This is a genomic window from Pseudomonas sp. PA1(2017) (assembly GCF_001945375.1).
GTDB lineage: Bacteria > Pseudomonadota > Gammaproteobacteria > Pseudomonadales > Pseudomonadaceae > Aquipseudomonas.
Window position 1 is genome coordinate 1,592,110 of the sequence record NZ_MSXU01000009.1, and the last position, 56,666, is coordinate 1,648,775.

Sequence of the window (56,666 nt, forward strand, 5' to 3'; positions counted from 1 at the left end):
CGCGGCCCAGCCCGGCAGTGGCATCCAGCACCCGCGGGCGAATGCCCTGGGCGATGCCGACGGCCTTGGCGATCATCTGCCCGGCGCCGCCGCCGAACTGGCGACGGTGCGCTACCGCGCCCTCGACGAAATCCACCCGCACCGGCCCCGGCGCCTGCGGGCCCAGCTCGACCAGCTGCAAGCCAGCCTCGCCCAGTTGCAACGCATAACCGGCCTCGCCTTCCAGCGGCAAGCCCAGGTGCTGCGCCCATTGCTGCGCGCCGGTTTGCAGATGGGGCGCAAGGGCCTCCATGCGAATGCGCACGTCGGGCTGTAGTTCACTCATTGCGGATCGTCCATCGATTCAGAAACGGCAGTTTTCAAGCAACCGCGGGGCTCAACTCGGGCCGACAGCAGCCGATACCCTGGAAAGCGCTAGTTTGCCAGAGCCCGCCGTTCGATGTTCGAAGTCATCTCCCGTATTCCCGGTGACACCCGGGTAGCCGCCCAGAAATCCGGTACGCCATCGAGCGCCAGCGCGGCGCTGTACGACCAGATTCTGCGCAGCGTACTGCGCGATATGGAAAGCACCATGGGCCAGCCCGCGGCGCCGGTCTCGGTCACGGCGATAGCGGTCGACGAAGCCCCCGTGCACGGCGTACGAACCCTGGAAGACGTGATGATGCAGCGTCAGTTCATCTGCTCGCTGAACGAGGTGGGCGCCGCGCTTCCCCTCGAAGAATTGGCATTGCAGCAACAACCGCTGACGCTGACCGGCGCTGCCGAGAATGCCGCCAGCAACCCGCTGCTGGAAGACTCCCTGGCGCCCTGGGAGTTGTTGATGGGCCACCTGACCTTGCAACGACGCCTGGCTCGATAAGCCGCGGGCACCCGTCAGCGGCACATGCGAAAGCCGCCCATATCCAGATGAAAGTGATCACGGTGCGCCGCGTTGTAGTCCGGCCCCAGCGTGGTGTTGAAACTGGAGCAGGCCGCCTGCTGCACCTGGCGCAGGAACAGCGACTTATCATCCTCCCCCGGCCAGTCGCGCAGCACGCTGATACGCCGGCCATCGGCCAGGCGGAAGCCGACGATATCCAGGGCATTGGCCGAGGCGTGCTGGCTGCGCCGCTGACTACCAGCGATGGTGCGGCAGGCGAAGCTGCCAACGTGGTCGACCTGCACCACGCGCTGGCCGAAGCGCTGCTCGGCTGCCGGTTGCAGGCCGTGGCGCTCGAACAGCGCAAAGGCCGCGGCCACCGGACAGGTGGCGATGAAACTGCTGCTCAGGCGCACGTCGCTGCCCTGCACGCGTACCGTGTTGGTCAGCGGGCAGTCGGCGGCTGGCGTGCTGTCGGGCAGCGCGACGTAACGCAGCGCGGACGTATCCAGTACCGTGCGGCATAGCTCGGCGTCGCCTTGCAGACGACGCAGCTTGTAGGCGGTCAGCCAGTTGGGCGTGTCGCGCAGGTCCAGGGGTGCCCAGGGACTCCAGCGTGGCGGCACGTCGATCCATTGGCGGTACAGCGCCAACGGGCCGCCGACCACCACGAAGATCAGCAGCGCGATCAGGAACTGCCGCACGCTAGCCCTTGAACAGATCGTTGATGGCGTCGAACGGCAGGGCCTGTTGGGCGCCGCTCAAGTCGCCGCGCTCGGCAAGCCCCGTGGCTGCCTGCAGAAAGGCGCCATAGGCAGCGCGCGCCAGATTGGAGCCCAGGCTCACGCGCCTGACGCCCAGTTGCGTCAGCTCGTCCAGCGACAGCATCAGGCTCGGCGAGCCGACCAGCACGTTGACCGGTTTGGGCGCCACCGCCTCGACCACTGCCTTGATCTGTTCTCGACTGGTCAGCCCTGGCGCGTAGAGCACGTCCGCGCCAGCCTCGGCGTAAGCCACCAGGCGGCGGATGGTGTCGTCCAGGTCGGCACGGCCGTGCAGGAAGTTTTCCGCCCGCGCCGTCAGAGTGAAGGGAATGTCCAGCTCGCGAGCCGCCACCACGCAAGCGCGAATGCGCTGCACCGACAGCTCGAAGGGGTAGATGGGTTGCTCGGGCCGGCCGGTGGCATCCTCGATGGAACCGCCGACCAGGCCGACCTGCGCCGCCAGCCGAACGGTCGCGGCGCAGTCCTCTGGTGAGTCGCCGTAGCCATTTTCCAGATCGGCAACCACCGGCAGCGGGGTCGCCTCGACGATCGCCCTGGCATTGGCCAGCGCCTCATCGCGGCTCACCGCACCTTCGGCATCGCGTCGGCCCAGTGAAAAGGCCAGCCCGGCGCTGGTGGTAGCCAGAGCGTGAAAACCGAGCGCGGCGAGCATCTTCGCCGACCCGGCATCCCAGGGGTTGGGCAGGATCAGCAGCTCAGGCTGCTGGTGCAATGACTGAAGGCGCTCGCCGCGCTCACGGTAAATCGACATCTGCTGCTCTCCTTGCCTCGAGTGAACACTCAGGGTATCGGAGTTCGCGGCAGTGGGAGAAATTCACTGTTCCGCCACTCAGGCAGAGGGCGCTACGGCAGATGATCAGCGACGCGCCTGGGACAGGCCCATCACCAGTATCAAGAGGTTCTGGCTGGCTTCGGGGGATGCCTGGACAACCCGCTTGTTAGCAGGGCTCAGGCAATTGCTGCGGTTGGTACTGTTGACCACGCCGGGGCCGGGCTCATACCAGGAGGCCGCCGCGACCGCCGAGACGCTCAATGCGGCAACGAAAAATAAACCTCTGGCGACACCTAAGCTCATGATCGCAACCTCTTGATAGTGCGGCCAACGCGTTCGCTAACACTAGATCAGGATAAGTCGCCAAAGGTTACAACAAGACGAACGGTCAAAACCCTTCGCGCCAACCGATGTCACGCGGACAACATGAGAGGCTCGAGCGCGCCAGCTAGACGCCTGGAGCCAACATCCAGCCGAGGCTGACACACAGGCAATAAAAAACCCCGCGCCAGGGGCGCGGGGTTCTCGGTACAGCTCAGGGTGCCGATCGGCTTACATCATGCCGCCCATGCCACCCATGCCGCCCATGTCCGGCATGGCCGGAGCAGGCTTGTCTTCCGGCAGCTCTGCAACGATCGCCTCGGTGGTGATCAGCAGACCAGCGATGGAAGCAGCGGCTTGCAGCGCGCTACGGGTAACCTTGGCCGGATCGATGATGCCGAACTCGATCAGGTCGCCGTACTCGCCGTTGGCAGCGTTGTAACCGTAGTTGCCAGTGCCCTGCTTGACCTTGTCCAGCACCACGGACGCTTCGTCGCCAGCGTTGGAAACGATCTGACGCAGCGGCGCTTCGATGGCACGGCGCAGGATGTTGATACCCGCGTCCTGCTCCAGGTTGATACCTTTCAGGCCGTCCAGAGCGGACTGAGCGCGTACCAGGGCAACACCGCCGCCAGGTACCACGCCTTCTTCGACGGCTGCGCGGGTAGCGTGCAGGGCGTCTTCAACGCGGGCTTTCTTCTCTTTCATCTCGACTTCGGTGGCAGCGCCGACCTTGATCACGGCAACACCGCCAGCCAGCTTGGCCAGACGCTCTTGCAGCTTCTCTTTGTCGTAGTCCGAAGTGGTGTCTTCCACCTGCTTGCGGATCTGCGCAACGCGCGACTCGATGTCCACCTGCTGGCCAGCGCCGTCGATGATGGTGGTGTTTTCCTTGTTCAGGACGACACGCTTGGCTTGACCCAGGTGCTCCAGAGTGGTGCTTTCCAGGCTCAGGCCGATCTCTTCGGAGATGACGGTACCGCCAGTCAGAACGGCGATGTCCTGCAGCATGGCCTTGCGACGATCACCGAAGCCCGGCGCCTTGACGGCAGCGACCTTGACGATACCGCGCATGTTGTTGACCACCAGAGTAGCCAGGGCTTCGCCCTCGACGTCTTCGGCAACGATCAGCAGCGGACGGCCAGCCTTGGCAACGGCTTCCAGAACCGGCAGCAGTTCGCGGATGTTGGAGATCTTCTTGTCGACCAGCAGCAGCAGCGGGCCGTCGAGCTCGGCAACCATGGTGTCCGGCTTGTTGATGAAGTACGGCGACAGGTAGCCGCGGTCGAACTGCATGCCTTCTACGACGGACAGTTCGTTTTCCAGGCCCGAGCCTTCTTCAACGGTGATCACGCCTTCTTTACCGACTTTTTCCATGGCTTCGGCAATGATGTTGCCGATGGAGTCGTCGGAGTTGGCGGAGATGGTGCCAACCTGGGCAATGGCTTTGCTGTCGGTGCAAGGCTTGGATAGGTTCTTCAGCTCGGCGACGATGGCCGCGGTGGCCTTGTCGATGCCGCGCTTCAGATCCATCGGGTTCAGGCCGGCTGCAACCGACTTCAGGCCTTCGGTAACGATGGCTTGAGCCAGAACGGTAGCGGTGGTGGTGCCGTCACCGGCAGCGTCGTTGGCCTTGGAAGCAACGTCTTTCACCAGCTGGGCGCCGATGTTTTCGATCTTGTCCTTGAGCTCGATTTCCTTGGCGACGGAAACGCCGTCCTTGGTGATCAGCGGCGCGCCGAAGCTGCGCTCCAGGACTACGTTACGGCCTTTCGGGCCGAGGGTGGCTTTGACCGCGTCGGCCAGAACGTTGACACCAGTCAGCAGTTTCTTGCGAGCGGCGTCGCCGAATTTTACGTCTTTAGCTGCCATGTTATTTGATCCTCAATTCTTGACGATTAAACGGAATTCGCGGGCGATCAGGCTTCGACGACAGCGAGGATTTCGTTCTCGCTCATCACCAGCAGGTCTTCGCCGCCGACTTTGACGGTGTTGCTGCCGGAGTAAGGGCCGAATACCACCTTGTCGCCGACCTTGACGGCCAGGGCACGGACTTCACCGCTGTCCAGAACACGGCCAGTACCAACGGCAACGATTTCGCCCTGATTCGGCTTCTCGGCAGCCGAGCCCGGCAGCACGATACCGCCAGCGGTTTTGGTTTCTTCTTCGCTGCGACGGATCACGACGCGGTCATGCAAAGGACGAAGCTTCATTGTCGATCTCTCCCAATAGTTGTTGACATCAACCGGTGCTCTCACCGGCAGGATCGTGGCGCTGCGCAATGCGCGTAACGCCGAAATATGTTTCGGCGCATCGAACGCCGAAAAACCTTGCGGTGACCGCTACATAAGGTCGACCAGCAGCAATTCAAGGGCAGGCCGATAAATTTTTTACGTCGGCTACGCGCAGATTTGTCAGCCCCAAAATACAAAGCCCCGGCCAGAAGGCTCTGACCGGGGCCTGTGCGCTATGTGCGGGAATCAGTCGCGGCGCTCGTATTCACCTTCGAGCACGTTCGGCTTGGGCGCGCCGGGCTGGCCATTGCGGGCGGCCAAGTCATCGGCGAAGGCCCGCTGCCGCGCGGCCTGCTCGGCAGCGCGCTGGCGCACGCGCTCGACCAGCCAGCGGCGGGTGAATGGCATGAGGCAGAGCACGCCGATGACGTCGCTGATGAAACCCGGCAACAGCAGCAGGCCACCGCCGACCGCCATCATCAGGCCCTGCAGCACTTCCTGATCCGGCATTTCGCCGCGCGCCAGGCGCTCGCGGGCACGCCAGGCCGTGGTGATGCCAGCGATACGCAGAATCAGGCCACCACAGATCGAGGTGAGGATCACCAGGGCAATGGTCGGCAGCACGCCAATGGCGCTGCCCACCGAAATGAGCACGGCCAGCTCGAGGATCGGGAACAGCAGGAACAACAACATGAAAATGCGCATCGCGGTTTCCTTGACGGAAGAACACCTTCCAGTAGGAGAGAAATATGGGGTGTTGCGCTTAATTCAAGCTGAAGTTTCGACTTCGCCCACCCACGCTGCGTTCAACGCCAGGCGACGCGAGGCTTCGCGCATACCGACCACGCTGTTACAGGATGTTGAGGCCTGGGGTAGTGCTGGTGCCCTGCCCATCTCGCGCTCTATGCTGCTGCCGGTACGTCATGGCAATCGACCGGCCTGAACGCGTGGCAGCGAGTGCCGCCTGGGCAAGACGCCGGTTGACCCGTTCAGCTCTCACTCTAGGGAATTGGCATGCAACTCGAAGATAAAGTCATCATCATCACCGGCGGCGGCCAGGGCCTCGGCCGCGCCATGGCCGAGTACCTCGCCGAGCGCCGCGTGCGCCTGGCGCTGGTCGACCTTAACCAGGAAAAACTCGACGAAACCGCAGCGGCCTGCAGGGCGCTGGGCGTGCAGGCGCGTACCTACCTGTGCAACGTGGCCAACGAAGAGCAGGTCACCCAGACCATCACTCAGATCGCCGAGGACTTCGGCTCGATCAACGGGCTGATCAACAACGCCGGCATTCTGCGCGACGGCCTGACCATCAAGGTCAAGGACGGGGAGATGAGCAAGATGAGCCTGGCCCAATGGCAATCGGTGATCGACGTCAACCTGACCGGCGTGTTCCTGTGCACCCGTGAGGTGGCGGCGAAGATGATCGAGCTGCAGAACGAGGGGGCGATCATCAATATCTCCTCGGTGTCGCGCGCCGGCAACATCGGCCAGGCCAACTACTCGGCGGCCAAGGCCGCAGTGGCCGCCGACACCGTGGTATGGGCCCGCGAACTGGCGCGCTACGGCATTCGTGTGGCCGGCGTGGCACCCGGCTTCATCGAGACCGACATGGTCGCCAGCATGAAACCCGAAGCGCTACAGCGCATGACCGACGTGATTCCGCTCAAGCGCCTCGGCAAACCGAAGGAAATCGCCCACGCCATCGCCTTCCTGCTGGAAAACGAGTACTTCACGGGGCGCATTCTCGAGCTCGACGGCGGCGTGCGCCTGTAGCACGCTGACGGTGAGTGGCTGCACGTAAAAGTGCTTGCGCATAAAAAAGCCCCGCACGCTGGCGGGGCTTGCTTTCGATACGTCAGCTCGCGTTACCAGCCCACACCGAAACCGATGGTGTAGCGGGTTTCGTCCTTGTCGCCATCCGAGCCACTGACCTGATCTTTCGAGGCCTTCATGTTCAGCGAGGCCCAGTCGGTGACCTTGTAGCGCAGGCCCACTTCGGCATCCAGTGCGTAATCGGCGGCACTGGCAAGCGGCTTGCCCACTTCGCCGGTGCTGAACAGTTCGAAGGTCTTGCCGATCAGGTAGCGGTTGTAGTCCCAACGCATACTGATGGCGTAGAAGTTGTCCTGCTCGCCATTGGCATACTCGTAGTCGGAGCGGTTGAGCAGACCGGCAACGGAGAATGCGCCCAGCTCGTTATCCCAGAACTGGTAACCCGGACCGGTACCGATGGTGCGCTGACGCTCCAGGTCTTCGACCTTGTCGCGCTTGTATTCCAGGCGCCCTTGCCAGAACCACTGTTCGTCGAGGAAGCGGTCGAGGGCGTATTCGGTGCCCCAGTTGTCGGTGCTGACCACGTCATTGCGCAATTCACGGTTGTAATCGACCGTCGCGTTGTGGCGCCATTTGCCGTGACGGGCCTGGGTCTTGAGGTCGACGTCGTAGTCGTCGGTGTCGCTCTCGGCCCGTTTGTAATCCATGGCCACATCGACGTTACCCTTCCACATGAAGTCTTCGACGAAGGGCTTGGGCTTCATGATCTGCTTGATACTGGCCAGCTCTACGGTCTTCGGCGCGTCGCCATTGGCGAGAATAACCTTGCCCGAATCGGCGGCCTGCAGCGACTTGGCCCGCTCGCCGGTGACGTCGTTTTCCTTGACCAGCAGCTCGCGATCACTTTCCAGGGTGGCGACCTGTTTCCAGTCCAGCGGGATGGAACCACCGTAGGCGGTTTCCAGCATCAGTTTGCCGCCGTCGAAAACCTTGATGGTTCCGGTCAGGCGGTCGCCGTTCTTCATCCATACGGTATCGGCCAGCAGCGGAGTGGCGGCTACGCTGAGGCCCAGGCACAACAAGGTACGAGTAAACATAAGCGGATGCTGTTGCTCCGGTTCGCGGTAAATCGGGCATTATCCGCATACCCGACATTTGAGCAAGAAATGACCGACGGAAATGCCTCAAGTTCATCGACGGCCGACAGCCAAACGGAACCAGGAGCCTGCCATGCCGACACGACAGCCCGATTACAGCGCGCCTCTGGCCGACGGTGACCAGCAGGCCCGCCGTGATGCGCTGTACCTGGCGCTGGCCCAGGTGCCGGCCGGCAAGGTGGTCACCTATGGCGAGCTGGCCGCGCTGGCAGGCCTGGGGCGCGCCGCACGCTGGGTCGGCCGGACCCTCGGTCAACTGCCCGATGGCACCGCCCTGCCCTGGCATCGCGTGGTCGCTGCCGGGGGCCGCCTGAGCCTGACGGCGGACTCGCCAAGCGGGGTTGAACAACGTGCCCGATTGCGCGTCGAAGGGGTGCTATCCCACAATGGTCGGGTGGATATCCGACGTCACGGCTGGCGGCCCCTGGAGCACGAGGCATGAGACTCGGCGCACCACACGCAACCGGCTTGCACTGACCCGACCCTAGCCCCTAGAGTGCGCCACTTGTTCATGCTTTCTCCCCCCAGGCCGACCCCTTTCAATGCATCGTAAAAGCTGGCGCGACGCGATCGCCGCCTACTCCAGCCCCTCGACACTGGTTCTTCTGGTGCTTGGGTTCGCCGCCGGCCTGCCTTACATGTTGGTGTTCTCGACCCTGTCGGTGTGGCTGCGCGAAGCCGGCGTGGCGCGCGAAACCATCGGCTTCGCCAGCCTGATCGGCCTGGCCTACGCCTTCAAATGGGTGTGGTCGCCACTGCTCGACCAATGGCGCCTGCCGCTGCTCGGCAAGCTCGGCAGGCGGCGCTCCTGGCTGGTGCTGTCACAGATACTGATCGCCATCGGCCTGGCCGGCATGGCACTGTGCGATCCGCACACCCACCTGACCTGGCTGATCGCCCTCGCCGTGCTGGTGGCCTTCGCCTCGGCGACCCAGGACATCGCCGTCGATGCCTACCGCCTGGAGATCGTCGACGACACCCGCCAGGCCGCCCTGGCCGCCAGCTACATGGCCGGCTACCGGGTTGCCGCGCTGCTCGCCACCGCCGGCGCGCTGTACGTCGCCGAGGGCCTTGGCTCGACCACCCTGCTCTACCAGCACGCCGCCTGGGCCGGCACCTACCTGCTGTTCGCCCTGCTGATGCTGCCGGGCCTGCTGACCAGCCTGTGGATGAAAGAACCGGCGGTGTCGATGAAGACCCAGCTGGCCGCCGCCAAGTATGGGTTCAGCCATCAGATCGCCTCGGTGCTGGTGCTGATCGTGCTGTTGGTGTCGGTACCGGCGATGTTCACCCAGCTCTACAACACCGACTTCCCCAGCCTGGTGACCGGCGAAGCCACGTTGCTGGACCTGCTGCTCGAGGATCGCGCCTTCCTGCGCGCCATCCTCTATACGATCCTGACCGCCCTGTGCCTGTCGTCGATGGGCCGCCGCGGCCTGGCACCGGTGCTCACGCCGGTCAACGACTTCATCCTGCGTTACCGCTGGCAGGCCTTCCTGCTACTGGGGCTGATCGCCACCTATCGCATGTCCGACACGGTCATGGGCGTAATGGCCAACGTCTTCTACATCGACCAGGGCTTCACCAAGGATCAGATCGCCAGCGTCAGCAAACTGTTCGGGTTGATCATGACCCTGGTCGGCGCCGGTGCCGGCGGGTTGCTGATCGTGCGCTTCGGCATCATGCCGATCCTGTTCATCGGCGGCGCGGCGTCGGCAGCCACCAACCTGCTGTTCATGGCCCTGGCCGGCATGGGCGCCAACCTGCAGATGCTGATCTTCACCATCTCGGCGGACAACTTCAGTTCCGGCCTGGCGACAGCGGCGTTCGTCGCCTACCTGTCGAGCCTGACCAACCTGAAGTTCTCCGCCACCCAGTACGCGCTGCTGAGCTCCATCATGCTGCTGCTACCACGGCTGATCGGCGGCTATTCCGGCGTGCTGGTGGAGAAGTTCGGCTACGCGGATTTCTTCCTGATCACCGCGCTGATGGGTGTGCCGACCCTGCTGCTGATCCTGCTGCAGTGGCATCGCCAGGGCAACCGGGCCAGTGCGATACCGGCCGACGAGCCGCCTAAACAGCAATGACAACGCCCATGAAAAAGCCGACTCTCGTCGGCTTTTTCGTTTCAGCGGGCCGCGTTTCAGCCGGCCTTGCCCTGCTGCACCATCTGCACCAGGCGCGGCGGCTGCGCCAGCTCGACACCCTCGGCGCGCAGACGATCACGCACGCTCTCGTTGAGCATGAAGATCACCGGCCAGTAGTCGCCGGCTGCCGTCCACATGCGCAGCGACAGGTTGATCGAGGTTTCGCCCAGGTTGGATACCACCACCACCGGCGCCGGTTCCTGATGCACGCGCGCATCCTTGGAGAGCTCCAGCAGTACTTCGCGAGCCTTGGCCAGGTCGGCGTCGTAGTCGAGCTTCACGTCGTACAGCACCTGGCGGGTGTTCTGCCGCGAGTGGTTGGTGATGATACCGTTGGACAAGGTACCGTTGGGCACGATCACCACCTTGTTGTCGCCAGTGCGCAGCACGGTGTGGAAGATCTGGATGTAGTCCACCGAACCGGAAACACCCTGAGCCTCGATGAAGTCGCCGGCCTTGAACGGGCGGAACAGCATGATCAGCACGCCGCCGGCGAAGTTAGCCAGGCTGCCCTGCAGCGCCAGGCCGATGGCCAGGCCGGCTGCACCGATCACCGCGATGAACGAAGTGGTCTCCACGCCGATCATCGACGCCACGCTGATGATCAGCAGCACCTTGAGCACGATGCTCGCCAGGCTGCCGATGAAGCTGCTCAGCGCGCGATCGACCTTGCGGCCGTCCATCAGGGCGCTGACCTTGCCTGTCAGCTTGCTGATCAGCCACCAGCCGATCAGCAGGGTAACGATGGCCAGGGCCAGCTTGCCGCTGTACTGCAGCAATACCGGAATCCAGGCCTGCGACATCACGACCAGCTGGTCGATGCTCATATCCATCGGGTATTCCTTCTAGCAATTCAAACGATAACGCCATGGCAAGCCATGGCGTTTGCACGGGCGTTCACGAAATTGCGACGCCCGCCGTTCGCCGGGGTTCAATAAACCCCGCCGTATCAGTCGCGGAAATTGTTGTACTGCAGGGGCATGCCGAAGTCCTTGCCACGCAGCGAAGCGATGCATTCCTGCAGGTCGTCGCGCTTCTTGCCGGTGACGCGCACCTGCTCGCCCTGGATGGCGGCCTGCACCTTGAGCTTGGCTTCCTTGATGTGGGCGACGATCTTCTTGGCCAGCTCCTTGTCGATGCCTTCACGGAATTCGACTTCCTGCTTGACCACCTTGCCGGACGCGTAGGGGTCCTTGGTTTCCATGCACTGGCTGTCGATCTTGCGCTTGATCAGGCAGCCACGAATGATGTCGAGCATCTGCTCGAGCATGAAATCGGCTTCGGCGGTCAGCGTGACGGCCTTGTCCTTGACCTCGAAGCTGCACTTGCCGCGCAGGTCGAAGCGCCGCTCCAGCTCTTTGGTGGCATTGTCCAGGGCGTTGGTGAGTTCGTGTTTGTCCAGTTCCGAGACCACGTCGAACGAGGGCATGGAATTCCTCCAGATATAAAGCGCGACCGGGCAGCGCTGCTTCCGATTCGCCTTCCGGCTGCCACCTGTGCAGCGACGCGAGCTGCATCGTGCTGGGCGCCAGTTCGCGAGATCGAGAATAAGTTCTGCGCAAATCGCGCGGATGGCTTGACGATAAAATTGGCGCGATCATTATATCCGCTCTGATACAGACCGCTCGGCGTTGTATTGGTTACTCCCCTTCCCTCGACCCGTTTTCCTGCCAGCGAGTGCCATAAAAAACATGCCCAACCCCCATCTCAGTATTCTGGTGGTGGACGATGCCAAGTTCTCGAGCGCCATGATCGGGCGCGCATTGAGCCAGGCTGGATATCAGGATATTCGCTTCGCCAGCAGCGCTGCCGAAGCCATCAGCAACCTCGAACAACGCCCCGCCAGCGTGCTGCTGGCCGACTGGCTGATGCCCGAAATGGACGGCCTGGAGCTGACCGGACGGGTGCGCCAACTCGACGAGGCGGCCGAGCATTACACCTACATCATCCTGCTGACCGGCAAGGAAGGTGAGAACGTGCTCAACGAAGCCTTCGACCGCGGCGTCGATGATTTCATCAGCAAGTCGGCCATGAACGAACAGTTGCTGCCGCGGGTATTCGCCGCCGAACGCCTGTGCAGTACCCTGCAGCGCCTGCTCCAGGAAAACGCCCTGCTGGTGCAGAACATCGCCAGCCTGGAAGAGCGCAACCTGGTCGACCCGTTGACCGGCCTGGGCAACACCCGCTACCTGAAGCAGAAGATGGCGGACAGCCTTCGCCAGGTGGAATCGCGCGGCGGCGCGCTGTGCTACCTGCTGATCGGCTTGCAGGGCGCCGATGAGCTGGGCGCACGCCACGGCAAGGCCTTCTACAACGAATTGCTGCGCAGCGTGGCCCGTCGCCTGCAACAGCTGGTGCGCCCGCTGGACGTGCTGGTGAGCCTGGACGACCGCCATTTCGCGCTGATCACCCTGCTCGAAGACCTGCAGGAATGCTCGCCGAGCAGCTTCAAGCGCCTGCACGAAGGGCTCAACCTCAAGGCCTTCAAGACCAGCGAAGGCTTCATCAGCCTCAAGGCCGGCATTGCCGTGGTCGGGCTGGACAGCAAGGCCATGCCGATGGAGCAGCAGCAACTGCTCGACCTGGCCACACGACTGTTACCCGAAGCCCATGCCAGCGGCCGCGTGACCGCCGTACGCCTGCCGCGCACATGAGCTGGCACGTACTCGGCGCCGGCAGCCTGGGCAGCCTGTGGGCCACCCGCCTGTTTCGCGCCGGCGTACCGGTGCAGCTGATTCTCCGTGACCCGCAGCGCCTGGCCGCCTACCGCCAGGCGGGCGGGCTGACGCTCGTCGAACAGGGCCAGGCCAGCCTGTACGCCATATCCGCCAGTGACTTGAACGAGCAGGCGCCCATCGACCGTCTTCTGCTGGCCTGCAAGGCCTACGACGCCGTCGAAGCCATCGCCGCAGTCGCCCACCGGCTGACGCCGGAGGCCGAGGTGATCCTGTTGCAGAACGGCCTGGGCAGCCAGGACGAAGTGGCCGTGCAGCTACCCGGCCGCCGTTGCCTGCCCGCCTCCAGCACCGAGGGTGCCTTTCGCGATGGTGACTGGCGGGCGGTGTTCGCCGGCCAGGGCCACACCTGGATCGGCGATCCGCTCGATGCAACAGCGCCAGGCTGGTTGAACGATCTGCAGCGCAGCCAGATTCCGCATACTTGGAGCCTGGACATTCTGGCGCGGCTATGGCGCAAGCTGGCGCTCAACTGCGCCATCAACCCGCTGACCGTGCTGCACGGCTGTCGCAATGGCGAGTTGGCCCGCCACCGCGATCAGGTCGATGCTCTGTGCGCCGAACTCGACGGACTGTTGCGCGGCTGTGGCCGGGCTGACGCCGCCCAGGATCTGCAACGGGACGTATGGCGGGTGATCGAGGCCACGGCTGCCAACTACTCCTCCATGTACCAGGACGTGGCCGCCGGTCGCCGCACCGAAATCAGCTACCTGCTCGGCTACGCCTGCGCCGCCGCCGAGCGCGCAGCGCTGCAGGTGCCACACCTGAACGCCGTGTACCGGCAACTGCTCGAGCATCTGGACCGCCACGGATTGCCGCGCTATTGAGTCACGCGCTAACCTGCGCCCTCACCTGCCACCACGAAACACGCCCATGCGCCTGCGCCACCGCCTGAAGAACCTTCCCGTTGGCCGAAAACTGCTCGCGGCGCTGCTGGTCCTGCTGGCCGCCGTGCTGGTGGTCGCCAACATGACCTTCATCAGCGCGGCCTACTGGATCTCCCAGGAAAGCGTCGCTCCCCAGGCACTGCAGACCCTCGGCCGGCTGTTCGCCACCCCGGCCCTGAGCCGTGAGGCCCTGAGTTCGCGCGAGGCGGCCCATGAGCTGCTCAAACGCCTGGATGGCTATGGCCCGCTGCGCGCAGCGGTGATCTACGACGCCGCCGGCAACAGCATGGCGCAACTGCAGCGTGGCGAAAAACTCGATTTGCCCACCCAGGTCGATGCCCTGGACAACTGGCGCATTGGCGAATTTCGCGCCAACCAGCTGATCGAACTGCCCCAGGCCGATGCGCCGCCCGGGCACCTGCTGCTGGTCGCCTCCAGCGAGCTGCCGGGCGCTTTCTACACCGGCACCGTGACCGCCAGCCTGGTGATCCTCGGCTTCAGCCTGGTGCTCTGGCTGCTGGTGGCGCGGCAGATCCGCCGCCTGGTCACCAGCCCGATCAAGCGCCTCGAAGAGCTGACCCGCCAAGTCACCCGTGAAGAGAACTACTCGTTACGCGCGCGACGCGGCAACCGCGACGAAATCGGCAGCCTGGCCGAGGCCTTCAACACCATGCTCGAACGTATCGAGGCGCGCGAGCAACAACTCAAGCGCGCCCGCGACGACTCCGAGGAGGCCTACAACCAGGCCCGCGGCCTGGCCGAGGAGACGCGCCTGTCCAACCGCAAGCTGGAACTCGAAGTGCAGGTGCGCAGCAAGATCGAGAAGAAGCTCACCGGTTTCCAGAACTACCTCAACAGCATCATCGACTCCATGCCCTCGGCGCTGATCGCCCTGGACGAACAGCTCTACGTGGCGCAGTGGAATCAGGAGGCCAGCGCGCTGTCCGGTACCTCCATCGACGAGGCGGTCAACCAGCCAGTGTTCCTCGCCTTCCCACTGCTCAAGCCGTACCTGTCCAAACTCAAGCGCACCGCCGAGCAGCACCGGGTAGAGAAGATCGAACGCGTCACCTGGATTCGCGATGACGAGCCCCACCACTACGCCCTGACCTTCTACCCGCTGATCGGCAGCATCGGCCGTGGCGTGGTGATCCGAATCGACGACATCACCCAGCGCCTGAATCTCGAAGAGGTCATGGTGCAGTCCGAGAAAATGCTTTCCGTTGGCGGCCTGGCGGCCGGCATGGCGCACGAGATCAACAACCCGCTGGGCGCCATCCTGCACAACGTGCAGAACATCCGCCGGCGCCTGTCGCCGGAACTGCCGCGCAACCAGGAGCAGGCCGAACTGGCCGGCGTCAGCCTGCCGGCCATCGACCGCTACCTGAGTGCCCGGGAAATTCCCATGCTGCTCGACGGCATCCAGCAGGCCGGCGCGCGGGCCTCGAAGATCGTCACCCACATGCTCAGTTTCAGCCGCCTGAGCAACCGGCAGCTGGCGCCCTGCCAGTTGCCGGCGCTGATCGACCAGGCCGTGGAGATCGCCAGCAACGACTTCGACCTGACCGAAAGCTTCGACTTCAAGAGCCTGCTGATTCAGCGCGAATTCGACCCACAGTTGGGGCCGATCCCCGGCATCGCCAACGAACTGGAACAGGTGCTGCTCAACCTGCTGAAGAACGCCGCCCAGGCCATCCACCTGCGCGACGACGACAGCGTCCCCGGCAAGCTGATCCTGCGTACGCGCCTGGCGCCGCCGTGGGCCGAAGTGCAGGTCGAGGACAACGGTGTGGGCATCCCCGAAGCCGTGCGCAAGCGTATCTTCGAACCGTTCTTCACCACCAAGGAAGTCGGCCAGGGCACCGGCCTGGGGCTCTCGGTCTCGTACTTCATCGTCACCAACAACCACAAGGGCCAGATGGAGGTGCACTCGCGCACCGGCCAGGGCACCTGCTTCACCCTGCGCCTGCCATTGGGCGTAGGCAACTGATCATCGCCACGGAGGCTCCATGGGTTATCGACTCTCGAAAATCTACACGCGCACCGGCGATGCCGGGCAGACCGGCCTGGCCGATGGCCGTCGCGTCGCCAAGGATCATCCGCGCATCGAAGCCATCGGCGAAGTGGACACCCTCAACAGCCAGCTCGGCCTGCTCCTCGCTGACCTGCTCGAGCAGCAGGCGAACCACCCGGGGCTCGGCGAACTGGTCGAGGTGCTCGCGCCCTGCCAGCATCGCCTGTTCGACCTCGGTGGCGAGCTGGCGATGCCCGAGTACCACGCGCTGCAGGGCGCCGAGATCGAGCGCCTGGAAGCGGCCGTCGACCGCTGGAACGAGGAAGTCGGGCCGCTCACCAACTTCATCCTGCCCGGCGGCTCACGGCTGATCGCCCAGGCCCACCTGTGCCGCAGCAGCGCCCGCACCGCCGAGCGACGCTGCGGCCAGCTGCATGCCGTAGAGCCGCTGCGCGGTGAGCTGCTGGCCTACATCAACCGGCTGTCCGACCTGCTGTTCGTGGCCGCGCGGCTGATCGCCAGGCGCCAGGGCATCGACGAAGTGCTCTGGCAGGCCGCCGTCAAAGGCTGAGGCGACTCTCGAAGCGGCGCAGCTCGCCGCTCAGCGGGTCACTGAACGACAGCCCACGGGCCAGCAGCTTCAGCGGCCGCTCGTAGTCGTCGGGCTCACCCTCGGCGCAGCTGACTTCGGGATAGAACGGATCGTTGAGGATCGGCGCGCCCAGGGCTGCCATATGCACCCGTAACTGATGCTTCTTGCCGGTGACCGGCTGCAGACCGTACAACCAGTGCTCGGCGCGCTTCTCGATCACCTCGACACGCGTGCGAGTGTTCGCCACCCCCGGCGCCTCGCGCATGCGAAAGAACGGCTCCCCGGCTTCGAAACGCGTTTCGCGCAGCAGCGGAAACTGCAGCGCCGGCAAGGGAGCAGCCAGCGCCTCGTAGCGCTTGTCGATGGCGCGCTCGCGAAACATTGCCTGGTAGCGCCCGCGGGTGTGCGGGTTGCAGGAGAACAGCACCAGCCCGGCGGTGTGCCGGTCGATGCGGTGTAGGGGCACCAGATCGGCATTGCCGGTACGCTTGACCAGCCGCGCCAGCAAGGTCTGTTCGACGTAGGCGCCGGCCGGCATCACCGACAGGAAATGCGGCTTGTCGGCGACCAGAATGTGCTCATCGACATGCAGGATGGCTTCCTCGAAGGGAATCAGCGGCTCGGCGGGCACCTCTCGGAAATAGTGCACGCGCAGGCCGACCCGATACGGGTGATCGACGCCGATGGGCGCGCCTACGGCGTCCAGCACCCGGCCGCGGGCCATGCGCTCGAGCCAGACGTCCCGTGGAATCGCCGAGAAATGCGCGCAAAGGCAGTCAAGCACCGTCGCCCAGTCACCGGCAGGCAGGTGAAGGGTGCTGGGGCGCAGGGTCGGCTGATCGGATGGTGGCATGCGGAGGCTCCAGGCGCGGTAGTCAGGGCGCGATCAGGTAGATACAGATCGACAGCGTCACCAGCGAGCCCAGCGTCGACAACAGGATGGTGCTCGACACCTCGGCACCGTCACGGCGATAGAACTCGGCGAGCATGAACGGCCCGGTACCGGTCGGCAACGCGCTGAGCAGCAGCGCGGCGTGGGCCCACATCGGCGGCAGGCGGAACACGTAGACGGCCAACACCCAGGTAATCAGTGGATGAGCGACCAGCTTGATCAGTACCAGGCCAGTGCCGCGCTGCTTCGGCCCTGCGTGCTTTTCAGCCAGGAACAAGCCAAGGGCGATGAGCGCGCAGGGCCCGGTGGCAGCAGCGAGCAATTTGAGAAACTGGTGCAGGGGCGCCGGCAGCGGCTGCGCCGTAGCCGCCCACAGGCCACCGAGCAGCGGCGCCATGACGATGGGGTTCTTGATCAGGGCGACAGCAACTTTGCGCACCGCAGCCAGCAGGCTCTTCTCGTTCTGCAGGCCCACTTCGATGCACACCACCGCCAGGGCGAACAGCACGCAGATGACGATCAGGCAGGCGATCAGCGCCGGCTCCATACCGGCATCGCCGAATACCAGCAGGCACAGCGGAATGCCCATGTAGCCGGTGTTGGCGTAGGAGGCGCTAAGCCCACGTACGCTGGCGTCGGCGAGGCTGCCGGTACGACGCAGGGCTACCAGCAGTACCAGAACGAAGAGCCCCAGGGTGGCGATGCCATAAGCGAGGATGAAGCCGGGCTGCCAGATCTCGTCCCATACCACGGTGGCCATCGCCTCGAACAGCAGCGCCGGCAGGCACAGCCAGACCACCATGCGGTTGATCTCCGAGGCGGCGGTGGCACCCAGCAGGCCCAGGCGCCGGCAGGCGAATCCGGCAAGGATCAGCGCGAAGATCGGCAGGATGACGTTGAGAACGGAGGCCATGGGCCGTGGATCACTCGAAAACAGGACGCCGCAGGGTAGGCGCTACGGCCTGCTCACACAAGCGCAGCCGTCAGCGCTGACGCTCGGGCCAGAACGCACGAATCCCGGCTACGCCCTGGGCACCGGCCTGCCAGGCCTGCTCGACCTGCTGCGGCCCCACACCGCCGAGCAGGTAGCACGGCTTGTTGAAGCCCTTCAACAACTCGATCGCCTGCTCCCAACCCAGCGGCAGGGCATCGGGATGGCTTGCGGTGGCCTGCAAGGGCGACAGGGTGACGAAATCGGCACCGATTTGCGAGGCCAGCTCGAGTTCTTCGGCATTGTGGCAGGAAGCAGCCAGCCAGCGGCCCTCGGGCAGTGGGCGGCCCTTGCTGGCGTACTTGCGTAGCTGCTCGGCAGTGAGGTGCCAGCCGGCTGCGGGGAAATCGCCCAGCCACTCCAGCGGGCCCTTGAGCATCAACTGCGCCTTGCCGGCACAAAGCCCCTGGACGTCCACGGCGATGTCACGGTACTGGGCATCGAACATCGCTGGCGCCCGCAGCTGGATCAGGCGAATGCCGCTGGCAATCGCTGCACGCACGCCAGCCAGCAGCTCGGGGCCGTCCAGGCCTTCCGGGGTGATCAGGTAATGCTCGGGCAGCCGAGCAGCGGCGACGATCGGTCGGTTGGCGGCAGGAAATTCATAATCGCCCAATTGCCGTGCGCTGACCCACGCCAGCGGCTGGCCTTCGGCGCCGTGGGGTTCACCCGCGAAGCGGCTGACTTCCCAGACATCCAGCAGCACATGCTTGTCGCTGTAATCGTGGCGCACCTGGATCAGCGGCCGCGCCGCCTCGACGGTAATGCCCAGCTCCTCGTGCAGCTCGCGCGACAGCGCCGCCAGAACGCCCTCGCCCTCCTCGACCTTGCCGCCTGGGAACTCCCATAGCCCGCCCTGGTGTTTGTCATCAGGGCGTTTGGCGATCAGGATCCGGCCATCGTCACCGCGGATTACCGCGGCCACTACATGCACGCGTTTCACGTCTTCTCCTTCAAAGCATCCTGCAGCCAGCGCTGGAACGCCGGCCACTGAAAAATGGTGTCCACATAGGCCGCTGCATCCGCCGGAAGTTGCACGCCGTAGCTGCGCAACCGGCTGGCGACCGGGGCGAAATAGGCGTCGGCAATACTGACGTCGCCGAACAGGTATGGACCGCCCTGGCCGAAGCGCTGGCGGCAGCCGGCCCACAACGCGACGACACGCTGGATATCGTGCTTGACGTCGTCCGCCACGCTGGCCAGCGGCGCATTGCGCTGCATGTCCATCGGCATGTGGCTGCGCAGCGCACCGAAGCCGCTGTGCATCTCCGCGCAGACCGAGCGGGCCATGGCACGGGCAGCCACATCACGCGGCCACAGTGCCACCTCGGGAAAGCGCTCGGACAGGTATTCGGCGATCGCCAGGGAATCCCAGATCACCCCGGCATCCTCGGTCTTGAGCACCGGCACTTTGGCGGTGGGCGAATGCTCCAGCAGCCTTGCGTGGGTGTCGGCCCGAAACAGCGGCACCAGGGTTTCCCGGTACGCCGCGCCGCTGAGATCGAGCAGCAGCCAGCCGCGCAGCGACCAGGACGAGTAATTCTTGTTGCCTATCACCAATTCGAGCGACATCTATTTCTCCAGCGATCAGAAGGAACAGAACGACAGCTTCGCCGTTGGCTGCCGGCAAGGCAAATTCCGCTCGCTCATGGGGCCATGCACGAGCGGAATGAACGCGCCAGCCGCCCTGTCGGCGACCGGCACGAGGCTCAGGTGCGGTATTCGGCGTTGATCTTCACGTACTCGTGGGACAGATCGGTGGTCCAGATGGTCTCGCTGCAGGTGCCACGGCCCAGCTCGATGCGGATGGTGATTTCCTCTTCGGCCATCACCGCGGAGCCCTGCTCTTCGGTGTAGGTCGCGGCGCGGCAACCCTTGCTGGCGATGCATACTTCGCCCAGGAACACGTCGATCTTGCTGACGTCCAGCTGCGCCACGCCGGCACGGCCGACGGCGGCGAGGATGCGCCCCCAGTTGGGGTCGGAGGCGAACAGCGCGGTCTTGATCAGCGGAGAATGGGCAACCGCATAGCCGACGTCCAGGCATTCCTGGTGCGTCGCCCCGCCGTTGACCTGCACGGTGACGAACTTGGTAGCGCCTTCGCCATCACGGACGATGGCCTGAGCCACGTCCATGCACACCTCGAATACCGCCTGCTTCAACGCGGCGAACAGCGCGCCGCTGGCCTGGGTGATTTCCGGTAGGGCCGCCTTGCCAGTGGCGATCAGCATGCAGCAGTCGTTGGTGGACGTATCACCGTCGATGGTGATGCGGTTGAACGACTTGTTCGCGGCATCACGCAGCAGGTCCTGCAACACGCCCTGGGCGACCTTGGCGTCGGTGGCGATGTAACCGAGCATGGTGGCCATGTTCGGCTTGATCATGCCCGCGCCCTTGCTTATGCCGGTAACGGTGACGGTCACGCCCTCATGGGTGAACTGGCGGCTGGCACCCTTGGGCAGCGTGTCGGTGGTCATGATGCCGGTGGCGGCATCGGCCCAATTGTTTTCAGAGAGGTTGTCCAGCGCGGCCTGCAGAGCGCCTTCAATCTTCTCGACTGGCAGCGGCTCACCGATTACCCCGGTGGAGAACGGCAGCACTTCGCTCTCATCGACGCCGGCCAGGCCGGCCAGGCTGGCGCAGGTGCGCATGGCGTTCTGCAGGCCCGGCTCGCCGGTACCGGCATTGGCATTACCGGTATTGGTCAGCAGGTAGCGCACGCTGCCGGACGCTCGCTTCTTGGCCAGGATCACCGGCGCCGCGCAGAACGCGTTGAGGGTGAACACCCCCGCCACGCTGCTGCCCTCGGCACAGCGCATCACCACCACATCCTTGCGCCCCGGGCGCTTGATGCCGGCGGAAGCGATGCCCAGCTCGAAACCTGGAACCGGATGCAGGGTAGACAGCGGGCCAAGACCAACAGCCATGGTGAAGCTCCTCGAATTAGGTGGATGGGCACAGCATGTTCGATGCGAAAACGCCGCGAAGGGCTAGCCCTCGCGGCGTTGGGATTTTACAGCTCAGGTAAAGAACCTGATCACGACCTTGCGAGCTAGAGACCTGCAAGGCCTAGGCGGCCCCGCGAAAACAGGCGAGGAAGCGGAGTGTACTTTTGTACATGAGCATTCCGAGCCTGTTTTCAACGCCGCAGGGCCGACGCGCAGCTAGTCGTGTTCAGGTTCTCAGTTGACCTGACCGTGGCAGTGCTTGTACTTCTTGCCGGAACCGCAGGGGCACAACTCGTTGCGGCCGATCTTCTGCTCGGCACGTACCGGGGCGGTCGCCACGGCGACATCGCCGTCCTGGCCTTCGGCTTCCGGCTCTTCGAGCGCGGACACTTCGGCGTGCTGGAACTGCATGCGCTGGGCCATGGCTTCGGCTTCGCGGCGCAGACGGGCCTCTTCCTCGGCCGGATCCTCACGTCGAACCTGCACGTGGGACAGTACCCGAATGGTGTCGCGCTTGATCGAATCCAGCAGCTCCTGGAACAGGGTGAAGGACTCGCGCTTGTATTCCTGTTTCGGGTTCTTCTGGGCGTAGCCGCGCAGGTGGATACCGTGACGCAGGTGATCCATGGTCGACAGGTGGTCTTTCCACAGGTCGTCGAGCACGCGCAGCAGGATCTGCTTCTCGAAGGTACGCAGGGCTTCGGCGCTGGCCTGGGTTTCTTTCTCGTTGTAGGCGTCCACCAGTTCCTTGAGGATGCGCTCGCGCAGCGTTTCTTCGTACAGCTTGTCGTCTTCGTCGAGCCACTGCTGGATCGGCAGGCGCAGGTTGAAGCCCGCGTAGATCGCTTCCTCCAGACCCGCGATGTCCCACTGTTCGGGCAGCGACTGCGGCGGCATGTGAGCATTGATGGTGCTGTCCAGCACTTCCTGGCGGAAGTCCTCGATGGTCTCGCCGACGTTGTCGGCGGACAGCAGGGTGTTGCGCATGTGGTAAATCACCTTGCGCTGCTCGTTGGCCACGTCATCGTATTCGAGCAGTTGCTTGCGCATGTCGAAGTTGCGGCCTTCGACCTTGCGCTGCGCCTTCTCGATGGCGTTGGTCACCATGCGGTGCTCGATGGCTTCGCCCGGCTGCATGCCCAGGGCCTTCATGAAGTTCTTAACGCGGTCGGAGGCGAAGATGCGCATCAGGCTGTCTTCGAGAGACAGGTAGAAGCGGCTGGAACCGGCATCTCCCTGGCGACCGGCACGGCCGCGCAACTGGTTGTCGATGCGGCGCGACTCGTGACGCTCGGAGGCGATCACATGCAGGCCACCGGCTTCCAGCACCTGCTGGTGGCGCTTCTGCCAGTCGGCCTTGATCTGCGCGACCTGCTCAGGGGTGGCATTCTCGAGGGCAGCGACTTCAACTTCCCAGTTGCCGCCGAGCAGGATGTCGGTACCACGACCGGCCATGTTGGTGGCGATGGTCAGCGCGCCGGGGCGACCGGCCTGGGCGATGATCTCGGCTTCCTTCTCGTGGAACTTGGCGTTGAGCACCTTGTGCTCGATGCCTTCCTGCTCGAGCAGGCGCGACACGTACTCGGAGGTCTCGATGGTCGCGGTACCGACCAGGATCGGACGACCCTGAGCCTGGCATTCCTTGATATCGGTGATGATCGCGGCGTACTTCTCTTCCTGGGTCAGGTACACCAGGTCGTTGAAGTCCTTACGGGCGATCGGCTTGTTGGTCGGGATGACCATCACGTCCAGACCGTAGATCTGGTGGAATTCGAACGCTTCGGTGTCCGCGGTACCGGTCATGCCGGACAGCTTGGTGTAGAGACGGAAGTAGTTCTGGAAGGTGGTCGAGGCCAGGGTCTGGCTTTCGGCCTGGATCTGCACGCCTTCCTTCGCTTCGATGGCCTGGTGCAGGCCTTCGGACAGGCGACGGCCCTGCATGGTACGACCGGTGTGCTCGTCGATCAGGATGACCTGGCCGTTCTGCACGATGTACTCGACGTTGCGGTGGAACAGGGTGTGGGCGCGCAGGCCAGCGTAGACGTGGGTCAACAGGCCCAGGTTATGCGCCGAATAGAGGCTCTCGCCCTCGGCCAGCAGACCGGCCTGGGTCAGCATGTCTTCGATGACCTGATGGCCGTCTTCGTTGAGCTCGACCTGGCGGCTCTTCTCGTCGACCTTGTAGTGGCCTTGCTGGGTGACCACGCCCTCTTCTTCCTCGATGTGCTGCTTGAGGCGAGGAATCAGGCGGTTGATCTCGGTGTACATCTTCGAGCTGTCTTCAGCCTGACCGGAGATGATCAGCGGGGTACGGGCTTCGTCGATGAGGATCGAGTCGACTTCGTCGATCACCGCGAAATTCAGCTCGCGCTGGAATTTCTCTTCCAGGCTGAAGGCCATGTTGTCGCGCAGGTAGTCGAAACCGAATTCGTTATTGGTGCCATAGGTGATATCGGCAGCGTAGGCAGCGCGCTTTTCTTCCGGCGGCATGAACGGCGTGACGATACCGACCGACAGGCCGAGGAATTCGTACAGCGGGCGCATCCAGTTGGCGTCTCGGCGGGCCAGGTAGTCGTTGACCGTGACCACGTGCACGCCCTTGCCTTCCAGGGCATTGAGGTACACGGCCAGGGTACCGACCAGGGTCTTGCCCTCACCGGTACGCATCTCGGCGATCTTGCCTTCGTGCAGGGTCATGCCGCCGATCAACTGGACGTCGAAGTGGCGCATGCCCATGACGCGCTTACCCGCCTCGCGGGCTACGGCAAAGGCTTCGGGCAGCAGTTGATCCAGGGTTTCGCCTTTGGCCAGGCGGGCCTTGAATTCTTCGGTCTTGGCACGCAGTTGCTCATCGGAGAGCGCGAGCATCTGCTCCTCGAATGCATTGACGGCCTGAACCGCCTTGAGCATGCGTTTGACTTCACGCTCGTTCTTGCTTCCAAAGAGTTTTTTCAACAAAGGCGCAAACATATCGACAGGATCTTCCACGCTATGAATGGAGGGCGGCCCCGTGAGTCGCCCATGCAGCCCTTATGGCTGCGTGCGAAGGGGGCATTCTACCCGGAAACGGAATTGAAGAAAGAGCGCGATTGGCACAGGGCCATCGGCGCAGTGCGAGCCGGCCTTGGCCGGCTCGATCAGGGCTCGTCGCTGACGCGGGCGATATAACTGTGCGGATTGACCAGCTCACCGTTGCGGGTGACTTCGAAGTGCACATGATTACCGGTGGAACGCCCGGTACTGCCGACCGTGGCGATCGCCTGACCGCGCTGGACCAGATCGCCGACCTGCACGGTGTTGCTGCGGTTGTGTGCATACAGGGTGACGTAGCCATCGGCGTGGCTGATTTCCACGGTATTGCCGTAGCCGTTGCGGCGCCCGGCGAAGGTCACCACACCGGCACCGACCGCGACCACGTCGCTGCCCGCCTTGGCGGCGAAGTCCACACCCTTGTGCACGCTGATGCGCCCGGTCAGCGGATCGATGCGCCGGCCGAACGGCGAAGATACATAGCCCTGCAGGACCGGGTGGCCGGACAACATGGTCGCCTCGTCGAGACGACGGTCAGCCAGCAGTTGCTCCAGCACTTCGAGCTGCTGCTCGCGGCTGTCCATACGCAGGGCCAGCTCATCGAGCGTACTCATGAACGGCGGCGGCGCATAAGCCGCCCCGCCAATCGGCTCTTCCGGGCCGCCCTGGCCTACACCCAGCGAAAAATCGAATTCGCTGGCGTCCAGCTCGGCCAGCTCGGTAAGCCGCTCACCCAGAGCATCGAGCCGGGTCAGGCGGGCCTGCAGTTCGGCAACGTGGGCGGCGAAAGCATCCAGTTGGCGCTGGGCGTCGACGCGAACCGCGCCGACCTCTTCGCGCTGGGCATCGAGTGCCTGGCTGACCACGGCGCTGTCCAATACAGGCGCCGATTGCGGCGCCATCCAGGCACCCAGTGCCGCACCGCCCCCCACCGCCAGCACGGTCAACAACCCCAGGCCGGCCAAAAGCCAGCGCAGATCGAGGCTGAGCGAGCGCGCGGCGCCATGGCGTCGGCTGAGCAAAATGATGTGCATGACATCCCCATCTGAAAAAAGCGGAACCCGAGCGGTCAGCAGAGGTTCTGCTACCATGACGGCCCCAAAACGTAGCAGGCTTCCTGCCATGAGTTTTCGTCCCTTGCCGGCCAAGGCGCCCGCCGCGCTACTGCGCGAGGCGAAGCCGCTGAAAGCCCTGTTCAACCAGGCTCAACGCCTCGACCACCTGCAGCAGGTGGTGGAAAGCCAGCTGCAGCCTGCCGCCCGTGAACACTGTCGCGTGGCATCGTGGCGGGAAGGCTGTCTGCTGCTGATCGTCACCGATGGCCACTGGGCGACTCGGCTGCGTTATCAGCAAAAACGCCTGCAACGACAGTTGCAGGCGCTCGAAACGTTCGCGACCTTAACGAAAATCCTCTTCAAGGTGCAACCTTCGAGCGGCGAGAAACGCGAGGCACCACGGCCTTTCGAGCTCTCCGACAGCGCCGCCGACAGCATCCAGGAAACCGCCGAAGGGGTCAGTGATCCGCGCCTGAAAGCCGCTCTGGAGCGTCTCGCCAGTCATCGTCGCCGCAGCCATTCCTAAACCCATCAGCTGGTTAGATCCGCCAGACCGCGAACGCCATGAAAATGACAGCCCGATAACCGATGCACGCCTGGCGCGCATCGTATGCCTCCGTAGCCGTCTGTCGGCCACTTGATCGCGGCATAAAAAAAGGCCACCCGAAGGTGGCCTTGAAAGAGATAAAACTAGGAGAGAGTGCCTTACACCGCCGCAGCCGGGCGCATGTAAGAGATCGGAGCAGTGTCGGCGTCTTCGAACGTCACCGTTTCCCAAGCATCTGGCTGTGCGATCAAGGCTCGCAGCAGACGATTGTTCAGGCCATGGCCGGATTTGTAGCCGCGGAACTCACCGATCAGGCTGTTGCCGAGCAGATAGAGGTCACCGATCGCATCGAGAATCTTGTGCCTGACGAATTCGTCCTCGTAACGCAGGCCGTCTTCATTGAGCACACCGTCTTCGTCCACCACGATGGCATTGTCCACACTGCCGCCGCGCGCCAAATTGTGCGAACGCAGGAATTCGATATCACGCATGAAACCGAAGGTGCGGGCACGGCTGACTTCCTTGACGAACGAGGTGCTGGAAAAATCGACACTCGCGGTCTTGGTGCGGTCGTGGAATACCGGGTGATCGAAGTCGATCTCGAAACTCACCTTGAAGCCATCGAACGGAACGAAGGTGGCGCGCTTGTCGCCGTCCGTCACGGTCACTTCACGGGTGATGCGGATGAACTTCTTGGGGGCGTCCTGCTCCTGCAGACCAGCCGACTGAATCAGGAAAACAAAGGGACCCGCACTGCCGTCCATGATCGGCACTTCACAGGCAGAGAGCTCGACGTAGGCGTTATCGATGCCCAGGCCAGCCATGGCCGAGAGCAGGTGCTCCACCGTATCCACCTTGACATCACCATTGACCAGCGTGGTCGACATGGTGGTCTCGCCGACGTTCAGGGCGTGCCCTTTGACCTCCACCACAGGGTCGAGGTCGGTACGGCGGAACACGATACCGGTATCCACCGGAGCCGGCTTCAGGGTCAGGTAAACCTTTTCCCCGGAGTGCAGGCCGATACCCGTGGCGCGGATGATGTTCTTCAGGGTGCGTTGTCTGATCATGGGTCTGGCCGCTTTACGCTAGGTGCGAATTGTTTTCAACAAAGGCTGGCGATAATAGCAGAACCGACCTTTGCTGAACACCAATCACCTTTATGCTCCTGATAGATTTCATTAATCCGCCTGACGACGCAGGAATGCCGGAATGTCCAGGTAATCCAGGTCGTCCTGCGGGTTCATTTTTGCCGCAGTGGCAGCGCCACCATGGCTCTGACGCTGAACGGTCGGGCGCTCGTAGTCTTTGTAGTTGACGTTCTGCTCGGCGCGAACCGGAGCGGCTACCGGCGCTACGGCTTGAGCAGCGGCGACCTGTACGGTGTTGTCGACCACCTTGACCGGCTTCTCCATGCGCGCACCCAGGCCAGTGGCGACCACGGTCACGTGCAGCTCGTCACGCATGTCCGGATCGATCACGGTGCCGACCTTGACGGTGGCATGCTCGGAAGCGAACTGTTCGATGATGTTACCCACATCGGAGTACTCACCCAGGGACAGGTCCGGGCCGGCGGTGATGTTCACCAGGATGCCGCGGGCGCCCTGCAGGTTGACGTCTTCGAGCAGCGGGTTGCGGATGGCCGCTTCGGTGGCTTCACGCGCACGGTTCGGACCACTGGCGCAGCCGGTGCCCATCATCGCCATGCCCATTTCGCTCATCACGGTCTTCACGTCGGCGAAGTCGACGTTGATCATGCCCGGACGCTTGATGATGTCGGAGATACCACGCACGGCGCCGCTCAACACGTCGTCGGCCTTGGAGAAGGCGGACAGCAGGCTGGCGTCCTTGCCGAGGATGGTCAGCAGCTTCTCGTTGGGGATGGTGATCAGCGAGTCGACGCTTTCCTGCAGCGCGCGGATGCCTTCGTCGGCGATCTGCATACGCTTGCGGCCTTCGAACGGGAATGGACGGGTGACCACCGCAACGGTGAGGATGCCCAGCTCCTTGGCCACTTCGGCGATCACAGGCGCCGCACCGGTACCGGTACCGCCGCCCATGCCGGTGGTGATGAACACCATGTCGCAGCCCTGCAGCACTTCGGCGATGCGCTCACGGTCTTCGATTGCGGCCTGACGGCCGACTTCCGGGTTGGCGCCAGCGCCCAGACCCTTGGTAACGCCAGTACCGAGTTGCAGCACGGTACGTGCGCCGATGTTCTTCAGTGCCTGAGCATCGGTGTTGGCGCAGATGAATTCGACGCCTTCGATGTTGCTCTTGGCCATGTGGTTGACTGCGTTGCCACCGCCACCACCGACACCGATAACCTTGATGACCGCGCTTTGCGGAAGGTTGTCTACGAGTTCAAACATGGTCTCTCTCCTGTATTTTCTAGTTTTTAACGCCTACTGCCGGTGACGCCGCACACGCCCGTGCCGCGTCGCCCACATTAGAAATTGCCCTGGATCCAGCGCTTGAGCCGCTCCAGAACGGGTGCCTTGGTTTCATCACCGTACCCGCCATTGCCGGGCATCGGGATGTCGTCGGACTGCTTGCGCAGGCCATACATCAACAGGCCAACGCCCGTCGAGTAAATCGGGTTGCGGACCACATCGCTGAGCCCCTTGACGCTGTGGGGTACACCGAGGCGAACCGGCATGTGGAAAATCTCTTCGGCCAGCTCGACCGCGCCTTCCATCTTCGCCGTACCACCGGTGAGTACGATGCCCGCCGGGATCAGATCCTCGTAGCCGCTGCGGCGCAGCTCGGCCTGGATCAGGGTGAACAGCTCGTCGTAACGCGGCTCGACCACTTCGGCCAGGGACTGGCGCGACAAGTCGCGCGGCGGACGATCACCGACGCTCGGCACCTTGATGGTCTCACCGGCACCGGCCAGCTTGGCCAGGGCGCAGGCGTAACGGATCTTGATCTCTTCGGCGTACTGGGTCGGGGTGCGCAGCGCCATGGCGATGTCGTTGGTGACCTGGTCGCCGGCGATCGGGATCACCGCGGTATGACGGATCGCGCCTTCGGTGAAGATGCAGATGTCGGTGGTGCCGCCGCCGATATCGACCAGGCACACGCCCAGCTCTTTCTCGTCGTCGGTCAGCACCGCATACGCGGAAGCCAGCTGCTCGAGGATGATGTCGTCGACTTCCAGGCCGCAACGGCGCACGCACTTCTCGATGTTCTGCGCCGCGTTCACTGCACAGGTGACCACGTGCACCTTGGCTTCCAGACGCACACCGGACATGCCCAGGGGCTCGCGCACGCCTTCCTGGTTATCGATCACGTAGTCCTGCGGCAGGGTGTGCAGCACACGCTGGTCGGCAGGAATGGCCACCGCCTGGGCGGCATCCAGCACGCGCTCCAAGTCGGCGTTGCTGACCTCACGGTCACGGATGGCAACGATACCGTGGCTGTTCAGGCTGCGGATGTGATTGCCGGCCACGCCGACGAATGCCGAGTGGATGCGGCAGCCGGCCATCAGCTGGGCCTCTTCGACCGCACGCTGGATCGACGCCACGGTGGACTCGATGTTGACCACCACGCCCTTCTTCAGGCCGCGCGATGGGTGAGTACCGATGCCGACGATTTCCAGCTGACCATCAGCGGTCACTTCGCCTACCAGCGCCACCACCTTGGAGGTACCGATGTCGAGGCCGACGATCATCTTGCCGCTCTGCACGTTTGCCATGTTTCCTGCCTTCTCTCTCTATTCACTGCACCGCAGCGGTATCGACCGCTGCCGATGCCGGCGGCTCGCGCCACGCGACGGCCAGGCCGTTGGCGTAGCGCAGATCGACCCGCGCGATATTGTCTTTCTGATCCTTCAGCGCCTTGCTGTAGATGGCGCCGAAACGACGTATTTTTTCCACCAGATGGTCGCGCCCCAGCAGCACTTCGATACCCTGCCCCGTAGACAGGAACCAGCTACCACGCTCACGCAGCTCCAGGCGTGCCACGGTGAATCCCATTGGGCGCAGCATCTGGCTCAGCACCTGATACTGCTGCATCACTTGTTGCTGGGCCCGTTTCGGGCCGTACAGTTGCGGCAAATTCTCGTAATGCGCCAGCTCCTTGGGCGCGAACGCCTGGCCCTGGTTGTTGAGCAGCGCCTCGTTGCCCCAGCGGGCGATTGGCAGTTGCTCTTCCAGTCGCACCACCACCTGATCGGGCCACACACGGCGAACTTCGGCGTGGGCGATCCATGGCATCTGCTCCAGTTCGTGGCGCATACCGACAAGGTCGACACTGAAGAAGCTCGCGCTGACAAAAGGTTCAATGCGTTGTTGCACCGATTGCTGGCTGATGTAGCTCAGGTCGCCTTCCACGCTGATCTTGGCGATCGGCCGATCGGCGTAAGGCAGCAGGCGCAACGACAGTTCATAGGCGCCAAAGCCCAGTACCAGCAGCATCACCGGCCAGGTCAGACGCTTGAACAGGCTGAAGTTCGGCCGCGGCAAACGCACGCTGATCGGCTCCTTGGCCACCAGGCGGCTCGCACCGCGCGGCACGGCCTTGCCGCGTACCGGCGTGCCTGAACCTGGCTGATGACGAAGGATGGCGCCCATGCTTACCCCCGTGCCTCGACGCTGTCGGCGAGAATCGCCAACACCAGTTGCTGGAAGTCCAGACCGGCTGCCTGGGCCGCCATCGGCACCAGGCTGTGGTCGGTCATGCCCGGAACGGTGTTCACCTCCAGCAACCAGAAACGCCCATCGGCGTCCTGCATCACATCGGCGCGTGCCCAACCCTGGGTACCGACGGCCTCGCAGGCGCGCGCGGTCAGGGCCTTCAGCTCGGCCTCCTTGTCGGCCGAGAGGCCGCAAGGCACGCGGTACTGGGTGTCATCGGCCAGGTACTTGGCGTCGTAGTCGTAGAAGCTGTGCGAGGTGCCCAGGGCGATCGGTGGCAGCACCTGGCCACGCAGCATGGCGATGGTGAACTCCGGGCCATGGATCCACTGCTCGACCAGCACCTGGCTGTCGTAGCAGGCGGCGTCCTGCCAGGCGGCGATCAGGGCGTCCACGTCGCCGACCTTGGCCATGCCGATGCTGGAACCTTCGTGCGCCGGCTTGACGATCAGCGGGAAGCCCAGCTCGTCAGCGGCGCGATGGCAATCGTCGGCGCTGGCCAGCACGGCGTGGCGCGGCGTGGACAGGCCGAGGCTTTGCCACACCTGCTTGGTGCGCAGCTTGTCCATGGCCAGCGCCGAGGCAAGGATGCCGCTGCCGGTATAAGGAATGCCGGCGCACTCGAGCAGGCCCTGCATGCTGCCATCTTCACCGCCACGGCCATGCAACACGATGAAGGCGCGGTCGATCTTCTCGCTGCCTAGGCGGGTAACGAAGTCGTCACCCACGTCGATGCCGAATGCCTCGACGCCAGCGCTCTGCAGTGCGCTAAGCACGGCATTGCCGGACTTCAGCGATACCTCACGCTCGGCGCTCTTGCCACCGAACAGCACGGCAACACGGCCGAATGCCGCTACCGGCAGTTGGGATTTCAGGGTTTCGGCACTCATTTGCGTTGACCTTGCGCGCTGAACAGCGGGCTCTGCAGCAGTTGTGGGGCGACGCCGCCGATGTCACCGGCGCCCTGGCAAAGCAGGATGTCGCCAGCACGCAGCAGCGGCTTGATCAGCGGTGCCAGGTCGGCGCCGCGCTCGATATAAATGGGGTCCAGCTGACCGCGCTGGCGAATGCTGTGGCACAGCTGACGGCTGTCGGCACCGGGGATCGGCTCTTCGCCGGCCGGGTAGACCTCCATCAGCAGCAGCACGTTGGCGTCAGTCAGCACTTGCACGAAATCGTCGTACAGATCGCGGGTACGGCTGTAGCGGTGCGGCTGATAGACCATCACCAGGCGACGCTCCGGCCAGCCGCCGCGCACGGCCTTGATCACTGCCGCCACTTCGCGCGGGTGATGACCGTAGTCGTCGACCAGCATCACCTCACCGCCTTCGACCGGCAGTTGGCCATACACCTGGAAGCGTCGACCGACGCCCTGGAACTGCGACAGCCCCTGGACGATGGCCTCGTCACTGATGCCTTCATCGGTAGCGATGCAGATGGTTGCCAGGGCATTGAGCACGTTGTGATTGCCCGGCATGTTCACCGACACGTCAAGCGGCTCGCAGTCGGGGCGCAGCACGGTGAAGAAGGTCTGCATGCCCTGCTGGCGCACGTTGATGGCGCGCACGTCGGCATCTTCGCTGAAGCCATAGGTCACCGTCGGGCGGCCGACCTGAGAGAGGATCTCGCGTACCACCGGATCGTCCACGCACAGCACGGCCAAGCCATAGAACGGCAGGTTGTGGAGAAACTCGATGAAGGTCTTCTTCAGTTTGTTGAAGTCGCCCTCATAGGTGCTCATGTGATCCATGTCGATGTTGGTCACCACCGACACCATGGGCTGCAGGTGCAGGAAGCTGGCGTCGCTCTCGTCGGCTTCGGCGATCAGGTAGCGGCTCGAACCGAGCTGGGCGTTGGTGCCGGCAGCGTTCAAGCGGCCGCCGATCACGAAGGTCGGATCCAGGCCACCAGCGGCGAACACCGAGGCCAGCAGGCTGGTGGTGGTGGTCTTGCCATGGGTGCCGGCCACGGCGATGCCATGGCGATAGCGCATCAGCTCGGCGAGCATTTCGGCGCGCGGCACCACGGGAATGCGGCGCTCGAGCGCGGTCGCCACTTCCGGGTTAGAGGTGTTGATCGCGCTGGAGACCACCAGCACGTCGGCGCTCTCGGCGTTTTCGGCACGGTGGCCGATGAAGATCTGTGCACCGAAGTTTTCCAGGCGCTCGGTCACGGCCGAGGTCTTCAGGTCGGAACCGGACACTTCGTAGCCCAGGTTGAGCAGGACTTCAGCGATACCGCACATGCCGGCGCCGCCGATGCCGACGAAGTGAATGCGGCGGATACGACGCATGCGCCGCACTTCTGCCTTGACCGCTGCGGGGGATTTAGCCACGGGCCACCTCCAGGCAGACATCGACGACGGTACGGGTAGCATCAGGCTTGGCCAGGCGACGTGCGGTGCTGGCCATTTGTTTGAGTCGTTCGGGGTGCATCAAGACCTCGGTCAGCTGCGCTGCCAGATCGGCAGCGTCAGTGGAGCGTTGTGGCAGAAGAACGGCGGCACCGTCCTTCGCGAGATAGCTGGCGTTGCGCGTCTGGTGGTCGTCGATCGCGTGGGGCAACGGCACCAGGAAAGCCGGCAGGCCGGCGGCAGCCAATTCGCTGACGGTCAGCGCACCGGAGCGGCAGACCACCAGGTCGGCCCAGGCGTAGGCGCGGGCCATGTCGCCGATAAAGGGCGCGACCTGCGCTTCGACGCCCGCTGCGTTGTATCGTTCGCCGGTCACCTCGGCGTGTTGCTTGCCGGCCTGGTGGAAGACCTCCGGGCGCAATTCGGCGGACACCTGCGCCAGTGCCTCTGGCAGCAACTTGTTGAGCGGTTCGGCGCCCAGGCTGCCACCCAGAATCAGCAGGCGTGGCCGACGACCGGTCAGCGCATCGCGCGGCGTTTCCAGGAACAGCTCTTCGCGTACCGGGTTGCCGGTGGTGCGGCGCTTGTCCGACGCGGCGAAGGTATCGGGGAAAGCCTCGCAGACCCGGCTGGCGAATGCCACCAGACTGCGATTGGCGGTACCGGCCACGGCATTCTGCTCGTGAATGATCAGCGGCACGCCGGCCAGCTTGGCTGCCAGGCCGCCCGGGCCAGTCACGTAGCCGCCCATGCCGAGCACGCAGACCGGCTGCAGTTCGCGCACCACCTTGCGGGCCTGGAACAGCGCCTTGAGCAGCTGCAGCGGCGCCTTGAGCAGCGACAGCTTGCCCTTGCCCCGCAAGCCACTGACGTTGATCAGGTGCAGCGGCAGGCCGGCAGCCGGAACCAGTTCGTTCTCGATGCCACGCGGCGTGCCCAGCCAGTGCACGCGGTAGCCGCGTGCCTGGAATTCACGGGCGCAGGCCAGCGCCGGGAACACATGCCCGCCGGTGCCACCCGCCATGATCAGTACGTTACCGGCCATGCTGCACCTCCCGCTCGGGCTCGGGGAAGTCGCTTTCGTCGAACTCGACGTCTTCGCTGCCCAGACCATTGCGCGCTTCCCACTCGATGCGCAGCAACAGCGCCAGGCTGACGCAGCAGATCACCAGGGAGCTGCCGCCGTAACTCAGGAACGGCAGGGTCAATCCCTTGGTGGGCAAAAGACCGATGTTCACGCCGATGTTGATCAGGAACTGGCCGATCCACAGGAAGCCCAGGCCGAAAGCCACATAGGCCGAGAAGAACTGCTTGGCCTTCTCGGCCCACAGGCCGATGTACAAGGCGCGCACGCTGACGAACACGAACAGGCCGACGGTTGCCAGCGCACCGACCAGGCCCAGTTCCTCGGCCAGCACGGAGAACACGAAGTCGGTGTGTGCTTCGGGCAGGTAGAACTGCTTCTGAATGCTGTTGCCCAGACCGACACCCAGCCATTCGCCACGCCCGAAGGCGATCAGCGCCTGGGTCAGCTGGTAGCCGGAACCGTACTGGTCGGCCCAAGGGTCGGTAAAGGTGATCAGGCGCTGCAGGCGGTACTCCTGGCTCTGCACCAGCACGAATACCGCGCCAACCGCCAGAGCTACCATCAGCAGGAAACGGAACAAGCCGACGCCACCGAGGAACAGCATGGCCATGGCCGCGCCCATCATCACCACGGTCGCCCCGAAGTCGGGCTCGAGCAGCAGCAGGAAGGCCATGGGCAGCAACACCACGAACGGCTTGAAGAAGCCCGCCCAGCTTTCGCGCACCTCTTCCTGGCGACGTACCAGGTAGCCGGCGAGATAAAGCACCACGAATACCTTGGCGATCTCCGAAGGCTGGATGTTGAAGGCCCCGAAACCGATCCAGCGCTTGGCACCGTTGACCTCGCGGCCAATGCCGGGCAGCAGCACCATCACCAACAAGGCGATGGCGATCAGTAGCAGCAACCAGCTGTGGCGCTGCCAGGTGGCCAGCGGAATCATCAGCACCACGCCAGCGGCACCCAGGCCGATGGCCAGATAAATCAGGTGACGAATCATGTAGTACAGCGGGCTGCCGGTATTCACCGCCGCCACTTCGGTGGAGGCCGAGGAAATCATCACCAGACCGAGGCCGAGCAGCGCCAGGCAGCCGGCGAGCATCGGGAAGTCCATGTCCAGGCCACGGCGGCCGAGAAGCGGGGACGGATACGGACGCAGGAAGGACAGCATCAGACGAGCGCCTCCACGGCCTGGGCGAACAGGCGCCCGCGTTCTTCGAAATTCTTGAACATGTCCAGGCTCGCGCAGGCCGGCGACAGCAGTACCGCATCGCCGCTTTGGGCGAGCGCGGCAGCCTGGTCGACGGCAGCCTGCAGGCTGTCGGCGCGCACGATTTCCACCGCGCCATCCAGCACCGCGGCCAGTTTGTCGGCATCGCGGCCAAGCAGCACCACGGCGCGACAATGAGCGGCGACCGGCTTGCGCAGGCTGGAGAAATCGGCACCCTTGCCGTCGCCACCGGCGATCAGCACCAGCTTGCCATCGATGTCGGCGCCCAGGCCTTCGATGGCCGCCAGCGCAGCACCGACGTTGGTGGCCTTGGAATCGTCGTAGTAGCTCACGCCACTGCGCTCGCCAACCCACTGGCAGCGGTGCGCCAGACCGGTGAAGGCTTTGAGGGTATCGAGCATGACGGCCATCGGCAGGCCCACGGCATGGCCGAGCGCCAGCGCCGCCAGGGCATTGGACTGGTTATGGGCGCCACGCACCTTCAGCTCGCGCACCGGCAGCAGCGCCTCGAACTGATAGGCCAGGTATTTTTCGCCGTTTTCCTCAAGCAGGCCGAAACGCTTGAAGTCCGGCTTGCCGAGGCCGAAGCTCCAGCACGGCACCTGATCGGCGATCATCGGCCGCGACAGCGGATCGTCACGATTGACCACCACTTGCCGCGCGCCCCGGAAGATGCGGTGTTTGGCCAGGTGATAAGCCGGCAGATCGGCGTAGCGATCCATGTGGTCTTCGCTGACGTTCAGGCAGGTGGCCACTTCGGCGTTGAGCAGCTCGGTGGTTTCCAGCTGGAAGCTGGACAGCTCGATGACGTAAAGCTCCACGTCGTCGGCGAGCAGATCCAGCGCCGGCGTGCCCAGGTTGCCGCCCACGGCGACCTTGCGCCCCGCCGCTGCCGCCATCTCACCTACCAGGGTGGTCACGGTGCTCTTGGCGTTGGAACCGGTGATGGCGATGATCGGCGCCTTCGCCGCGCGAGCGAACAGGTCGATATCGCCGGAAAGCTTGGCGCCGCGCTTGGCCGCTTCCTGCAGAGCCGGCGTAGCCACGGCCAAGCCGGGGCTGACCAGCAGTTCGCTGGCACGGCTGAGGAATTCCACGTCCAGCTCGCCACAACGCACTTCGACCTGTGGGAACTGTTCACGCAAGGTGCTCAGCTCCGGCGGATTGGCACGGGTGTCGGCCACGGCGAAGCGCACGCCCTGGCGCGCGAGGTAGCGCACCAGGGACATGCCGCTCTTGCCGAGGCCGACAACGATGCGGAATTGGTCGGAAGCGATCAGGCTCATGCTGTCCTCAACGCAGTTTCAAAGTAGCGAGGCCGATCAACACCAGAATGACGGTGATGATCCAGAAACGAACGATGACCCGTGGCTCGGGCCAACCCTTCAACTCGAAATGGTGGTGAATCGGTGCCATGCGGAACACGCGCTTGCCGGTCAGCTTGAAACTGGCGACCTGGATGATCACCGACAGGGTTTCCATCACGAACACGCCGCCCATGATGAACAGGACGATTTCCTGGCGCACAATCACGGCGATGGTGCCCAGCGCAGCACCCAGCGCCAGCGCGCCCACGTCGCCCATGAACACCTGAGCGGGGTAGGTGTTGAACCACAGAAAGCCCAGGCCGGCGCCAATCAGCGCGCCGCAGAACACGATCAGCTCACCGGCACCCGGCACGTAGGGAATCAGCAGGTATTCGGAGAAATTCACGTTGCCCGACAGGTAGCAGAAAATGCCCAGGGCGCCGCCGACCATCACGGTAGGCAGGATCGCCAGGCCGTCGAGGCCGTCGGTGAGGTTCACCGCGTTGCTGGAGCCGACGATGACGAAATAGGTCAGCACCACGAAGCCGATACCCAGGGGAATGCTGACGTCCTTGAGCAGCGGCACGATCAGGGTGGTTTCGATCGGCGTCTGCGCAGTCATATAAAGGAAGACGGCCGCGCCGATGCCGAACACTGATTGCCAGAAGTACTTCCAGCGGCTCGGCAGGCCACGCGAGTCCTTCTCGATCACCTTGCGGTAATCATCGACCCAGCCGATGGCGCCGAACAGCAGGGTGACGATCAGCACCACCCACACGTAGCGATTGCTCAGGTCAGCCCACAGCAGGGTGCTGATGGCGATGGCCGAGAGAATCAGCGCACCGCCCATGGTCGGCGTGCCCTTCTTGGACAGATGCGACTGCGGGCCGTCGTTGCGCACGGCCTGGCCGATCTGGCGGATCTGCAGGGTACGAATCATCCAGGGGCCGAGGAACAGCGCCAGCGCGAGCGCCGTCAGCACGCCTAGAATCCCGCGCAGGGTCAGGTACTGAAAGACCGCGAAGCCCTTGTGGAACTGTTGCAGATACTCTGCCAGCAGCAGCAGCATTTAGTGACTCTCCCCACTGTCGCCACACAGCGCGGCGACGACGTTTTCCATCGCGGCGCTGCGTGAACCTTTAATTAGAATGGTGCTGTCGCCGGGCTCGGCGCGTACCGCGTCGATCAGCGCGGCCTGGTCGGCGAAATGCCGCGACCCGGCGCCAAAGGCCTGTACGGCATGTTTCATCTGAGGACCGACCGCATAGAGCACATCGGCCTTGCCGACTGCGTAGTCGCCCACGTCGCGGTGGCCCTGCTCGGACCAGGCGCCCAGCTCGCCGATATCGCCCAGCACCAGCACCTTGCGACCGGAGAAGCCGGCGAGGATATCGATGGCGGCGCAGATCGAAGCCGGATTGGCGTTGTAAGTGTCGTCGATGACCCGGGCGCCGTTCTGCGCCAGTTGCGCAACGGCACGGCCCTTGACCGGCAGCAGGCTTTCCAGGCCGTTCTTGATGGCCACCAGTGGCACCGCCAGGGCATGGGCGGCAGCGGCAGCGGCCAATGCATTGGTCACGTTGTGCTCACCGAGCAGATTCAGTTGTACGCGGGCCTGGCCTTCCTGGCAGAACAGCGTGAATGCCGGGCAGCCACGTGGATCACGGCTCAGCTCACGGGCATGGAAGTCGGCGCTGCTGTCGCGCAGCGCAAAACTGAGAACTCGGCGCCCGGCTGCACGCTTGACCCAACGCTCGAACGCCACGTCGTCACGGTTGAGCACGGCAATGCCGGTCTCACCCAGACCTTCGAGAATTTCGCCCTTGGCCAGCACGATGTTCTCGGGGCCGCCGAACTCACCCACGTGGGCGTTGCCGGCGTTGGTGATGATCGCCACTTGCGGTTTGGTCAGGCCGACGGTGTAGGCGATCTCGCCGATACCCGAGGCGCCCAGTTCGATGACTGCGCCAGTGTGTTCCGGGCCCAGTTCCAGCAGGGTCAGCGGTACGCCCAGCTGGTTGTTGAGGTTGCCGCGGGTCGCCAGCACGGCGCCGCCGTCCTGAGCGCAGGCCGAGCGCAGGATGGCGGCCAGCATTTCCTTGACGGTGGTCTTGCCGCTAGAGCCGGTCACGGCGGCCAGCAGGCCACCGTAGGCCTGGCGATTGAGCGCGCCCAATTGGCCGAGGGCCAGCGTGGTATCGGCGACTACCACTTGCGGCAGGTCGACGCCCGCGACTTCGCGCGTTACCAGCGCCGCCACAGCGCCTTTGGCAGCGACCTGGGCCAGGTAGTCATGCCCATCGAAACGCGGGCCGCTCAAGGCGACGAACAGCTGGCCCGGCACGATGCTGCGGCTGTCGGTGCTGACGGCCGAGAAGGCGCAGTCATCACCGACCACGCGACCGCTCAGGGCGCTGGCGATTTCGCTCAACCGAAATGCCTTAAGCATGTGCCGCCTCCCATGCAGCCAGTGCACGACCGGCCTCCTGCAGATCGGAAAACGGCTGACGCACACCGTCGATTTCCTGGTAATCCTCGTGGCCCTTGCCGGCCAGCACGACCACGTCGCCGACCTGGGCTTCGCCAATCAGCTGGGCGATGGCATTGCCACGACCGTGCATGAAACGCACGTGCTCGGCTTTGCCGAAACCGGCACGGATGTCGTCGAATATCTGCTCGGGCGACTCGGTACGCGGGTTGTCGTCGGTAACCAACGCGGCGTCAGCCAGGCGCTCGACCACCTCGGCCATCAGCGGGCGCTTGCCGCGATCACGGTCACCACCACAGCCGAACAGGCACAGCAGTCGACCCGTGACATGGGGGCGCAGCGCACCCAGCACCTGCTCCAGCGCGTCCGGGGTGTGGGCGTAGTCGACGACCACCAGCGGTGCATCCTGGCCGCCGAGGCGCTGCATACGGCCAATAGGGCCCTGCAAGCGCGGAAGCACCTTGAGAATTTCGTCCAGCGGGTAATCCATGGCGACCAGCGCACCGACCACGGCGAGCAGGTTGCTGAGGTTGAAGCGGCCCAGCAGCGAGCTGCGCAGGCTGCCCTCGCCGCGCGGCGTAACCAGCGTGGCGCGCACGCCCTGGTCATCGAAATGAATATCGCGGCAGAACAGATAGGCGCTCGAATCCTGAAGGCTGTAGCCGATCAGCCGGGAGTCACGCTCCTGAGCAGCCAGTTCGCGGCCCACGGCATCGTCCAGATTGATGACGCGAGCACGCAGGCTCGGCCAGGCGAACAGCGCGGCCTTGGCGGCTTGGTAGGCCTCCATCGAACCGTGGTAATCGAGGTGATCGCGGGACAGGTTGGTAAACACCGCCACGTCGAAATCCAGTGCGGCGACGCGGCCCTGATGCAGGCCGTGGGACGATACTTCCATGGCGATGGCCCGCGCGCCGTTCTTTTTAAGGCCAGCCAGGGTCGCCTGTACGCCGATCGGATCCGGCGTGGTGTGCAGGCCCTGAGCCAGCGTGCCGTAGAAGCCGTTGCCGAGGGTGCCGACGATGCCGCACGGCTCGCCGAGCAGGTCTAGGGCCTGGGCCAGCAACTGACTGACGCTGGTCTTGCCGTTGGTGCCGGTGATGCCGACCATGTGCAGGCCGCGGCTTGGCTCGCCGTAGAAGCGGCCAGCAATGGCCGACAGCTGACCGGCCAGGCCTTTGATGGCGACCAGTTCGGCACTTTCGGCGGTCATCGGCAGCGAGCCGTCGGTCTCGAAGGCAACCGCGGCAGCACCACGGGAAATCGCGTCGGCGATATGCACGCGGCCATCCTGACGAGTGCCCGGCACGGCCAGGAACAGGTCGCCGGGGCGCACCTGGCGGCTATCGAGGGTCAGTTCACGGATCAACACGCCGCTGCTCGCCTGGGGCAACAACTGGTTCAATGGCATGGGCATCAGCCGCGCCCTCCATTGTTGGCTGCCGCTGGCGCTTCGGCTTGCACGGCCGTGGTCTCGGGCAGGTTATCCGGGGTGATGTTCATCAGGCGCAGGCCGCCGGCCATTACGCGACTGAACACGGGGGCCGATACCAGGCCGCCGTAGTAGCCACTCTTGCTTGGCTCGTCGATGACCACGGCAACGGCGATGCGCGGGTTGCTGGCCGGTGCGAAGCCGGCGAACAGCGAGCGATAGGCGTTGGCCTGGTAACCTTTGGTACCGGCAGCGGTCTTGCGCGCCGTGCCGCTCTTGCCGGCTACATGGTAACCCGGCACCTGGGCACGGAATACGCCGCCCGGGGCCTCGATCACCTGCTGGAGCATGCCCTGCAGGGTGTGGGCAACGTCTTCGGGGATCACCTGCACGCTGTCGCGCACGCGATCGGTACGTGTCAGCGACATCGGTACGCTGCGCCCGTTGTTGCCCAGCACGGCGTAGGCATGGGCCAGCTGCACGGCAGTGACCGACAGGCCATAGCCGTAGGAAAGGGTCGCGGTTTCTGCCTTGCGCCACTCACGATGGTTGGGCAGGTTGCCGACGCGCTCACCCGGGAAGCTCAGGCCGGTGTCCTGGCCCAGACCGACCTGCTGCATCACGTCATAGATAGCCGCGCCACCGATATCGAAAGCGACCTTGCTCATGCCCACGTTACTGGACTTGATCAGAATGCCGGTCAGGTCGAGCACGCCGTCCGGCGCGCGGGACACGTCCTTGATGGTGTAGCGGCCGATCTGCAGCGTACCGCCATGCACGTCGACCTTGTCGGTTGGTTTCCAGCGTCCGGTTTCCAGGGCGGCACTCATGGAGAACGGCTTCATGGTCGAGCCTGGCTCGAAAACGTCGATCATGGCGCGGTTACGCATGGCAGCCGGCTGCAGGTTGCGACGGTTGTTGGGGTTGTAGGTCGGCTGGTTGACCATGGCGAGGATCTCGCCGGTCTTCACGTCGAGCATCACCAGGCTGCCGGCCTTGGCACCGAACTCGACCAGCGCGTTACGCAGTTCGCGGTGGGCCAGGTATTGCAGGCGCAGGTCGATGGACAATGCCAGTGCCTTGCCGGCCTTGGCGTTCTGGGTGACCTGCACGTCGCGGATCAGGCGGCCACGGCGATCCTTGAGTACCTGACGCTTGCCAGGTACGCCGGCCAGCCAGTCCTCGAACGCCAGTTCAACGCCTTCACGACCGCGGTCATCGATATCGGTGAAGCCGACCATGTGGGCGGTGACTTCGCCAGCCGGATAGAAACGACGAAACTCCTCGATGGAGTAAACGCCCGGAACCTTGAGATCGAGCACGCGCTGGCCCTGCTCGGGGGTCAGGCCGCGCACCAGATACATGAACTCACGCTCGGCGTTGGCCTGCAGGCGCTGGGCGAAGGCATTCGGCTCCTGACCCAGCGCAGCCGCCAGCACCGGCCACTGCGCCTTGCCAGCCTGAAGCTCCTTGCCATTGGCCCACAGGGTGGTGACCGGAGTACTGACCGCCAGCGGCTCGCCGTTACGGTCGGTGATCAGACCACGGTGCGCCGGAATCGGAATATGCCGCACGCTGCGCGCGTCGCCGTGGGCTTTGAGGAAGTCATGATCGAACACATGCAGTTCGAAGATGCGCGCCGCAATGGCCGCGACCATCAGCGCGAGCAGCAGCATCACCAGGCGGAAGCGCCACGGGTAAAGAGCCCCTTCGAGCTTCATCATGGCGCCACCATGCGCACTTCGGCGGCGTCGGGGATGCGCATTTTCAGCTGTTCGCTGGCCAGGGTCTCGATCCGGTTGTGAGCCGTCCAGGTGCTCTGCTCGAGGATCAGCCGACCCCACTCGGCTTGCGCCTTGTCACGCACACTGAGCTCGCCGTACAGGCTGTTGAGCAACTGACGATTCCAGTGCGCGCTGTAGGACACCGCCAGCGCTGAACCGAGCACGCCGACGAAGAGCACCAGCATCAGCAGGCTGCCCTTGGGAAAACGCTTGAGGCCCACGCCGCTCATCGCAGTTTCTCCGCGACGCGCATGACTGCGCTGCGCGAGCGTGGGTTGGCCTTGAGTTCGGCCTCGGAGGCGAACTGTGGTTTGCCGATCAGTTTCAGGCGCGGCTCGAAGGCCTTGGGGATGATGGGCAGGTCACGCGGCAGCTTGTCCATCTCGCCCTTGGCGTGCTTGCGCATGAACTGCTTGACGATGCGGTCTTCCAGGGAGTGGAAGCTGATCACCACCAGACGGCCGCCCACTTCCAGGTTCCCCAGCGCGGCGTCGAGGCCACGTTCCAGGTCGCCCAGCTCATTGTTGACGTGGATGCGCAGCCCCTGGAAGGCACGGGTCGCCGGGTTCTTGCCTTTCTCCCAGGCGGGATTGGCGACGGTCAGCACCTGCGCCAGGTCGGCAGTGCGCTCGAAGGCCTGCTCCTGGCGACGAGCCACCACGGCGCGCGCCATGCGCTTGGCGAAGCGCTCTTCACCATATTCCTTGAATACGCGGGCGATCTCGTCTTCATCGGCAGTGGCGATGAACTGTGCAGCGCTGACGCCCCGCGAAGGGTCCATGCGCATGTCCAGTGGGCCGTCGTTGAGAAAACTGAAGCCGCGCTCGGCATCATCGAGCTGCGGCGAGGACACACCCAGATCCAGCAGAATGCCGCTCACGCCACCGGCCAGGCCGCGGACAGCGAGTTCGTCGCCAAGTTCCGCAAAGCTTCTCTGTACAACGACAAAGCGGCCGTCTTCGGCCGCTAGCGTATTTCCAGTCGCGATTGCGAGAGGGTCCTTGTCGAACCCCAGCAAGCGACCGCCAGGCCCGATCCTTTCGAGGATCAGCCGGCTATGCCCACCCCGCCCGAACGTGCCATCTACATAGCAGCCATCGGCGCGCGGCGAGAGCGCCGCAACGGCCTCTTCGAGCAACACGGTGATATGGCGAAAGGTAGAGGTCATGTTCACAGAATCAGGTCACGAAGGTCATCGGAAAGAGCACCCGGTTGCTTGATGGCGGCCAGATCGGCATCGGCCACGGCATTCCAGGAATCCTCATCCCACAGTTGAAATTTATTGAGCTGCCCCACCAGCATCGCGCGCTTGTCCAGCTTGGCGTATTCGCGCAACCGCGGCGGAACCAGAAAACGACCGCTGCCATCCAGCTCGAGATCGACGGCATTACCAATCAGCAGACGTTGCAGGCGGCGGTTCTCTTCACGAAAGGAAGCCAGCTCGCGCAGCTTGTTCTCGATGATTTCCCACTCCGGCAACGGGTAGACACAAAGGCAGGGATCGATGGCGTCGATGGTGACGATGAGCTGGCCAGCCGAACGCGAAACGAGCTCGTCCCGATACCGACTTGGCATCGCGAGCCGCCCCTTGGCGTCAAGACTTATGGCGTTAGCTCCGCGAAACACGATCGCGTTTCCCCTTTATTCAGCCATCCGCATCCAAAAAAACCCACTTCATGCCACTTTTTACCACCGGAGCACACTATAGGAACGCGCATACCCCACCGTCAAGGCGCGCCAGAACGGAAAATTCCTTATAGAACGGAGATTTAGCGAATAAATGAGAAGTGGGACGAGCGCCCAAAGCGGGAAAGATGGCTAAAAAACAACCACATACAAGAACCTACCCAACGAACTTAAAGTAGTTTGTTAAGAGTAAGATTTTTTCGGTATTAGAAATGAGGAGAAGAAGCAAAAGCAGTAGGAGGTGGAGAGTCGATCTATAAGCCGGGTTCTGTCGAGGACAGCCATTCCTCTACGACGTACATCACTGCACGCCTTTAGCAACCTACCCGGTTCCAGCGCGGGCCACGCCAATGGAACCCTATTTGGTCTTGCTCCGAGTGGGGTTTGCCTAGCCACGGACTGTTACCAGCCGTGCGGTGCGCTCTTACCGCACCTTTTCACCCTTACCGGCGCCGAAGCACTTAGGCGGTTGTTTTCTGTGGCACTTTCCGTAGGCTCGCGCCTCCCAGGCGTTACCTGGCACTCCGCCCTATGGAGCCCGGACTTTCCTCCCCCTTCCAGATGGAAGGCAGCGACTGTCCGATCGACTCTCCGCCGCCTAGGGTAACCGCTGGGACCCGGCAAGAACAAGTTCAACCGTCCTGCTGGCGCTCCAGCGCTGCCTGATAGAGCAGGTTCTTGCGCACGCCGGTGATCTGCGCGGCCAGCGCTGCCGCGCGCTTGAGCGGCATTTCGGCAAGCAACAGATCGAGCACGCGCAGCGCCTCGACACTCACCGACGCCTCGTCTTCGGGCGCCTGCCAGCCTGCCACCAGCACCACGCATTCACCGCGCTGCTGATTGGCATCGGCCGCCACCCACTCGCACAACTGATCGAGCGGCATGCCCTGCAGGGTTTCGAAGGTCTTGGTCAGCTCCCGAGCCAGCAACGCCTGGCGCTCGCCGCCGAATACCTCGCGCATGTCCTGCAGGCACTCGAGGATGCGATGCGGCGCCTCATAGAAGATCAGCGTACGCGGCTCTTCGCGAACCAGTTCGAGGCGCGCCCGCCGCCCGACCGTCTTGGCCGGCAGAAAGCCTTCGAAGACGAAGCGATCGGACGGCAGGCCGGCAGCCGACAGCGCCGCGATCAGTGCGCAGGCACCAGGCACCGGAACCACGCGAACCCCGGCGGCCCGGGCCTGGCGCACCAGGTGATAGCCCGGGTCGGAAATCAGCGGCGTGCCGGCATCGGAAATCAGCGCCACATCGTCTCCCGCCAGCAGGCGCTCGATGAAGCGATTACCTTCGTCACGCTCGTTGTGCTCATGACAGGCCGCCAGCGGCGTACCGATACCGAAGTGCTGCATCAGGCGCGCCGAGTGTCGCGTGTCTTCGGCGGCGATCAGCGAGACATCGCCGAGCACCTTCAGCGCCCGGGCACTGAGGTCATCGAGATTGCCAATGGGCGTCGCCACCACGAACAGGGTGCCCGCAGCGGATCGGGGAGCTTCATTAGCGATCACGGAAATGCCTCATCAATAGCTGGAAAGGCGCCATTGTAACGCGAGCGAACCGCCAGGGCGGAAACGCGTCGCCAGCGCGAACAGCTGCGACCTCTGCGTACCGGTTAACACCTTCATCGTCGCGCCAAGGCGGTGCCTTGGGTACAATCCGGCGTTCATTTGCTCAAGACCCGGAATCGCTTACATGATTGCCTGCCTGCGTCCGCTCTCTGCACTCTGCCTAGCCGGCCTGCTCGTTGCCTGCAGCAGCTCGCCTTCCTCGAACCTTGGCGAACTGCCTCGCACGCCCCAGGCCAGCGTGGAGCAGATGCTCCAGCAAGCCGGCACCAGCCAGAGCGAAGACGCCCAGCTGTTGCGTCTGTCGGCCGCCGACCTGGCCGCCAAGCAGGGCAACGCGCAACGTGCCGAGAGCATTCTCGGGCAGGTCGACCTGCAACTGCTCAAGCCAGCGCAGCAGATCTACGCCAGCACCCTCAAGGCGGAACTGGCCCTGGCGCGTAACGATGCCAAGGCCGCCCTCGACGCTCTGGCCCACCCCAGCCTCGATCGCCTCGGCGAACTGCCGGTCGAGCAGCAGACCCGCACCCAATTGGCCCGCGCCAACGCCCTGGAAAAAGATGGCCAGATTCTCGCCGCGGCCCGCGAGCGGGTATTCATTGCGCCATTGCTGAGTGGCGACGACGCGCAGCGCAATCAGGATCACATCTGGAAACTGGTCTCCAGCCTGCCGGCCGAGCCGGCACCGACCGCCGACGACGCCGACTTGGCCGGTTGGCTGTCGCTGGCCCAGGTGGCGAAGACCGTTGGCACGCTCAAGCAGCAGCAGGACGCAATCGACAACTGGCTGGCTCAGCACCCTACCCATCCCGCGGCCCAACAACTGCCCAAGGCCCTTGCCGACCTGCGCGCCCTGTCGAGCAAGCCGCTGGAGAAGATCGCCCTGCTGCTGCCCCAGGAAGGCCAACTGGCCTCGGTGTCGCGCGCCCTGCGTGACGGTTTCCTGGCCGCCCATTACCAGGCCCAGCAGGCAGGCGAAAACCCACCGCAGATTCAGCTGTACGACAGCGCCCGCCTGACCTCCCTGGACGATTTCTATCGCCAGGCCCAGGCCGATGGCGTGGAACTGGTTATCGGCCCGCTGGAGAAGAACCTGGTCACCCAACTGGGTAACCGCGGCCAGTTGCCGATCACCACGCTGGCCCTGAACTACGCCGACCCAGGCGCCAAGAACCCCGCACAACTGTTCCAGTTCGGCCTGGCCGCCGAGGACGAAGCCCGCGAAGTCGCGCGCCGCGCCTGGGCCGACGGCATGCGCAACGCCGTCGCCCTGGTACCCAAGGGCGACTGGGGCAACCGTGTACTGGACGCCTTCCGCCAGAGCTGGCAAGCCGCCGGCGGCACCTTCCTGGGCGCTGAGCAGATCGACCAGCCCGTGGACATGGCAGGCCAGGTCGCTCGCCTGCTGCAGGTCAGCGGCAACTCGCGCCGCCAGGACGTGGACTTCATCTTCCTCGCCGCCACGCCGCAGCAGGCCCAGCAGATCAAACCGACCCTGGCTTACCAGTACGCGGGCGACGTGCCGGTGTATGCCACTTCGCACCTGTTCAGCGGCAGCATGAGCGCGGCCCAGTACCGCGACCTGGACGGCATCCGGTTCTGCGAAACCCCCTGGCTGCTGGACGCCAACGATCCGCTGCGCCAACAGGTCAACAGCCAGTGGCCGCAAGCCGGCGGCAGCCTGGGTCGCCTTTACGCCATGGGGGTCGACGCCTTCCGCCTGGCGCCGCGCCTCGACCAACTCAAGACCCTGCCCGACAGCCGCGTCGAAGGGCTGTCCGGCAACCTGAGCCTGAATGCGTCGCAGCGCGTCGAGCGCCAGCTGCCCTGGGCGCAATTCAGCAATGGCCAGGTTCAGCGCCTGCCAGAAACCAACATTGAGTGACGATCCACGCCATGCCAGCGGGCGAGCGGCCGAAGCCCTCGCCTGCGAGCACCTGCAAGGTCATGGACTGAAGCTGATCGAGCAGAACTGGCGCGGACAGCGGGGCGAACTCGATCTGGTCATGCTAGATGGCGATACAGTAGTATTCGCCGAAGTGCGCTACCGCAAGCACAGTGCATGGGGTGGCGCGGTCGAAAGCGTCGACAGACGCAAGCGTGACAAGCTGATCGCCACGGCCATGCAATTTCTGCAACAGGAGAAGCGCTGGGCCAAACATCCCTGCCGTTTCGATGTCATAGCCGTAGGCCATGGCAGACCCGCATCACTGGAATGGATTAGAAACGCTTTCGACAGTTGAAGCTCAGGCTCGCTGCGATACCCTGATCCACCGCCGTTTCCAACGACAGCGCCGCGCGCCCAAGGGCCGGGGCCTCGTTATAGTCAAGGTCAAAGCTCTACATGGATATGCAAGCCCGTATTCGCCAGCTGTTTCACGGCAGTATCGAAACCAAGCACCACGCCATGGAGGTCCTGCCTCCGTTCATCGAGCATGCCAGCCAGGTGATGGTTCAGGCACTGCTCAGCGAAGGCAAGATCCTGTCCTGCGGCAACGGCGGCTCGGCCGGCGATGCACAGCATTTCTCCTCGGAGCTGCTCAACCGCTTCGAACGCGAGCGCCCCAGCCTGCCGGCGATCGCCCTGACCACCGACAGCTCGACGATCACCTCGATCGCCAACGATTACAGCTACAACGAAGTCTTCTCCAAGCAGATCCGCGCGCTAGGCCAACCAGGCGACGTGCTGCTGGCGATTTCCACCAGCGGCAACTCCGCCAACGTAATCCAGGCCATCCAGGCCGCCCACGACCGGGAAATGACCGTGGTTGCCCTGACCGGCCGCGATGGCGGCGGCATGGCCTCGCTGCTGCTGCCCGAAGACGTCGAGATTCGCGTGCCGTCGAAGGTCACGGCGCGCATTCAGGAAGTCCATCTATTGGCCATCCATTGCTTGTGCGACCTTATCGACAGTCAACTGTTTGGGAGTGAAGAATGACCCGTTCACCACTGATCTTCGCCGCCTTGGCATTGAGCCTGATCCTGGGCGGCTGCGGCAGCCGCAGCATCGGCAACAAGATCGACGACCAGTTCGTCGGCCCGGACGTCGCCAATGCCATCACCCGTGCCCACGCCGATCTCGCCAGCCCCACCTCGCACATCGTGGTGACCAGCTATAACGGCGTGATCCTGATCGCCGGCCAGACGCCCCGCGCCGACCTGAAAACCACGGCCGAACAAGCTGCCCGCCGCGTTCAGGGCGTGCGCAAGGTACACAACGAGCTGCAGGTTCAGCAGCCCAGTTCACTGCTGGCGCGCAGCAACGACTCGCTGCTGACCACCAAGATCAAGACCCAGATGCTGGCCGACAGTGGCGTGCCGGGCAGTCGCATCAAGGTGATCACCGAGAACGGCATCGTCTACCTGCTCGGCGTTGTCAGCCGCCAGGAAGCCAATGCGGCAAGCAACGTGGTGCAGAACACCTCGGGCGTGCAGAAGATCATCAAGCTGTTCCAGTACACCGACTGATCACGGCGGCACAACGAAAAACGCCAGTCAGGCGGCACCTGACTGGCGTTTTTTTATGCCTGAGGCTTGAGCGCCCAGCGCGATATCGCGCCCGGACCCAGTCACGGGCCTACCTTGGGATGACCAGCCCGAGCCTCGCATTGCGGCAAGGCGACGTCGCTGCCTCTACCCGCAATGCCAAACGACAGGCAATAAAAAAGCCAGTCAGGTCACCCTGACTGGCTTTCTCGACGCAGCGGCTTCAGCCCGGATCAGACACCCGAGGCTTTGGCAGCAGCGACGTCCTTGATGGACAGCTTGATACGGCCGCGGTTGTCCACGTCCAGTACCAGCACTTCCACTTCCTGGCCTTCCTTGAGGATGTCGGTGACCTTCTCTACGCGCGCATCGCTGAGCATGGAGATGTGCACCAGACCGTCCTTGCCCGGCAGGATGTTGACGAAGGCGCCGAAGTCGACGATACGCTCGACCTTGCCGACGTAGATCTTGCCGATCTCGGCCTCGGCGGTGATCGCCAGTACGCGCTGCTTGGCAGCATCGGCGGCTTCCTTGGTTTCGCCGAAGATCTTGATCGAGCCGTCGTCTTCGATGTCGATCGAGGCCTTGGTCTCTTCGCAGATGGCGCGGATGGTGGCGCCGCCCTTGCCGATGACGTCACGGATCTTGTCCTGGTCGATCTTCATCGCCAGCATGGTCGGGGCGTTAGCCGACAGCTCGCTGCGCGACTGGGCGATCACCTGGTTCATCTGACCGAGGATGTTCAGACGCGCTTCCAGGGCCTGGTTCAGGGCGATTTCCATGATCTCTTCGGTGATGCCCTGGATCTTGATGTCCATCTGCAGCGCGGTGACGCCATTGGCGGTACCGGCTACCTTGAAGTCCATGTCGCCCAGGTGGTCTTCGTCACCGAGGATGTCGGTCAGAACGGCGAATTTCTCGCCTTCCTTGACCAGACCCATGGCGATACCGGCAACCGGCGCCTTCATCGGTACACCAGCGTCCATCAGGGCCAGGGAAGCACCGCAAACGGAGGCCATGGAGGACGAACCGTTGGATTCGGTGATCTCCGAGACGATACGGATGGTGTACGGGAACTCGTCAGCGCTCGGCAGCATGGCGGCAACGCCACGACGAGCCAGGCGGCCGTGGCCGATCTCACGACGACCGGTGGCGCCCATGCGACCACACTCGCCCACCGAGTACGGCGGGAAGTTGTAGTGCAGCATGAAGGGGTCTTTCTTCTCGCCTTCGAGGGTGTCGAGCAGCTGTGCATCGCGGGCGGTACCAAGGGTGGCCACGACCAGCGCCTGGGTTTCGCCGCGGGTGAACAGAGCCGAACCGTGGGTCTTGTCCAGCACGCCGACCTCGATGTTCAGGCCACGTACGGTACGGGTGTCACGACCATCGATACGCGGCTTGCCGTTGACGATGTTCTCGCGCACGGTGCGGTATTCGATTTCGCCGAAGGCGTCTTTGACTTCGCCGGCGCTCGGCTGACCTTCCTCACCGGAGAACTTGGCAACCACCTGGTCGCGCAGCTCGCCCAGGCGCGCATAGCGATCCTGCTTGATGATGATGGTATAGGCGTCGGAGATCGCGGCACCGAACTCGGCGCGGATGGCGTCCAGCAGGCTGGTGTTGGCGGCAGCGGCCTGCCAGTCCCAACGCGGCTTGCCCGCTTCGGCGGCCAGCTCGGTAACGGCCTGGATGACGGCCTGGAATTCGTCATGGGCGAACAGCACGGCGCCCAGCATCTGGTCTTCGGTCAGCTCTTTGGCTTCGGATTCGACCATCAGTACGGCGTCTTTGGTACCGGCCACGACCATGTCCAGGCTCGACGCCTTGAGCTGCTCGTAGTTCGGGTTCAGCAGGTAGCCGGTTTCGGGGTGGTAGGCAACACGGGCGGCACCGATGGGGCCGTCGAACGGGATGCCGGAGATGGCCAGGGCAGCCGAGGTACCGATCATCGCTGCGATGTCCGGGTCGGTCTTCTTGCTGGTGGAGACCACGGTGCAGATGACCTGCACTTCGTTCTGGAAGCCTTCCGGGAACAGCGGGCGGATCGGACGATCGATCAGGCGCGAGGTCAGGGTTTCCTTCTCGCTCGGGCGCGCTTCACGCTTGAAGAAGCCGCCAGGGATCTTGCCGGCTGCGTAGGTCTTTTCCTGGTAGTGCACGGACAGCGGGAAGAAACCCTTGCTCGGGTCGGCAGACTTGGCGCCTACCACGGTGACCAGCACGGTTACGTCGTTGTCGACGGTGACCAGCACGGCGCCGGAAGCCTGACGGGCGATACGGCCAGTCTCGAGGGTGACGGTCGACTGACCGAATTGAAATTTCTTGATTACCGGGTTCACGGTGTTTTCCTTCTCTCTGTTGCCTTTGGGGGAAACGGTTCTTGCGAATTGGTGGGCAATCGCTGCGGGAGTCGGCCCGGCGCTGTCCAAAGTGGCTGAAGCCATAAAACGGGTGAAGCATAAACGCAAAAGCTGGAAGCAGGGCGAGCCCACTTCCAGCTTTTGCGGTCAACGACAGCTAAGCATTGCTTAGCGACGCAGACCCAGGCGACCGATCAGGGCGCTGTAACGGCTGGTGTCCTTACCCTTCAGGTAGTCCAGCAGCTTGCGGCGCTGGTTGACCATACGGATCAGGCCACGACGCGAGTGGTGGTCTTTGCCGTTGGCCTTGAAGTGGCCTTGCAGCTTGTTGATGTTGGCGGACAGCAGAGCAACCTGGACTTCCGGGCTACCGGTATCGCCTTCAGCTTGCTTGTAGTCGTTAACGATCTGGGCTTTTTCTTCAACGCTGAGTGCCATGTGGGCATCCTCTCATCTGGAGACGGTCGCAAGGACAGTCTCAATAGGCCGGGAATCGCTTCCCGTGTTTTAAAGGAGGTATGACCGTGCCTATTGACAGCCACCCTCGTTACGAGCCGCCGGAGCGGCTCGCCACGGTCACGCGGACCGAATCAGACGACGCGGCGCAATGCGCCCGTCTTCGCTCACTTCACCAATACCGATGAAGCGACCATTGTGATCTTGCACCCGAACCATGCCGAACTTCGGCGCGTCTGCGGCGCGAACCGGCTGCCCTTGCAGCCAATAGAACGAACTGTGCTCCGAAAAGCTCAGCAGCGGCCAATGCTCCAGCCCACTGTCCACCGGCAGCAGGAAACGATCGACGGCTTCGTTGCCACCCTCCTCATGGGCCTGCAGCAGTTCGTCCAGGCTGACACTCTGGGACAAGTCGAACGGGCCGGCCTTGGTACGGCGCAGCTCGGCGACATGGGCACCACAGCCCAGCAGGTGCCCGATATCCTCGACCAGCGTACGGATATAGGTGCCTTTACTGCAGTCCACCGCCAGGCTCGCCTTGTCGGCCACACTGCTCAGCAACTCCAGGCGCGCAATAGTAACAGAACGCGCCTCGCGCTCCACTACTTCTCCGGCACGCGCAAGTTTGTACAGCGGCTGGCCGTCGCGCTTGAGCGCCGAATACATCGGCGGCACCTGACTGATGTCACCACGAAAACGCGGCAGCAGCGCCTCGATGTCCGAGGCGTCGACATTCACTTCGCGGCGCTCGATCACCTCACCCTCGGCATCGGCCGTGGTGGTGGTGACGCCGAGCTGCATGACCGTCTCATAGCCCTTGTCGGCATCGAGCAGGTACTGGGAAAACTTGGTCGCCTCGCCGAAGCACAATGGCAGCACGCCGGTGGCCAGCGGATCGAGACTACCGGTGTGCCCGGCCTTCTCGGCATTGAGCAACCAACGCACCTTCTGCAACGCCGCGTTGGAGCTGAAGCCCTTTGGCTTGTCGAGCAGGATGATGCCGTCAACCTTGCGACGAATACGCTTAACCTGGGCCACGCGCTTACTCCTTGGCCTCGGTGTCGCTGTCGACGTGCTTGCTGTCCTCGGTCACCGCACGCTCGATCAGCGCCGATAACTGGGCACCACGCACGATGCTTTCGTCGTAATGGAAACGCAGGTGCGGCACGCTGCGCAGCTTCATCGCCTTGCCCAGCTGCATGCGCAGGAAACCACTGGCGTCGTTCAGTACCTTGAGGCTCTGCGCGATGGGGTCTGAACCCTCTTGCGGCTCGGCGCCCATGACGGTAACGAACACCTTGGCATGGCTGGCGTCACGGCTAACATCGACCGCAGTAACGGTGACCAGGCCACCCAGGCGCGGGTCTTTGACTTCGGTACGAATCAGCTGCGCCAATTCGCGTTGAATCTGGTCGCCGATACGCTGGGCACGGCTGTAGTCTTTTGCCATCGTTGCTACCTTCCACTCGTCTCGCCACCTGCAAAAGCAGCGGACTCAAAAGCGGCAAACGCCCGGCCGCGCAGATGCGGGGCCGGGCGTTGCGTGTTGCGACTCGCGATTACAGGCTGCGAGCCACCTGGACTTTCTCGAACACTTCGATCTTGTCGCCGACCTTGACGTCGTTGTAGCTCTTCACCGCGATACCGCACTCCATGCCGTTACGCACTTCGGCCATATCGTCCTTGAAGCGACGCAGGGACTCCAGCTCGCCTTCGAAGATCACCACGTCGTCACGCAGTACGCGGATCGGACGGTTACGGTAGACCGTACCTTCGACCACCATACAACCGGCGACCGCACCGAACTTCGGCGAACGGAACACGTCGCGCACTTCGGCGATGCCGAGGATGTTCTCGCGAACGTCGCTGCCGAGCATACCGGTGAGCGCCTTCTTGACGTCCTCGATGATGTCGTAGATGACGTTGTAGTAGCGCATGTCCAGACCTTCGGCCTCGACGATCTTGCGCGCACCAGCGTCAGCACGGACGTTGAAGCCGAACAGCACGGCGTTCGACGCCAGGGCCAGGTTGGCATCGGACTCGGTGATACCACCGACGCCGCCACCGACCACACGCACCTGTACTTCGTCGTTGCCCAGGGTGCTGAGCGAGCCCTGCAGAGCCTCGAGAGAACCACGCACATCGGACTTGAGAACGATGTTGAGGGTTTTCTTCTCTTCCTGGCCCATGCTCTCGAAGATGTTCTCCAGCTTGCCGGCGTGGGCACGTGCCAGTTTCACTTCGCGGAACTTGCCTTGACGGAACAGCGCAACCTCGCGGGCCTTCTTCTCGTCGGCCACGACGGTCATGTCATCGCCCGCCTCTGGCGTGCCGTCCAGGCCGAGGATCTCGACCGGGATGGACGGGCCGGCTTCCTTAACAGGCTTGCCGTTTTCGTCCAGCATGGCGCGGATGCGGCCGTAGTTGGAGCCGACCAGCACCATGTCGCCCTGGCGCAGCGTACCGTCCTGAACCAGCACGGTGGCTACCGGGCCGCGGCCCTTGTCCAGACGCGATTCGACGACCACGCCACGACCAGGCGCCGTCGGCATGGCCTTGAGTTCGAGAACTTCGGCCTGCAGCAGAACTGCTTCGAGCAGCTCGTCCACGCCGGTACCCATCTTGGCCGAGACATGCACGTAGGGTGCGTCGCCGCCCCACTCTTCCGGAATCACGTCCAGCGCGGCCAGGCCGTTCTTGATGTTGTCCGGGTTGGCATCGGGCTTGTCGATCTTGTTCACCGCGACCACGATCGGCACGCCAGCCGCTTTCGCGTGCTGAACCGCTTCCTGGGTCTGCGGCATCACGCCGTCGTCGGCCGCCACCACGAGGATGACGATGTCGGTAGCCTTGGCACCACGGGCACGCATCTGAGTGAACGCAGCGTGACCCGGGGTATCGAGGAAGGTCACCATGCCGCGCTCGGTTTCCACGTGGTAGGCACCGATATGCTGCGTGATACCACCTGCTTCACCGGACGCGACCTTGGCACGACGAATGTAGTCGAGCAGCGAGGTCTTACCATGGTCGACGTGACCCATGACGGTCACCACCGGCGCACGGGAAATCGCCTCACCTTCGAACTTCAGGGACTCGGCCAACTGCTCTTCGAGCGCGTTGTCGCTGACCAGCTTGACCTTGTGGCCCAGCTCTTCGGCGACCAGTTGAGCGGTTTCCTGATCCAGCACCTGGTTAATGGTGGCAGGCGTGCCCATCTTGAACATGAATTTGATGACTTCAGCAGCCTTCACCGACATCTGCTGGGCCAGTTCGCCCACGGTGATGGTTTCGCCGATCGACACTTCACGCACCACCGGGCCGGCCGGAGCCTGGAAGCCATGCTGGTTGCGCTTCTTGAGCTTGGACTTGCCACGGCCACCGCGGCGGAAACCATCGCTCTCTTCGTCGATGGTACGCGGCGCGACACGTGGAGCAGGCGCCTTTTCCTTGACGGTCGGGCGGTGCTGAGTGGTCTTGCGCTCACCACCACGGCGGTCGGCATCGTCACTACGCGCCTTGTCGGGGCGACGCGGCTCGTCCTTCTTACGCTCGTCGACAGCCGGAGCAACCGGCGCGTCGACGACGGCCGGCGCCACAGCCGCTTCGACGGCGCGTGCGGTCGGCGCTGCGGCCGCCTGGCGCTTGGCGTCGTCTTCGGCCTGGCGCTTGGCTTCTTCCTCGGCCTTCAGACGAGCAGCTTCCGCCGCAGCACGTTGCTCTTCGAGCTCGCGCTGTTTCTCGGCTTCGATCTCTTCGTTGCTGCGCTTGACGAAGGTCTTCTTCTTGCGCACTTCAACGCTGATGGTCTTGCTACCAGCAACCCTGAGGGTACTGGTGGTCTTGCGCTGCAAGGTAATCTTGCGCGGTTCCTCGGCTTTCTTGTCGCCGTGGCTGCTCTTCAGGTGAGCAAGCAGGGCCTGCTTTTCGTTATCGGTGACAACTTGCTCGGCACTGCTGTGCGGCAAACCCGCCTCTCGCATCTGCTGCAGCAGGCGCTCTACCGGTGTGTCGACCACTTGGGCCAGTTCTTTCACCGTGACTTGCGTCATGCACTTCTCTCCTCAGGCCGTAAAACTTACTCGAACCAGTGGGCTCGGGCGGCCATGATCAGCTTGCCGGCACGCTCTTCGTCGATGCCGTCGATGTCGAGCAGGTCGTCGATCGACTGCTCGGCCAGGTCTTCACGGGTAACCACCCCGCGTACTGCCAGTTCCTGCGCCAGGCCTTTGTCCATACCCTCAACTTCGAGGAGGTCTTCGGCCGGCTGGGCGTCTGCCAGTTTTTCTTCCGTGGCGATGGCCTTGGTCAGCAAACGATCCTTCGCTCGAGAGCGCAGTTCGTTGACGATTTCTTCGTCGAAACCGTCGATGCTGAGCATCTCTTCCATCGGCACGTAGGCGATTTCTTCCAGGCTGGTGAAGCCCTCTTCGACCAGCACCTGGGCCAGTTCTTCGTCGACTTCCAGCTCGTCGATGAAGCTTTGCAGAATGTCACCGGTCTCGGCCTGCTGCTTGGCCTGGATGTCCGACTCGGTCATCACGTTCAGCGTCCAGCCGGTCAGCTGACTGGCCAGGCGCACGTTCTGGCCGCCACGGCCGATGGCCTGGGCCAGGTTGTCCTCGCCAACGGCGATGTCCATGGCATGGGCATCTTCATCGACGATGATCGCCGCAACTTCGGCCGGCGACATGGCGTTGATGACGAACTGCGCCGGGTTGTCGTCCCACAGCACGATGTCCACACGCTCGCCGACCAGCTCGCCGGAAACAGCCTGAACGCGCGAGCCACGCATGCCGATACAGGCGCCTTGCGGGTCGATGCGCTTGTCCTTGGAACGCACCGCGATCTTTGCGCGCGAACCCGGGTCACGGGAGGCGGCCTTGACTTCGATGAGGCCTTCGGCGATTTCCGGCACTTCGATACGGAACAGCTCGATCAGCATTTCCGGCGCAGTACGCGACAGGATCAGCTGAGGGCCGCGGTTCTCGGTGCGGATTTCCTTGAGCAGCGCACGCAGGCGCACGCCGACACGGAAAGTCTCACGCGGGATGATGTCTTCGC

54 protein-coding genes and 1 other RNA gene (2 of these 55 only partly in view) are annotated in these 56,666 nt (G+C 63.8%); 14 read left to right on the plus strand and 41 right to left on the minus strand.

The window, feature by feature from the left end; all coding sequences use genetic code 11:
* Window positions 1-292, minus strand: the start of a protein-coding gene (locus tag BVH01_RS14185) for a class I SAM-dependent methyltransferase (RefSeq protein WP_371915604.1). The gene continues 455 nt to the left of window position 1, outside the view; only the first 292 of its 747 coding nucleotides appear in the window; its start codon is at window positions 290-292; its stop codon lies off the left edge, out of view.
* Between the two features lie 147 nt (window positions 293-439).
* Between BVH01_RS14185 and BVH01_RS14190 the strand changes: the two genes are divergently transcribed.
* On the plus strand, window positions 440-859 hold the full coding sequence (locus BVH01_RS14190; RefSeq protein WP_075930905.1) for a hypothetical protein: 420 nt from the start codon (window positions 440-442) through the stop codon (window positions 857-859).
* Between the two features lie 14 nt (window positions 860-873).
* Here BVH01_RS14190 and BVH01_RS14195 read toward each other — a convergent pair whose 3' ends face one another.
* The 6 genes from BVH01_RS14195 to BVH01_RS14220 form a co-directional block, all read right to left on the minus strand.
* Window positions 874-1,563 carry an extensin family protein gene (locus tag BVH01_RS14195; RefSeq protein ID WP_075930906.1) on the minus strand — a complete coding sequence of 230 codons (690 nt, stop codon included), beginning with the start codon at window positions 1,561-1,563 and terminating at the stop codon, window positions 874-876.
* Between the two features lies 1 nt (window position 1,564).
* Window positions 1,565-2,395 carry an oxaloacetate decarboxylase gene (locus BVH01_RS14200; protein ID WP_075930907.1) on the minus strand — a complete coding sequence of 277 codons (831 nt, stop codon included), beginning with the start codon at window positions 2,393-2,395 and terminating at the stop codon, window positions 1,565-1,567.
* Window positions 2,396-2,500: 105 nt separating this feature from the next.
* Window positions 2,501-2,719, minus strand: a complete 219-nt coding sequence (locus BVH01_RS14205) for a hypothetical protein (protein ID WP_075930908.1) — start codon at window positions 2,717-2,719, stop codon at window positions 2,501-2,503.
* Between the two features lie 249 nt (window positions 2,720-2,968).
* Window positions 2,969-4,609, minus strand: coding sequence for a chaperonin GroEL (groL, locus tag BVH01_RS14210; RefSeq protein ID WP_075930909.1), 1,641 nt, complete (start codon window positions 4,607-4,609; stop codon window positions 2,969-2,971).
* Between the two features lie 47 nt (window positions 4,610-4,656).
* Window positions 4,657-4,950 carry a co-chaperone GroES gene (locus BVH01_RS14215; protein ID WP_075930910.1) on the minus strand — a complete coding sequence of 98 codons (294 nt, stop codon included), beginning with the start codon at window positions 4,948-4,950 and terminating at the stop codon, window positions 4,657-4,659.
* Between the two features lie 267 nt (window positions 4,951-5,217).
* Window positions 5,218-5,676, minus strand: coding sequence for an FxsA family protein (locus tag BVH01_RS14220; RefSeq protein ID WP_075930911.1), 459 nt, complete (start codon window positions 5,674-5,676; stop codon window positions 5,218-5,220).
* Here BVH01_RS14220 and BVH01_RS24430 point away from each other — a divergent pair.
* Together BVH01_RS24430 and BVH01_RS14225 are read left to right on the plus strand one after the other, a co-directional pair.
* Window positions 5,663-5,914: a hypothetical protein gene (locus BVH01_RS24430; RefSeq protein WP_139317834.1), complete on the plus strand. Its 252-nt coding sequence runs from the start codon at window positions 5,663-5,665 to the stop codon at window positions 5,912-5,914. The two genes, BVH01_RS14220 and BVH01_RS24430, sit on opposite strands and share 14 nt — an antisense overlap.
* A 71-nt stretch (window positions 5,915-5,985) precedes the next feature.
* On the plus strand, window positions 5,986-6,744 hold the full coding sequence (locus BVH01_RS14225; RefSeq protein WP_075930912.1) for an SDR family oxidoreductase: 759 nt from the start codon (window positions 5,986-5,988) through the stop codon (window positions 6,742-6,744).
* 92 nt (window positions 6,745-6,836) lie between these two features.
* Here the strand turns inward: BVH01_RS14225 and BVH01_RS14230 are convergent, their stop codons facing one another.
* Complete coding sequence (locus BVH01_RS14230) at window positions 6,837-7,841, minus strand: DUF481 domain-containing protein (protein ID WP_075930913.1); 1,005 nt, start codon at window positions 7,839-7,841, stop codon at window positions 6,837-6,839.
* 133 nt (window positions 7,842-7,974) lie between these two features.
* Here BVH01_RS14230 and BVH01_RS14235 point away from each other — a divergent pair, with 133 nt between their 5' ends.
* Both BVH01_RS14235 and BVH01_RS14240 read left to right on the plus strand, forming a co-directional pair.
* Window positions 7,975-8,343: an MGMT family protein gene (locus BVH01_RS14235; RefSeq protein WP_075930914.1), complete on the plus strand. Its 369-nt coding sequence runs from the start codon at window positions 7,975-7,977 to the stop codon at window positions 8,341-8,343.
* A gap of 100 nt (window positions 8,344-8,443) precedes the next feature.
* Complete coding sequence (locus BVH01_RS14240) at window positions 8,444-9,988, plus strand: AmpG family muropeptide MFS transporter (protein ID WP_075930915.1); 1,545 nt, start codon at window positions 8,444-8,446, stop codon at window positions 9,986-9,988.
* A gap of 56 nt (window positions 9,989-10,044) precedes the next feature.
* Here BVH01_RS14240 and BVH01_RS14245 read toward each other — a convergent pair whose 3' ends face one another.
* Window positions 10,045-10,881: a mechanosensitive ion channel family protein gene (locus BVH01_RS14245; RefSeq protein ID WP_075930916.1), complete on the minus strand. Its 837-nt coding sequence runs from the start codon at window positions 10,879-10,881 to the stop codon at window positions 10,045-10,047.
* Window positions 10,882-10,997: 116 nt separating this feature from the next.
* Window positions 10,998-11,477, minus strand: a complete 480-nt coding sequence (locus BVH01_RS14250; RefSeq protein WP_075930917.1) for a YajQ family cyclic di-GMP-binding protein — start codon at window positions 11,475-11,477, stop codon at window positions 10,998-11,000.
* Window positions 11,478-11,739: 262 nt separating this feature from the next.
* Between BVH01_RS14250 and BVH01_RS14255 the strand changes: the two genes are divergently transcribed.
* Genes BVH01_RS14255 through BVH01_RS14270 form a run of 4 tightly spaced genes read left to right on the plus strand, consistent with a single transcriptional unit; the run spans window position 11,740 to window position 16,255 of the window.
* Entirely contained in the window at window positions 11,740-12,702 is a 963-nt protein-coding gene (locus BVH01_RS14255; RefSeq protein WP_075930918.1) for a response regulator, read from the plus strand.
* Complete coding sequence (locus BVH01_RS14260; protein ID WP_075930919.1) at window positions 12,699-13,610, plus strand: putative 2-dehydropantoate 2-reductase; 912 nt, start codon at window positions 12,699-12,701, stop codon at window positions 13,608-13,610. Before BVH01_RS14255 ends, BVH01_RS14260 begins: the two co-directional genes overlap by 4 nt.
* 46 nt (window positions 13,611-13,656) lie before the next feature.
* A complete protein-coding gene (locus BVH01_RS14265) occupies window positions 13,657-15,660 on the plus strand; it encodes a HAMP domain-containing sensor histidine kinase (RefSeq protein ID WP_075930920.1) in 2,004 nt (667 codons plus the stop codon).
* Between the two features lie 19 nt (window positions 15,661-15,679).
* A complete protein-coding gene (locus BVH01_RS14270; protein WP_075930921.1) occupies window positions 15,680-16,255 on the plus strand; it encodes a cob(I)yrinic acid a,c-diamide adenosyltransferase in 576 nt (191 codons plus the stop codon).
* Here the strand turns inward: BVH01_RS14270 and BVH01_RS14275 are convergent.
* From BVH01_RS14275 to BVH01_RS14305, 7 genes are all read right to left on the minus strand, one after another.
* Window positions 16,245-17,129 carry a pseudouridine synthase gene (locus BVH01_RS14275; protein WP_075930922.1) on the minus strand — a complete coding sequence of 295 codons (885 nt, stop codon included), beginning with the start codon at window positions 17,127-17,129 and terminating at the stop codon, window positions 16,245-16,247. The two genes, BVH01_RS14270 and BVH01_RS14275, sit on opposite strands and share 11 nt — an antisense overlap.
* A gap of 22 nt (window positions 17,130-17,151) precedes the next feature.
* Window positions 17,152-18,081: an AEC family transporter gene (locus BVH01_RS14280; RefSeq protein WP_075930923.1), complete on the minus strand. Its 930-nt coding sequence runs from the start codon at window positions 18,079-18,081 to the stop codon at window positions 17,152-17,154.
* A gap of 70 nt (window positions 18,082-18,151) precedes the next feature.
* Window positions 18,152-19,102 (minus strand): Nudix family hydrolase, encoded by a 951-nt coding sequence (locus BVH01_RS14285; RefSeq protein WP_075930924.1) that lies wholly within the window; start codon window positions 19,100-19,102, stop codon window positions 18,152-18,154.
* Window positions 19,099-19,731: a glutathione S-transferase family protein gene (locus tag BVH01_RS14290; RefSeq protein ID WP_075930925.1), complete on the minus strand. Its 633-nt coding sequence runs from the start codon at window positions 19,729-19,731 to the stop codon at window positions 19,099-19,101. Before BVH01_RS14290 ends, BVH01_RS14285 begins: the two co-directional genes overlap by 4 nt.
* A gap of 137 nt (window positions 19,732-19,868) precedes the next feature.
* A complete protein-coding gene (argJ, locus tag BVH01_RS14295; protein WP_075930926.1) occupies window positions 19,869-21,086 on the minus strand; it encodes a bifunctional glutamate N-acetyltransferase/amino-acid acetyltransferase ArgJ in 1,218 nt (405 codons plus the stop codon).
* A 255-nt stretch (window positions 21,087-21,341) separates the two neighbouring features.
* Window positions 21,342-24,077: a preprotein translocase subunit SecA gene (gene secA, locus BVH01_RS14300; protein WP_075930927.1), complete on the minus strand. Its 2,736-nt coding sequence runs from the start codon at window positions 24,075-24,077 to the stop codon at window positions 21,342-21,344.
* 167 nt (window positions 24,078-24,244) lie between these two features.
* On the minus strand, window positions 24,245-25,171 hold the full coding sequence (locus BVH01_RS14305) for a M23 family metallopeptidase (protein WP_075930928.1): 927 nt from the start codon (window positions 25,169-25,171) through the stop codon (window positions 24,245-24,247).
* An 88-nt stretch (window positions 25,172-25,259) separates the two neighbouring features.
* Here BVH01_RS14305 and BVH01_RS14310 point away from each other — a divergent pair, with 88 nt between their 5' ends.
* On the plus strand, window positions 25,260-25,718 hold the full coding sequence (locus tag BVH01_RS14310) for a DUF721 domain-containing protein (protein ID WP_075930929.1): 459 nt from the start codon (window positions 25,260-25,262) through the stop codon (window positions 25,716-25,718).
* Window positions 25,719-25,897: 179 nt separating this feature from the next.
* On the opposite strand, the gene lpxC is transcribed toward BVH01_RS14310, so the two are convergent.
* The 18 genes from lpxC to rsmI form a co-directional block, all read right to left on the minus strand.
* Window positions 25,898-26,809 (minus strand): UDP-3-O-acyl-N-acetylglucosamine deacetylase, encoded by a 912-nt coding sequence (gene lpxC / locus BVH01_RS14315; RefSeq protein WP_013792645.1) that lies wholly within the window; start codon window positions 26,807-26,809, stop codon window positions 25,898-25,900.
* 111 nt (window positions 26,810-26,920) lie between these two features.
* Entirely contained in the window at window positions 26,921-28,111 is a 1,191-nt protein-coding gene (ftsZ, locus tag BVH01_RS14320) for a cell division protein FtsZ (protein WP_075930930.1), read from the minus strand.
* Between the two features lie 77 nt (window positions 28,112-28,188).
* A complete protein-coding gene (ftsA, locus tag BVH01_RS14325) occupies window positions 28,189-29,436 on the minus strand; it encodes a cell division protein FtsA (RefSeq protein WP_075930931.1) in 1,248 nt (415 codons plus the stop codon).
* 22 nt (window positions 29,437-29,458) lie between these two features.
* Window positions 29,459-30,313, minus strand: a complete 855-nt coding sequence (locus tag BVH01_RS14330; protein WP_075930932.1) for a cell division protein FtsQ/DivIB — start codon at window positions 30,311-30,313, stop codon at window positions 29,459-29,461.
* Window positions 30,314-30,315: 2 nt separating this feature from the next.
* Window positions 30,316-31,266 (minus strand): D-alanine--D-alanine ligase, encoded by a 951-nt coding sequence (locus tag BVH01_RS14335; RefSeq protein ID WP_075930933.1) that lies wholly within the window; start codon window positions 31,264-31,266, stop codon window positions 30,316-30,318.
* On the minus strand, window positions 31,263-32,669 hold the full coding sequence (gene murC / locus BVH01_RS14340; RefSeq protein WP_218189108.1) for a UDP-N-acetylmuramate--L-alanine ligase: 1,407 nt from the start codon (window positions 32,667-32,669) through the stop codon (window positions 31,263-31,265). The genes BVH01_RS14335 and murC overlap by 4 nt, the downstream gene beginning before the upstream one ends.
* A 34-nt stretch (window positions 32,670-32,703) precedes the next feature.
* Window positions 32,704-33,774: an undecaprenyldiphospho-muramoylpentapeptide beta-N-acetylglucosaminyltransferase gene (gene murG, locus BVH01_RS14345; protein ID WP_075930935.1), complete on the minus strand. Its 1,071-nt coding sequence runs from the start codon at window positions 33,772-33,774 to the stop codon at window positions 32,704-32,706.
* On the minus strand, window positions 33,764-34,984 hold the full coding sequence (gene ftsW, locus BVH01_RS14350) for a putative lipid II flippase FtsW (RefSeq protein ID WP_075930936.1): 1,221 nt from the start codon (window positions 34,982-34,984) through the stop codon (window positions 33,764-33,766). Before ftsW ends, murG begins: the two co-directional genes overlap by 11 nt.
* Window positions 34,984-36,330 (minus strand): UDP-N-acetylmuramoyl-L-alanine--D-glutamate ligase, encoded by a 1,347-nt coding sequence (murD, locus tag BVH01_RS14355; RefSeq protein ID WP_075930937.1) that lies wholly within the window; start codon window positions 36,328-36,330, stop codon window positions 34,984-34,986. Before murD ends, ftsW begins: the two co-directional genes overlap by 1 nt.
* Window positions 36,331-36,337: 7 nt before the next feature.
* On the minus strand, window positions 36,338-37,420 hold the full coding sequence (gene mraY, locus BVH01_RS14360; RefSeq protein ID WP_075930938.1) for a phospho-N-acetylmuramoyl-pentapeptide-transferase: 1,083 nt from the start codon (window positions 37,418-37,420) through the stop codon (window positions 36,338-36,340).
* Window positions 37,421-38,800 carry a UDP-N-acetylmuramoyl-tripeptide--D-alanyl-D-alanine ligase gene (gene murF / locus BVH01_RS14365; protein ID WP_075930939.1) on the minus strand — a complete coding sequence of 460 codons (1,380 nt, stop codon included), beginning with the start codon at window positions 38,798-38,800 and terminating at the stop codon, window positions 37,421-37,423. It lies immediately after the preceding gene.
* Window positions 38,793-40,256 carry a UDP-N-acetylmuramoyl-L-alanyl-D-glutamate--2,6-diaminopimelate ligase gene (locus BVH01_RS14370; protein WP_075930940.1) on the minus strand — a complete coding sequence of 488 codons (1,464 nt, stop codon included), beginning with the start codon at window positions 40,254-40,256 and terminating at the stop codon, window positions 38,793-38,795. Before BVH01_RS14370 ends, murF begins: the two co-directional genes overlap by 8 nt.
* Window positions 40,256-41,992 (minus strand): penicillin-binding protein 2, encoded by a 1,737-nt coding sequence (locus BVH01_RS14375; RefSeq protein WP_168172894.1) that lies wholly within the window; start codon window positions 41,990-41,992, stop codon window positions 40,256-40,258. The genes BVH01_RS14370 and BVH01_RS14375 overlap by 1 nt, the downstream gene beginning before the upstream one ends.
* Entirely contained in the window at window positions 41,992-42,285 is a 294-nt protein-coding gene (gene ftsL, locus BVH01_RS14380) for a cell division protein FtsL (RefSeq protein WP_075930942.1), read from the minus strand. Before ftsL ends, BVH01_RS14375 begins: the two co-directional genes overlap by 1 nt.
* Window positions 42,282-43,223, minus strand: a complete 942-nt coding sequence (gene rsmH, locus BVH01_RS14385; protein ID WP_139317835.1) for a 16S rRNA (cytosine(1402)-N(4))-methyltransferase RsmH — start codon at window positions 43,221-43,223, stop codon at window positions 42,282-42,284. Before rsmH ends, ftsL begins: the two co-directional genes overlap by 4 nt.
* A gap of 2 nt (window positions 43,224-43,225) precedes the next feature.
* Window positions 43,226-43,681, minus strand: a complete 456-nt coding sequence (gene mraZ, locus BVH01_RS14390; RefSeq protein ID WP_013792660.1) for a division/cell wall cluster transcriptional repressor MraZ — start codon at window positions 43,679-43,681, stop codon at window positions 43,226-43,228.
* Window positions 43,682-43,982: 301 nt separating this feature from the next.
* Window positions 43,983-44,332, minus strand: an RNA gene (rnpB, locus tag BVH01_RS14395) — RNase P RNA component class A.
* A gap of 41 nt (window positions 44,333-44,373) precedes the next feature.
* Window positions 44,374-45,243, minus strand: a complete 870-nt coding sequence (rsmI, locus tag BVH01_RS14400) for a 16S rRNA (cytidine(1402)-2'-O)-methyltransferase (RefSeq protein WP_168177289.1) — start codon at window positions 45,241-45,243, stop codon at window positions 44,374-44,376.
* 187 nt (window positions 45,244-45,430) lie between these two features.
* Between rsmI and BVH01_RS14405 the strand changes: the two genes are divergently transcribed.
* The 4 genes from BVH01_RS14405 (at window position 45,431) to BVH01_RS14420 (ending at window position 48,771) form a co-directional block, all read left to right on the plus strand.
* Window positions 45,431-47,188 (plus strand): penicillin-binding protein activator, encoded by a 1,758-nt coding sequence (locus tag BVH01_RS14405; RefSeq protein WP_075930945.1) that lies wholly within the window; start codon window positions 45,431-45,433, stop codon window positions 47,186-47,188.
* Window positions 47,148-47,546, plus strand: a complete 399-nt coding sequence (locus BVH01_RS14410) for a YraN family protein (protein ID WP_075931043.1) — start codon at window positions 47,148-47,150, stop codon at window positions 47,544-47,546. Before BVH01_RS14405 ends, BVH01_RS14410 begins: the two co-directional genes overlap by 41 nt.
* 101 nt (window positions 47,547-47,647) lie before the next feature.
* The gene (locus tag BVH01_RS14415) at window positions 47,648-48,241 is read left to right on the plus strand and encodes a phosphoheptose isomerase (protein WP_075930946.1); all 594 of its coding nucleotides are present in this window, start codon (window positions 47,648-47,650) and stop codon (window positions 48,239-48,241) included.
* Window positions 48,238-48,771: a BON domain-containing protein gene (locus tag BVH01_RS14420; protein ID WP_075930947.1), complete on the plus strand. Its 534-nt coding sequence runs from the start codon at window positions 48,238-48,240 to the stop codon at window positions 48,769-48,771. Before BVH01_RS14415 ends, BVH01_RS14420 begins: the two co-directional genes overlap by 4 nt.
* 251 nt (window positions 48,772-49,022) lie before the next feature.
* Here the strand turns inward: BVH01_RS14420 and pnp are convergent, their stop codons facing one another.
* The 6 genes from pnp to nusA form a co-directional block, all read right to left on the minus strand.
* Entirely contained in the window at window positions 49,023-51,128 is a 2,106-nt protein-coding gene (gene pnp / locus BVH01_RS14425) for a polyribonucleotide nucleotidyltransferase (protein WP_013792666.1), read from the minus strand.
* Between the two features lie 189 nt (window positions 51,129-51,317).
* On the minus strand, window positions 51,318-51,587 hold the full coding sequence (gene rpsO / locus BVH01_RS14430) for a 30S ribosomal protein S15 (protein ID WP_042554902.1): 270 nt from the start codon (window positions 51,585-51,587) through the stop codon (window positions 51,318-51,320).
* Window positions 51,588-51,725: 138 nt separating this feature from the next.
* Window positions 51,726-52,643, minus strand: a complete 918-nt coding sequence (gene truB, locus BVH01_RS14435) for a tRNA pseudouridine(55) synthase TruB (RefSeq protein WP_075930948.1) — start codon at window positions 52,641-52,643, stop codon at window positions 51,726-51,728.
* Between the two features lie 4 nt (window positions 52,644-52,647).
* Window positions 52,648-53,055, minus strand: coding sequence for a 30S ribosome-binding factor RbfA (gene rbfA, locus BVH01_RS14440; protein ID WP_013792669.1), 408 nt, complete (start codon window positions 53,053-53,055; stop codon window positions 52,648-52,650).
* 109 nt (window positions 53,056-53,164) lie between these two features.
* Window positions 53,165-55,654, minus strand: a complete 2,490-nt coding sequence (gene infB / locus BVH01_RS14445) for a translation initiation factor IF-2 (protein ID WP_075930949.1) — start codon at window positions 55,652-55,654, stop codon at window positions 53,165-53,167.
* A 26-nt stretch (window positions 55,655-55,680) separates the two neighbouring features.
* Window positions 55,681-56,666: the 3' portion of a transcription termination factor NusA gene (gene nusA / locus BVH01_RS14450; protein ID WP_075930950.1), read on the minus strand. 496 nt of this gene lie beyond the right edge of the window; 986 of the gene's 1,482 nt are visible here — the last part of the coding sequence; its start codon lies beyond the right edge, outside the window; its stop codon occupies window positions 55,681-55,683.

Bases quoted from the DNA above. Each gene is read 5' to 3' on its own strand.
- BVH01_RS14275 (WP_075930922.1), bottom strand. From the start codon at position 17,129: ATGCCACCATCCGATCAGCCGACCCTGCGCCCCAGCACCCTTCACCTG.
- argJ (WP_075930926.1), bottom strand. From the start codon at position 21,086: ATGGCTGTTGGTCTTGGCCCGCTGTCTACCCTGCATCCGGTTCCAGGT.
- BVH01_RS14200 (WP_075930907.1), bottom strand. From the start codon at position 2,395: ATGTCGATTTACCGTGAGCGCGGCGAGCGCCTTCAGTCATTGCACCAG.
- BVH01_RS14220 (WP_075930911.1), bottom strand. From the start codon at position 5,676: ATGCGCATTTTCATGTTGTTGTTCCTGCTGTTCCCGATCCTCGAGCTG.
- mraY (WP_075930938.1), bottom strand. From the start codon at position 37,420: ATGCTGCTGCTGCTGGCAGAGTATCTGCAACAGTTCCACAAGGGCTTC.
- BVH01_RS14245 (WP_075930916.1), bottom strand. From the start codon at position 10,881: ATGGATATGAGCATCGACCAGCTGGTCGTGATGTCGCAGGCCTGGATT.
- BVH01_RS14290 (WP_075930925.1), bottom strand. From the start codon at position 19,731: ATGTCGCTCGAATTGGTGATAGGCAACAAGAATTACTCGTCCTGGTCG.
- BVH01_RS14330 (WP_075930932.1), bottom strand. From the start codon at position 30,313: ATGGGCGCCATCCTTCGTCATCAGCCAGGTTCAGGCACGCCGGTACGC.
- murD (WP_075930937.1), bottom strand. From the start codon at position 36,330: ATGAGCCTGATCGCTTCCGACCAATTCCGCATCGTTGTCGGCCTCGGC.
- BVH01_RS14420 (WP_075930947.1), top strand. From the start codon at position 48,238: ATGACCCGTTCACCACTGATCTTCGCCGCCTTGGCATTGAGCCTGATC.
- BVH01_RS14215 (WP_075930910.1), bottom strand. From the start codon at position 4,950: ATGAAGCTTCGTCCTTTGCATGACCGCGTCGTGATCCGTCGCAGCGAA.
- rbfA (WP_013792669.1), bottom strand. From the start codon at position 53,055: ATGGCAAAAGACTACAGCCGTGCCCAGCGTATCGGCGACCAGATTCAA.
- BVH01_RS24430 (WP_139317834.1), top strand. From the start codon at position 5,663: ATGAAAATGCGCATCGCGGTTTCCTTGACGGAAGAACACCTTCCAGTA.
- rpsO (WP_042554902.1), bottom strand. From the start codon at position 51,587: ATGGCACTCAGCGTTGAAGAAAAAGCCCAGATCGTTAACGACTACAAG.
- BVH01_RS14335 (WP_075930933.1), bottom strand. From the start codon at position 31,266: ATGAGTGCCGAAACCCTGAAATCCCAACTGCCGGTAGCGGCATTCGGC.
- BVH01_RS14190 (WP_075930905.1), top strand. From the start codon at position 440: ATGTTCGAAGTCATCTCCCGTATTCCCGGTGACACCCGGGTAGCCGCC.
- BVH01_RS14230 (WP_075930913.1), bottom strand. From the start codon at position 7,841: ATGTTTACTCGTACCTTGTTGTGCCTGGGCCTCAGCGTAGCCGCCACT.
- BVH01_RS14405 (WP_075930945.1), top strand. From the start codon at position 45,431: ATGATTGCCTGCCTGCGTCCGCTCTCTGCACTCTGCCTAGCCGGCCTG.
- rsmH (WP_139317835.1), bottom strand. From the start codon at position 43,223: ATGACCTCTACCTTTCGCCATATCACCGTGTTGCTCGAAGAGGCCGTT.
- BVH01_RS14250 (WP_075930917.1), bottom strand. From the start codon at position 11,477: ATGCCCTCGTTCGACGTGGTCTCGGAACTGGACAAACACGAACTCACC.
- BVH01_RS14370 (WP_075930940.1), bottom strand. From the start codon at position 40,256: ATGCCCATGCCATTGAACCAGTTGTTGCCCCAGGCGAGCAGCGGCGTG.
- secA (WP_075930927.1), bottom strand. From the start codon at position 24,077: ATGTTTGCGCCTTTGTTGAAAAAACTCTTTGGAAGCAAGAACGAGCGT.
- murC (WP_218189108.1), bottom strand. From the start codon at position 32,669: ATGCGTCGTATCCGCCGCATTCACTTCGTCGGCATCGGCGGCGCCGGC.
- BVH01_RS14255 (WP_075930918.1), top strand. From the start codon at position 11,740: ATGCCCAACCCCCATCTCAGTATTCTGGTGGTGGACGATGCCAAGTTC.
- BVH01_RS14265 (WP_075930920.1), top strand. From the start codon at position 13,657: ATGCGCCTGCGCCACCGCCTGAAGAACCTTCCCGTTGGCCGAAAACTG.
- BVH01_RS14205 (WP_075930908.1), bottom strand. From the start codon at position 2,719: ATGAGCTTAGGTGTCGCCAGAGGTTTATTTTTCGTTGCCGCATTGAGC.
- BVH01_RS14225 (WP_075930912.1), top strand. From the start codon at position 5,986: ATGCAACTCGAAGATAAAGTCATCATCATCACCGGCGGCGGCCAGGGC.
- ftsL (WP_075930942.1), bottom strand. From the start codon at position 42,285: ATGAGCGGCGTGGGCCTCAAGCGTTTTCCCAAGGGCAGCCTGCTGATG.
- murG (WP_075930935.1), bottom strand. From the start codon at position 33,774: ATGGCCGGTAACGTACTGATCATGGCGGGTGGCACCGGCGGGCATGTG.
- BVH01_RS14375 (WP_168172894.1), bottom strand. From the start codon at position 41,992: ATGAAGCTCGAAGGGGCTCTTTACCCGTGGCGCTTCCGCCTGGTGATG.
- BVH01_RS14270 (WP_075930921.1), top strand. From the start codon at position 15,680: ATGGGTTATCGACTCTCGAAAATCTACACGCGCACCGGCGATGCCGGG.
- ftsW (WP_075930936.1), bottom strand. From the start codon at position 34,984: ATGCTGTCCTTCCTGCGTCCGTATCCGTCCCCGCTTCTCGGCCGCCGT.
- lpxC (WP_013792645.1), bottom strand. From the start codon at position 26,809: ATGATCAGACAACGCACCCTGAAGAACATCATCCGCGCCACGGGTATC.
- BVH01_RS14280 (WP_075930923.1), bottom strand. From the start codon at position 18,081: ATGGCCTCCGTTCTCAACGTCATCCTGCCGATCTTCGCGCTGATCCTT.
- BVH01_RS14235 (WP_075930914.1), top strand. From the start codon at position 7,975: ATGCCGACACGACAGCCCGATTACAGCGCGCCTCTGGCCGACGGTGAC.
- groL (WP_075930909.1), bottom strand. From the start codon at position 4,609: ATGGCAGCTAAAGACGTAAAATTCGGCGACGCCGCTCGCAAGAAACTG.
- BVH01_RS14305 (WP_075930928.1), bottom strand. From the start codon at position 25,171: ATGCACATCATTTTGCTCAGCCGACGCCATGGCGCCGCGCGCTCGCTC.
- ftsZ (WP_075930930.1), bottom strand. From the start codon at position 28,111: ATGTTTGAACTCGTAGACAACCTTCCGCAAAGCGCGGTCATCAAGGTT.
- BVH01_RS14240 (WP_075930915.1), top strand. From the start codon at position 8,444: ATGCATCGTAAAAGCTGGCGCGACGCGATCGCCGCCTACTCCAGCCCC.
- ftsA (WP_075930931.1), bottom strand. From the start codon at position 29,436: ATGGCAAACGTGCAGAGCGGCAAGATGATCGTCGGCCTCGACATCGGT.
- BVH01_RS14260 (WP_075930919.1), top strand. From the start codon at position 12,699: ATGAGCTGGCACGTACTCGGCGCCGGCAGCCTGGGCAGCCTGTGGGCC.
- murF (WP_075930939.1), bottom strand. From the start codon at position 38,800: ATGCTTAAGGCATTTCGGTTGAGCGAAATCGCCAGCGCCCTGAGCGGT.
- BVH01_RS14310 (WP_075930929.1), top strand. From the start codon at position 25,260: ATGAGTTTTCGTCCCTTGCCGGCCAAGGCGCCCGCCGCGCTACTGCGC.
- infB (WP_075930949.1), bottom strand. From the start codon at position 55,654: ATGACGCAAGTCACGGTGAAAGAACTGGCCCAAGTGGTCGACACACCG.
- BVH01_RS14415 (WP_075930946.1), top strand. From the start codon at position 47,648: ATGGATATGCAAGCCCGTATTCGCCAGCTGTTTCACGGCAGTATCGAA.
- BVH01_RS14410 (WP_075931043.1), top strand. From the start codon at position 47,148: ATGGCCAGGTTCAGCGCCTGCCAGAAACCAACATTGAGTGACGATCCA.